This is a genomic window from Clostridium gasigenes (genome assembly GCF_017348895.1).
GTDB classification, from domain to species: Bacteria; Bacillota; Clostridia; order Clostridiales; family Clostridiaceae; genus Clostridium; species Clostridium gasigenes.
Window position 1 is genome coordinate 1,302,672 of the sequence record NZ_CP071376.1, and the last position, 57,671, is coordinate 1,360,342.

Annotated in this window: 51 protein-coding genes, 3 tRNA genes and 1 other RNA gene (2 of these 55 cut by a window edge); 49 read left to right on the forward strand and 6 right to left on the reverse strand. The window is 28.4% G+C overall.

Annotation, left to right across the window (positions count from 1 at the left end; genetic code table 11):
* The 6 genes from J1C67_RS06410 to J1C67_RS06435 all read left to right on the forward strand — a co-directional run.
* Positions 1-498, forward strand: partial view of an NAD(P)H-dependent oxidoreductase gene (locus tag J1C67_RS06410; protein WP_167867199.1) — the 3' portion only. 81 nt of this gene lie to the left of the window's left edge; the window shows 498 of its 579 coding nt (coding positions 82-579); its start codon lies beyond the left edge, outside the window; the stop codon is at positions 496-498.
* 57 nt (positions 499-555) lie between these two features.
* On the forward strand, positions 556-936 hold the full coding sequence (locus tag J1C67_RS06415; RefSeq protein WP_167867200.1) for a MerR family transcriptional regulator: 381 nt from the start codon (positions 556-558) through the stop codon (positions 934-936).
* Between the two features lie 223 nt (positions 937-1,159).
* Positions 1,160-3,397, forward strand: a complete 2,238-nt coding sequence (locus tag J1C67_RS06420; RefSeq protein WP_167867201.1) for an ATP-binding cassette domain-containing protein — start codon at positions 1,160-1,162, stop codon at positions 3,395-3,397.
* 159 nt (positions 3,398-3,556) lie between these two features.
* Positions 3,557-4,951 (forward strand): NCS2 family permease, encoded by a 1,395-nt coding sequence (locus tag J1C67_RS06425; RefSeq protein WP_089972054.1) that lies wholly within the window; start codon positions 3,557-3,559, stop codon positions 4,949-4,951.
* A gap of 190 nt (positions 4,952-5,141) precedes the next feature.
* Entirely contained in the window at positions 5,142-5,315 is a 174-nt protein-coding gene (locus J1C67_RS06430) for a hypothetical protein (protein WP_167867202.1), read from the forward strand.
* Between the two features lie 376 nt (positions 5,316-5,691).
* A complete protein-coding gene (locus J1C67_RS06435; protein WP_207253565.1) occupies positions 5,692-6,828 on the forward strand; it encodes a GGDEF domain-containing protein in 1,137 nt (378 codons plus the stop codon).
* An 80-nt stretch (positions 6,829-6,908) separates the two neighbouring features.
* Here the strand turns inward: J1C67_RS06435 and J1C67_RS06440 are convergent, their stop codons facing one another.
* The gene (locus J1C67_RS06440; RefSeq protein WP_167867204.1) at positions 6,909-7,604 is read right to left on the reverse strand and encodes a L,D-transpeptidase family protein; all 696 of its coding nucleotides are present in this window, start codon (positions 7,602-7,604) and stop codon (positions 6,909-6,911) included.
* A 155-nt stretch (positions 7,605-7,759) separates the two neighbouring features.
* Positions 7,760-7,835 (reverse strand) — tRNA-Met (locus tag J1C67_RS06445).
* 183 nt (positions 7,836-8,018) lie between these two features.
* Here J1C67_RS06445 and J1C67_RS06450 point away from each other — a divergent pair.
* Complete coding sequence (locus tag J1C67_RS06450) at positions 8,019-8,321, forward strand: hypothetical protein (protein ID WP_167867205.1); 303 nt, start codon at positions 8,019-8,021, stop codon at positions 8,319-8,321.
* A gap of 109 nt (positions 8,322-8,430) precedes the next feature.
* On the opposite strand, the gene J1C67_RS06455 is transcribed toward J1C67_RS06450, so the two are convergent.
* A complete protein-coding gene (locus J1C67_RS06455; protein WP_167867206.1) occupies positions 8,431-10,005 on the reverse strand; it encodes a DEAD/DEAH box helicase in 1,575 nt (524 codons plus the stop codon).
* 827 nt (positions 10,006-10,832) lie between these two features.
* Between J1C67_RS06455 and J1C67_RS06460 the strand changes: the two genes are divergently transcribed.
* The 3 genes from J1C67_RS06460 (at position 10,833) to J1C67_RS06470 (ending at position 13,514) form a co-directional block, all read left to right on the forward strand.
* Positions 10,833-11,321, forward strand: a complete 489-nt coding sequence (locus J1C67_RS06460; protein ID WP_167867207.1) for a methylated-DNA--[protein]-cysteine S-methyltransferase — start codon at positions 10,833-10,835, stop codon at positions 11,319-11,321.
* A 21-nt stretch (positions 11,322-11,342) separates the two neighbouring features.
* A complete protein-coding gene (locus J1C67_RS06465) occupies positions 11,343-12,113 on the forward strand; it encodes an EFR1 family ferrodoxin (RefSeq protein ID WP_167867208.1) in 771 nt (256 codons plus the stop codon).
* 294 nt (positions 12,114-12,407) lie between these two features.
* Positions 12,408-13,514 (forward strand): Fic family protein, encoded by a 1,107-nt coding sequence (locus J1C67_RS06470; protein WP_167867209.1) that lies wholly within the window; start codon positions 12,408-12,410, stop codon positions 13,512-13,514.
* A gap of 173 nt (positions 13,515-13,687) precedes the next feature.
* On the opposite strand, the gene J1C67_RS06475 is transcribed toward J1C67_RS06470, so the two are convergent.
* Complete coding sequence (locus J1C67_RS06475; RefSeq protein ID WP_167867210.1) at positions 13,688-14,413, reverse strand: lysophospholipid acyltransferase family protein; 726 nt, start codon at positions 14,411-14,413, stop codon at positions 13,688-13,690.
* A 262-nt stretch (positions 14,414-14,675) separates the two neighbouring features.
* Here J1C67_RS06475 and J1C67_RS06480 point away from each other — a divergent pair, with 262 nt between their 5' ends.
* The 24 genes from J1C67_RS06480 to ffs all read left to right on the forward strand — a co-directional run bounded on the left by J1C67_RS06480 (position 14,676) and on the right by ffs (position 39,303).
* Positions 14,676-15,146 carry a staygreen family protein gene (locus tag J1C67_RS06480; RefSeq protein ID WP_167867211.1) on the forward strand — a complete coding sequence of 157 codons (471 nt, stop codon included), beginning with the start codon at positions 14,676-14,678 and terminating at the stop codon, positions 15,144-15,146.
* Between the two features lie 117 nt (positions 15,147-15,263).
* Positions 15,264-15,338, forward strand: a tRNA-Arg gene (locus tag J1C67_RS06485).
* 248 nt (positions 15,339-15,586) lie between these two features.
* The gene (locus J1C67_RS06490; protein WP_167867212.1) at positions 15,587-15,970 is read left to right on the forward strand and encodes a helix-turn-helix domain-containing protein; all 384 of its coding nucleotides are present in this window, start codon (positions 15,587-15,589) and stop codon (positions 15,968-15,970) included.
* Positions 15,971-16,511: 541 nt separating this feature from the next.
* A complete protein-coding gene (locus J1C67_RS06495; RefSeq protein WP_207253566.1) occupies positions 16,512-16,868 on the forward strand; it encodes a DUF4258 domain-containing protein in 357 nt (118 codons plus the stop codon).
* Positions 16,868-17,305 carry a helix-turn-helix domain-containing protein gene (locus J1C67_RS06500; RefSeq protein ID WP_207253567.1) on the forward strand — a complete coding sequence of 146 codons (438 nt, stop codon included), beginning with the start codon at positions 16,868-16,870 and terminating at the stop codon, positions 17,303-17,305. The genes J1C67_RS06495 and J1C67_RS06500 overlap by 1 nt, the downstream gene beginning before the upstream one ends.
* A gap of 1 nt (position 17,306) precedes the next feature.
* Positions 17,307-18,098, forward strand: a complete 792-nt coding sequence (locus J1C67_RS06505; protein ID WP_167867213.1) for an ImmA/IrrE family metallo-endopeptidase — start codon at positions 17,307-17,309, stop codon at positions 18,096-18,098.
* A gap of 297 nt (positions 18,099-18,395) precedes the next feature.
* Positions 18,396-18,530: a hypothetical protein gene (locus J1C67_RS19635; RefSeq protein ID WP_279286200.1), complete on the forward strand. Its 135-nt coding sequence runs from the start codon at positions 18,396-18,398 to the stop codon at positions 18,528-18,530.
* A gap of 6 nt (positions 18,531-18,536) precedes the next feature.
* Complete coding sequence (locus tag J1C67_RS06510; protein ID WP_167867214.1) at positions 18,537-18,869, forward strand: ImmA/IrrE family metallo-endopeptidase; 333 nt, start codon at positions 18,537-18,539, stop codon at positions 18,867-18,869.
* Positions 18,870-19,536: 667 nt separating this feature from the next.
* A complete protein-coding gene (locus J1C67_RS06515) occupies positions 19,537-23,142 on the forward strand; it encodes a hypothetical protein (RefSeq protein ID WP_167867215.1) in 3,606 nt (1,201 codons plus the stop codon).
* 371 nt (positions 23,143-23,513) lie between these two features.
* Positions 23,514-24,545 carry an ABC transporter substrate-binding protein gene (locus J1C67_RS06520; RefSeq protein WP_167867216.1) on the forward strand — a complete coding sequence of 344 codons (1,032 nt, stop codon included), beginning with the start codon at positions 23,514-23,516 and terminating at the stop codon, positions 24,543-24,545.
* A gap of 79 nt (positions 24,546-24,624) precedes the next feature.
* The gene (locus J1C67_RS06525) at positions 24,625-26,322 is read left to right on the forward strand and encodes an ABC transporter permease (RefSeq protein ID WP_207253568.1); all 1,698 of its coding nucleotides are present in this window, start codon (positions 24,625-24,627) and stop codon (positions 26,320-26,322) included.
* A 17-nt stretch (positions 26,323-26,339) separates the two neighbouring features.
* Positions 26,340-27,410, forward strand: coding sequence for an ABC transporter ATP-binding protein (locus J1C67_RS06530; protein ID WP_207713942.1), 1,071 nt, complete (start codon positions 26,340-26,342; stop codon positions 27,408-27,410).
* A gap of 30 nt (positions 27,411-27,440) precedes the next feature.
* Complete coding sequence (locus tag J1C67_RS06535; RefSeq protein WP_089972935.1) at positions 27,441-28,136, forward strand: MgtC/SapB family protein; 696 nt, start codon at positions 27,441-27,443, stop codon at positions 28,134-28,136.
* 120 nt (positions 28,137-28,256) lie between these two features.
* Positions 28,257-29,978 carry a cache domain-containing sensor histidine kinase gene (locus J1C67_RS06540; RefSeq protein ID WP_167867217.1) on the forward strand — a complete coding sequence of 574 codons (1,722 nt, stop codon included), beginning with the start codon at positions 28,257-28,259 and terminating at the stop codon, positions 29,976-29,978.
* Positions 29,971-31,470 (forward strand): response regulator transcription factor, encoded by a 1,500-nt coding sequence (locus tag J1C67_RS06545; protein WP_167867218.1) that lies wholly within the window; start codon positions 29,971-29,973, stop codon positions 31,468-31,470. Before J1C67_RS06540 ends, J1C67_RS06545 begins: the two co-directional genes overlap by 8 nt.
* A 98-nt stretch (positions 31,471-31,568) precedes the next feature.
* Positions 31,569-32,819 (forward strand): HlyC/CorC family transporter, encoded by a 1,251-nt coding sequence (locus tag J1C67_RS06550; protein ID WP_089972944.1) that lies wholly within the window; start codon positions 31,569-31,571, stop codon positions 32,817-32,819.
* A 60-nt stretch (positions 32,820-32,879) separates the two neighbouring features.
* On the forward strand, positions 32,880-33,320 hold the full coding sequence (locus tag J1C67_RS06555; RefSeq protein ID WP_089972948.1) for a nucleoside deaminase: 441 nt from the start codon (positions 32,880-32,882) through the stop codon (positions 33,318-33,320).
* A 128-nt stretch (positions 33,321-33,448) separates the two neighbouring features.
* Positions 33,449-34,225: a prolipoprotein diacylglyceryl transferase gene (gene lgt, locus J1C67_RS06560; protein ID WP_089972952.1), complete on the forward strand. Its 777-nt coding sequence runs from the start codon at positions 33,449-33,451 to the stop codon at positions 34,223-34,225.
* Between the two features lie 195 nt (positions 34,226-34,420).
* Complete coding sequence (locus J1C67_RS19640; RefSeq protein WP_167867219.1) at positions 34,421-36,541, forward strand: sigma 54-interacting transcriptional regulator; 2,121 nt, start codon at positions 34,421-34,423, stop codon at positions 36,539-36,541.
* A 215-nt stretch (positions 36,542-36,756) separates the two neighbouring features.
* Positions 36,757-37,755: a dihydroxyacetone kinase subunit DhaK gene (gene dhaK, locus J1C67_RS06570; RefSeq protein WP_167867220.1), complete on the forward strand. Its 999-nt coding sequence runs from the start codon at positions 36,757-36,759 to the stop codon at positions 37,753-37,755.
* A 12-nt stretch (positions 37,756-37,767) separates the two neighbouring features.
* Complete coding sequence (gene dhaL, locus J1C67_RS06575) at positions 37,768-38,391, forward strand: dihydroxyacetone kinase subunit DhaL (protein WP_167867221.1); 624 nt, start codon at positions 37,768-37,770, stop codon at positions 38,389-38,391.
* Between the two features lie 24 nt (positions 38,392-38,415).
* A complete protein-coding gene (dhaM, locus tag J1C67_RS06580) occupies positions 38,416-38,805 on the forward strand; it encodes a dihydroxyacetone kinase phosphoryl donor subunit DhaM (RefSeq protein WP_089972965.1) in 390 nt (129 codons plus the stop codon).
* Between the two features lie 141 nt (positions 38,806-38,946).
* A tRNA-Ser gene (locus J1C67_RS06585) sits at positions 38,947-39,036 on the forward strand.
* 3 nt (positions 39,037-39,039) lie between these two features.
* Positions 39,040-39,303: signal recognition particle sRNA large type (gene ffs / locus J1C67_RS06590), an RNA gene on the forward strand.
* A 221-nt stretch (positions 39,304-39,524) separates the two neighbouring features.
* Here the strand turns inward: ffs and J1C67_RS06595 are convergent.
* Positions 39,525-40,016 carry a dihydrofolate reductase gene (locus J1C67_RS06595; protein ID WP_167867222.1) on the reverse strand — a complete coding sequence of 164 codons (492 nt, stop codon included), beginning with the start codon at positions 40,014-40,016 and terminating at the stop codon, positions 39,525-39,527.
* Positions 40,016-40,807, reverse strand: a complete 792-nt coding sequence (locus J1C67_RS06600) for a thymidylate synthase (protein ID WP_167867223.1) — start codon at positions 40,805-40,807, stop codon at positions 40,016-40,018. The genes J1C67_RS06595 and J1C67_RS06600 overlap by 1 nt, the downstream gene beginning before the upstream one ends.
* Before the next feature lie 318 nt (positions 40,808-41,125).
* Here J1C67_RS06600 and dnaX point away from each other — a divergent pair, with 318 nt between their 5' ends.
* The 15 genes from dnaX to J1C67_RS06675 all read left to right on the forward strand — a co-directional run.
* Positions 41,126-42,757, forward strand: a complete 1,632-nt coding sequence (dnaX, locus tag J1C67_RS06605) for a DNA polymerase III subunit gamma/tau (RefSeq protein WP_167867224.1) — start codon at positions 41,126-41,128, stop codon at positions 42,755-42,757.
* 240 nt (positions 42,758-42,997) lie between these two features.
* Positions 42,998-43,342: a YbaB/EbfC family nucleoid-associated protein gene (locus J1C67_RS06610; protein ID WP_167867225.1), complete on the forward strand. Its 345-nt coding sequence runs from the start codon at positions 42,998-43,000 to the stop codon at positions 43,340-43,342.
* A gap of 206 nt (positions 43,343-43,548) precedes the next feature.
* Positions 43,549-44,145 (forward strand): recombination mediator RecR, encoded by a 597-nt coding sequence (gene recR / locus J1C67_RS06615; protein ID WP_089972984.1) that lies wholly within the window; start codon positions 43,549-43,551, stop codon positions 44,143-44,145.
* A 121-nt stretch (positions 44,146-44,266) separates the two neighbouring features.
* Positions 44,267-44,521, forward strand: a complete 255-nt coding sequence (locus J1C67_RS06620; RefSeq protein WP_167867226.1) for a DUF2508 family protein — start codon at positions 44,267-44,269, stop codon at positions 44,519-44,521.
* A 128-nt stretch (positions 44,522-44,649) separates the two neighbouring features.
* Positions 44,650-44,898 carry a pro-sigmaK processing inhibitor BofA family protein gene (locus J1C67_RS06625; RefSeq protein WP_089972992.1) on the forward strand — a complete coding sequence of 83 codons (249 nt, stop codon included), beginning with the start codon at positions 44,650-44,652 and terminating at the stop codon, positions 44,896-44,898.
* Positions 44,899-45,307: 409 nt separating this feature from the next.
* Positions 45,308-45,496 carry a hypothetical protein gene (locus J1C67_RS06630; protein WP_089973009.1) on the forward strand — a complete coding sequence of 63 codons (189 nt, stop codon included), beginning with the start codon at positions 45,308-45,310 and terminating at the stop codon, positions 45,494-45,496.
* A gap of 142 nt (positions 45,497-45,638) precedes the next feature.
* Positions 45,639-47,153: a carboxypeptidase M32 gene (locus tag J1C67_RS06635; RefSeq protein ID WP_167867262.1), complete on the forward strand. Its 1,515-nt coding sequence runs from the start codon at positions 45,639-45,641 to the stop codon at positions 47,151-47,153.
* 176 nt (positions 47,154-47,329) lie between these two features.
* The gene (locus tag J1C67_RS06640; protein WP_167867227.1) at positions 47,330-48,409 is read left to right on the forward strand and encodes a pyridoxal-phosphate-dependent aminotransferase family protein; all 1,080 of its coding nucleotides are present in this window, start codon (positions 47,330-47,332) and stop codon (positions 48,407-48,409) included.
* Between the two features lie 110 nt (positions 48,410-48,519).
* Positions 48,520-49,431 carry a D-2-hydroxyacid dehydrogenase gene (locus J1C67_RS06645; RefSeq protein WP_167867228.1) on the forward strand — a complete coding sequence of 304 codons (912 nt, stop codon included), beginning with the start codon at positions 48,520-48,522 and terminating at the stop codon, positions 49,429-49,431.
* A gap of 96 nt (positions 49,432-49,527) precedes the next feature.
* The gene (locus J1C67_RS06650) at positions 49,528-50,772 is read left to right on the forward strand and encodes a DUF1015 domain-containing protein (protein ID WP_167867229.1); all 1,245 of its coding nucleotides are present in this window, start codon (positions 49,528-49,530) and stop codon (positions 50,770-50,772) included.
* A gap of 909 nt (positions 50,773-51,681) precedes the next feature.
* Entirely contained in the window at positions 51,682-51,819 is a 138-nt protein-coding gene (locus J1C67_RS06655; protein ID WP_167867230.1) for a hypothetical protein, read from the forward strand.
* Positions 51,820-51,903: 84 nt separating this feature from the next.
* Positions 51,904-52,119 (forward strand): hypothetical protein, encoded by a 216-nt coding sequence (locus J1C67_RS06660; protein ID WP_167867231.1) that lies wholly within the window; start codon positions 51,904-51,906, stop codon positions 52,117-52,119.
* Between the two features lie 254 nt (positions 52,120-52,373).
* The gene (locus J1C67_RS06665) at positions 52,374-54,749 is read left to right on the forward strand and encodes a Spaf_1101 family AAA-like ATPase (RefSeq protein WP_167867232.1); all 2,376 of its coding nucleotides are present in this window, start codon (positions 52,374-52,376) and stop codon (positions 54,747-54,749) included.
* 170 nt (positions 54,750-54,919) lie between these two features.
* Positions 54,920-56,113: an RES domain-containing protein gene (locus tag J1C67_RS06670; RefSeq protein WP_167867233.1), complete on the forward strand. Its 1,194-nt coding sequence runs from the start codon at positions 54,920-54,922 to the stop codon at positions 56,111-56,113.
* 569 nt (positions 56,114-56,682) lie between these two features.
* Positions 56,683-57,671, forward strand: the 5' portion of a protein-coding gene (locus tag J1C67_RS06675; protein ID WP_167867234.1) for a hypothetical protein. It continues 325 nt past the right edge of the window; the window shows 989 of its 1,314 coding nt (coding positions 1-989); it begins with the start codon at positions 56,683-56,685; its stop codon lies beyond the right edge, outside the window.

Below are 57,671 nucleotides of genomic sequence, written 5' to 3' on the forward strand. Positions count from 1 at the left end.
AAAAAAATGAAAAAGGAATATCAGATTATTGATTTAAATAAGGAAAATTTTGACCCAGTGCTTAGAGAGGAGGAGCTTTCCTTGTATTCAAAAGGGGAGTTTAAAGATGATTTGGTAAAAAAGTATCAGATGATGTTAAAAGATTCTGACGAATTAGTTTTTATTTTCCCTATATGGTGGTTTGATTTACCAGCTATTCTAAAGGGGTTCATTGATAAAGTAATGTTGAAGAATTATGCTTATATTGAGGGTAAATATGGATTAAAGGGTCTATTAACTAATATTAAAGTCACTACAGTTATAACAACGTCAGAGGTACCGACTTGGTATCTAAAATACTTAGTAGGAAATCCAATAAAACGTTCTTTTATTCAAGGTACATTGAAGGGGATTGGAATTAAAAATGTTAAGTGGTTAAATAGTAGTTATACAACCAGTGGTACAGATAAAATGAAAAAAAGTTTTTTAAATAAAGTATTGGTCCGTTTTTCTGCATAATATGGAAGTACTAAAATAGCTGGAAATAAAACTCAAACAAATAATAGGGAGATAAATATGAAATCTTATAAGATTGGTGAACTTGCAAATATTTTAAAAATAAAAATTGATACTATAAGGTACTATGAAAAAATTGGATTGATACCAGAGCCTAAAAGACTGGAAAATGAATACAGAGTGTATTCAGAAAAATATGTTGAGATAATTCAGTTCATAATATTATGTAAAAATAATGGATTTACCCTAAAAGAGATTAGTAAAATTATAAATCTTCTATCTCTAGGTGATGCTAATAATAAAGAACTCAAAACTATAGTTAGTGATAAAATAGATACAATTGATATTAAAATAAAGGAGTTAAATTTTTTAAAAAAGCAACTAAATGAAGTTGTTAAAAATTGTGACTCAATGGATTGTACAACAATGAATTTCTTATAAAATGTTGTAATAGTGTAAAAATGTTAGAATGTGAAAAGCAACCATATTAGTAACGCTATATGATGATTTAAGTGAGGGAGAAGGAATATCTGTAATGGGTACTCCTTCTTATTTTACGTTAAAGAATATTGGGTTAAATATTTTGAATTTAGAGGTAATGAGACAAATATAAATTGTAGTAAATGTGTTAAAATTAAATATAATAATAAATGGAGGAATGTAAATGAACGAAGAATATATAACGTTAAAAGGATGTAGGGAAAATAATTTAAAAAATGTTTCATTAAAGATACCAAAGAGAAAGATTACAATATTTACAGGGGTATCTGGTTCAGGTAAGTCATCTATTGTTTTTGAGACTGTAGCAAAGGAAGCTCAACGGCAGTTAAATGAAACTTTTAGTGCGTTCATAAGAAATTTTCTGCCTAAGTATGGTAGTGTTAAGGCCGATTGTATTGAAAATTTATCAACACCAATAATTATTAACCAAAAAAGAATTGGTGGAAACTCTAGATCAACTTTAGGAACAATAACTGATATTAATTCATTTCTTAGAGCTTTATACTCAAGGTGTGGAAGTCCATATATAGGAAAAGCTAATATGTTTTCTTTTAATGATGTAAATGGTATGTGTCCAGAGTGTGAAGGCCTTGGGAAAAAACTAACAGTAGATATGGATATGATTCTTGATAAAAGTAAGTCTTTAAATGAAGGAGCTATATTACTCTCAGGGTTTGGAGTTGGTTCTTGGCATTGGAAACTATTTACGGAATCAGGTTTCTTTGATAATGATAAAAAAGTTTGTAACTATTCAAAAGAAGAGTTACATAAATTTTTATATGGAGAGGCAGAAAAAATAAAGATAGATGAAATTGGTACTATGAACTTAACTTATGAAGGATTAATAGTTAAATTTAATAGACTATACTTAAAGAAAGAGGGAGAAACATCAGAAGCTTCTAAGAAAAAATTAAGTAAGTTGCTTACTGGAGGTGAATGTCCATTATGTGAAGGAAAACGACTTAATCAAGCAGTATATAAGTGTTTAATTAATGGCTATAATATTGCAGATCTGACTAGTATGCAACTTGATGAACTTGTAAATGTTATATCAGAAATTAATGAGCAGGAAGCTGTACCTTTGGTTAAAGGTATAATAGAAAAGTTAAATAATATTATAGATATAGGTCTTGGATATTTAACTTTAGAAAGAGAAACATCTTCTCTTTCAGGTGGAGAATCTCAACGTATTAAGATGGTAAAGCATTTAAATAGTAACCTTGTAGATTTGATGTATATATTTGATGAGCCAAGTATAGGACTTCATCCAAGAGATGTTCATAAGCTAAATAACCTTTTAATGAAGCTACGGGATAAAGGTAATACGGTAATAGTAGTAGAGCATGATCCTGATGTAATTAAAATTGCAGATTATATTGTAGATGTAGGACCACGTGCAGGAGTTAACGGTGGGAACATTGTATATCATGGAAGTTATATAGACCTATTAACATCAGGGACACTTACAGGTAATGCTTTAAATAATAGTCTTTCAATAAATGAAAATCCAAGGAGTCATAAAGGGTATTTAGAAGTTACTAATTGTACTAAAAATAACTTGAAAAATATTTCGGTTTCAATTCCAAAAGATGTATTAACAGTAGTAACTGGTGTTGCAGGTTCTGGTAAGAGTACACTTATGAAGTATGAATTCTTAAAACAAAACAAAGATGCAGTATTAATAGACCAAAGTCAAATTGGTGCAAACTCAAGGTCCAACCTAGCAACTTATAGTGCAATTATGGATAATATAAGAAAAGCTTTTGCTAAAGCTAATGAAGTTAATCCATCATTATTTAGCTATAATTCAGAAGGGGCATGTGAGAACTGTAATGGAACTGGAGTTATAGAAACAAATCTTGCTTTTATGGAGAATGTAAAGAGTACTTGTGAGATATGCGAAGGTAAAAGATTTAAAAAACAAGTTTTAGAATACAAATTCCAAGAAAAAAATATAATAGATATTCTTGATATGACAGTTTCAGAATCAATAGAATTTTTTAAATTAAAGTCAATAAAGACTAAGCTAGAGAGCCTAAATGAAATGGGAATTGGATATTTAACATTAGGTCAGACCCTTGATACTTTATCAGGTGGAGAATGTCAAAGATTAAAGCTTGCAAGTGAGTTACATAAGGAAAGTTCAGTATATATAATGGATGAGCCTACTACAGGTCTTCATATGGCCGATATTGAAAAGTTTATTAATATAGTTCATAACATTGTAAATAACGGAAATACAGTAATAATAATTGAACATAATATAGAAGTGATTAAAAATGCTGATTGGATTATTGATATTGGGCCAGGTGGTGGAACACATGGTGGAGAAATAGTATTTGAGGGAACGCCTGTAGAATTACGTAAATGTGGAAAGTCATTGACGGCTAAATATATTTAGGTAATTGAAATATTTAGAGATGCCTTAGTTTAAATTAATAATATAAAAAAGCAAACATAATGATTAGGAAAATACAAAAAATATAAAAGAATTGATAAAATACGAATGATATGATAAAATGGGGTTATAATATTCGGAAAAAAGAAGGGGCCTTTTAATATGGAAAAGTTTTTTAAATTAAAAGAAAACGGAACGGATGTAAAAACCGAAATGGTTGCGGGGTTAACAACCTTTTTAACAATGGCATATATATTGTTCGTAAATCCAATGATTTTATCTGCAACGGGAATGGATAAAGGAGCTGTATTTGTTGCAACTATAATAGCAGCAGTTATAGGTACTTTAGTTATGGGGTTAGTTGCTAATGTTCCTTTTGCACAAGCACCAGGGATGGGATTAAATGCATTTTTCACATTTACAGTAGTTTTTGGGTTAGGATTTACTTGGCAACAAGGGTTAGCAATGGTTTTTATTTGCGGGATTATAAATATAATAATAACAACTACAAAAATTAGAAAAATGATAATAAAAGCTATACCAGAATCTCTTCAATATGCTATTTCAGGGGGCATAGGTTTATTTATAGCTTATATTGGAATTAAGCAAGCTCGGTTTTTATCATTTACAGGAGAAGGGGTTAATAAGGTTTTTTCAGCAGGAGAATCTACTGGATATAGTGATATAATACCTTCTTTAACTAATTTTAAAGATCCAGTATCTCAATTAGCATTAATAGGTTTATTAATAACAATAGTCCTTATGCTTTTAAAGCTTAAAAGTGCTATTCTTGTAGGTATTATTTCAACTACAGCAATAGGTATATTTACAGGAGTTACACAAGTACCAGATTTTAGCGCAATAAGTTTTGCGGTACCTAGTATTGCTCCAACATTTTTTAAATTAGATTTTGCAGGATTGTTTAGTGATCCATCTAAATTCTTCTTAGTATTTACAACAATTTTTGCTTTTTCCTTATCAGATACATTTGATAGTATTGGAACTTTTTTAGGAACTGGAAGAAAAGCAGGAATTTTTGATTCTAATGATGAAAAGTTATTTTCAGAAGGAAATACTTTTTCATCAAAATTAGAAAGAGCTTTATTTGCAGATGCTACAGCAACTTCAATAGGAGCATTGCTTGGAACAAGTAATACTACTACTTATGTTGAAAGTGCATCAGGAATAAGCGAGGGTGGAAGAACAGGGTTAACATCAGTTACTGTTGCAGGTTTATTCTTAGTATCTTTATTTTTATCTCCTATAATGGGAATGGTGCCAGCGGCAGCAACTGCACCAGCTTTAATAGTTGTTGGAGTGCTAATGATGGAGTCATTTAGCAAGATCGATTGGAGCACGTTTGAAGTGGCAATGCCAGCTTTCTTTATAGTAACATTTATGCCATTTACTTATAGCATTTCAAATGGTGTAGCAGCAGGATTTATATGTTACTGTATTGCTAAAATAACAAAGAGAGAGACTAAAGATGTTCATCCTATTATGTATATAGTAAGTGTATTGTTTTTAATTAACTTCTTTATTAATGGGATAAAATAATTTGCAAATTGAAAGCAAAATAGGTTAAATTAAATATATTTTTTAGAGAAAGGCAAAGCCTTTCTCTTTTTCTGTTTATAGGTTTATAATATTAATATAATTTATTTAATATATTAGGCATTTGAAAAAATAAAAAATTAAGATGATATGTATATTTTTGAAGATGCATTAAAAAAAAGGAGGAAAAAATATGTTTACGAGTGAGGAACTTTTAGTTATTAAAGATGCATTAAGAATTGCTGACGAAGAATATATAAAATTAATTGAAGAAAATAAGAATAGTAAAACTAGACTAGTTGCCTTCAATAGAAAACAAAAGAAGTTATGGTTAGTTCAGAATAAATTAAAAAAGATTTTAGAATAGAAATAGAAAAATTAATTATATTTAAGTAGTTAAAAAAAGAGGGTGAATTGCATCCTCTTTTTTGTTTAAATTTAGATGGAAATTAATAATTTTTAAATAGGAGGGAGGAGATGACTACAATGTAGGTGGGTAAGAGAATGATGACGAAAAAAATAGAAATATGACAAAATAAGACATAAAAATAAAAGAATATATGATACACTATTTTATAATAGTAATGTTAAAAAATTGACCATTATAAAGAACATATGTTGATAGAAAAATGACATTTGCTATTTTGAATATTATACTAGATAGAAAAATTGTAACGTTCAATGAAAAGATAATTAAATTTTTCAAGGGATTATAAAAGGATAAGGGGGGATACTGTATCAGTATGTTATTAGAACTTCAGATAAATATTTTTATGAGTTTATTACTTGTTGTAACAATAGTGCATGCTTATTTTAAGTTAAATAGGAGTAGTAATATATTTAACTTATTTATTAGTACAAAGATTATTATATTAGTTATGTTAATACTTGAAATTTTAAGAGTCATGTACAATAAAATTGATTATCTAGATAGCATAGTAATTCAGAAGGTTATAAATATTATAGAATTTTCACTAGCTCCTTTTCCGATATTCCTTATTTGCATTTTATTTAATAAGTGGATATATAAGAAAATTGATAGGAAAATAATATGTTTATTATCAATACCATTATTAGTTAATTTAATAATTTGTTTATTAAATTATAGACTTGAATATATATTTAAATATATATTTAAGATTACAATAGGAAATACATATTTAATAGGACCTATGTTTTTAATATCCCCTTTAGTGAATTGCTTTTATTTTCTATTAACCCTAATATTTCTATGGGTTAATAGAATGGAGGTGAATAAGGAGGAATTAACTACATTTAAATTAGTAGTATTAATACCATTTATATTAGGGGTTATACAGTTTAAATATGATATATATCTTACTATATGGAGCAGTTGGGGTATTTCGATTATTATAATGTATACTTTCATTTTAAATGATAATTCAAAAAAAGATTCATTAACTGGATTAGAAAATAGATTAGAATATTATATTTATATTGATAAGTTAAAGAAAAAAAATAATCTTAAATTAACAGCGATAAACATAGATTTAGACGGTATTAAATATATTAATGATAATTATGGTCACTATGAAGGTGACCAATCTATAAAAATTTTTGCTTCATTATTAAAGGATGTCTTTGGTACACATATTAAGACTATTAGACTAAGGAGCGATGAATTTATTATTCTAATAAAAGATGATAATGAATTTTTAATAAAAAAGTTTATAAAAGATTTAATTAATAAGTTAGAGGAATACAATAAAAATAGTGGTAAAGAATATAAAATCAAATTTAGCTATGGAATAGCAATTTATAATCCTAATAGAGAAAATATTGAAGAATTATTAAACCGTTCTGATGAAGCGATGTATCGTAACAAAAATAGTAAATCTTATTATAATGATAATATATAGAAAAAAGGAGTATCTGCATAGGATATTCCTATTTCTTTTGCCTTAAAAATATTTTGAATAAAATATTATATATAACTACTTTATTCAAATTTAAAAATACCAATACTATTTAAGAACTTTTTATCTATAAGTGATGTTCCTGGTAAGTTCGTATCTTTCCTATAATTTTCCACTGCTATTTCAAGAGAGTAGTTATAAATACCATCAGGTTTTTCTTTAAAATATCCTAAGGATTGAAGCCGTCTTTGAACTTCATACACATCTGCTCCTTTATCATTACGGTTGATATCCCTGACATAGCTAGAAAAAAGCCAACTTGGGCCACTAGATATAATAACGGGAGTACCATAATCAACTAAGGAGTAAAGTTCCTGGGCATTATTATTAAACATTCTTATACACCCGCTAGAAGCCATAGAACCTATTGAATCAGGATTGCTGGTACCATGAATACCATAAGTGTCCCAAGGTGCGTTTAAACCAAGCCAGTAACCACCAAATGGACCATTCATAAGAGCTTTACTAGAAATTTTCCAGTTACCAATTGGAGAAGGCGTAGCTTTCTTTCCAATTGCAACAGGATAGGATTTTTTTACTTCTTTAGTTTCTGAATCTAATAGAGATAGAGTTAATTGATTAACGTCTATAAAAATAATATATTTATTATTTAAACTTTCCTTATTAGCATTATATAACTCATAAGATTTAACGCTAGAAATAGGAAGCGATAAACTTAATAATAGTAAAATTAGTAATAAGTGAATGGATCTTTTCATTTAATCACCCTTTAAATTTTAATTATAAGGTATTAAAAAAATAACAAGTCAAATATGCCTTATATATATAAGCATTAGGAAATATAACGAAAAATATACAAAAACAATTTAAATACGAAAAAACCAATTACAATAATGTAATTGGTTTAACTATTTGGTTGCGGGGATAGGACTTGAACCTATGACCTTTGGGTTATGAGCCCAACGAGCTGCCAACTGCTCCACCCCGCGATATTATTAGCTTGATATTTAATATCTCTGCTACAATTAATATTATATGTCATTAATAGAAAATCGTCAATGGTAATTAAATGGGAAAAATATATTAAAAATTTTAATTTTGATATATAATATAGACTATAAAAATAAATAGAATATAATGTAGATAAATAAATATAGGTTAGAGGTGAAACCATGGCAAAGATTAATAGTAAAAATAATGATTTATTACATAATTCCAAGCTTACAACTACACCAAAGGTGTATGCTATTTTATTACATTTAGTAAATGACAATAGAGAAGATTTGGCTCAAATTGCTAAGCGAGTAGATTACTTAATACTTTATACAACTAGATGTATATCTCTTAAAGATTTTAAAGAAGCAAAAGAAGCTATTGAAAAAGCTGGAGAGAGAATACAATTTCTTAAAAAAGAAGGCGTAGAAATAGATTATTTAGAGTACTTATATGAAGGCACTAAAAAAAAGTTGAAATAAGATAAGGAATCTAAATAAATATTTTAATAATAACTAGTTATTTTTAAAATATTACTAAATAAAAGACGAGAAGTAATAAATTACTTCTCGTCTTTACTATTTAAAGATATTATCTTTTTCTTTTGTTAGCAACTTCTATATTAACTTTTCTATTGTGTAATCTTTGTCCTATACATGTATCCATAACTTTAGATTGGATATCAGGAGTAACATTTACAAAAGCAAAGTTTTCTAATATATCTATATCTCCAACAGCTGTTGGTTTAACGTTAGCTGTTTCTTGAATGAAGCTTACAAGTCCCTTTGGAGTTAAGCCATCTCTTCTACCAACTGATATGAACAGACGAACATCTTCACCCTTAGGAGAGTCTAAAGCGTTATCTGAATAGCCACTAGCCATATCAGATTTGAATTGGCTCTTTATAAGAGCGGCAATTATATCAACTGAGTCAAATTTTTCGTTTAATTCAGTTGCAACAGCTACGAATTTTTCGAAATCTTTCTTTTCTATTATTTGTTGAACTTCATCAATCATTGAGCTTGATTTAGTTGCAAATATTTCTTCAACAGTTGGAATAGCTTTTCTAGTTATTTCAGCCTTAGTAACATTTCTAATTTGCTTCAACATTGATTGCTCTCTTGGAGTAATTAGTGTATAAGCGATACCTTCCTTGTTAGCTCTACCAGTTCTTCCTATTCTGTGAACATATGATTCAACATCTTGAGGAAGATCGTAGTTTATAACATGAGTGATACCGTCAACATCAATACCTCTAGCAGCAACATCTGTAGCAACTAAGAAGTTTAAGCCACCTTCTTTAAATTTGTTTAAAGTTCTGATTCTATGAGCTTGAGACATGTCTCCGTGCATACCTTCAACTACATAGCCTCTACCTTGCATTCCAGAAACAACTTCATCAACGCCTCTTTTAGTCTTACAGAAGATTATAGAAGTAGTTGGGTTATCAAAATCTAAGATTCTGCAAAGTGCTTCGAATCTTGTTTTTCCATTAACTTCAAAGAAATGTTGAGAAATCTTTGAAACAGTTAATGAATTAGCTTTTATAGCTATATGCTTAGCATCTGGCTTCATGTAACGTGAAGCTAATCTTTTGATTTGTGCAGGCATAGTAGCTGAGAATAATAATGTTTGTCTTTCTTTAGGAATACGACCGATTATATCTTCTAAATCGTCGATGAATCCCATGTTTAACATTTCATCAGCTTCGTCTAAAACTAAGAACTTAACTGTATCTAAAACAAGAGTTCCTCTTTTAATATGGTCTAAAACTCTACCTGGAGTTCCAACAACTATATTAACGTTTCTTTTTAGTTCTCTTATTTGGTGTTGCATTGGCTCTCCACCATATACAGGTAAGATGTTTAATCTATCATGCTTTGAAATTCTTTTAAGTTCTTCGCATACTTGTATAGCTAATTCTCTTGTTGGAGCTAATATAACAGCGTTAAGAACACTTTTATCTGTAATATTATTGATTATTCCACAACCAAAAGCTGCAGTTTTCCCTGTACCAGTTTGAGCTTGGCCTATAAGGTCAAATCCCGCTATGGCAACTGGAATAGCCTCTGCTTGTATGTCTGATGGTTTTTCAAAACCTAAGTCTGTTATAGATCTTAAAAGGGTTTCGCTTAAACCTAAGTCGCTAAATTTGATTTCATTCATTCAATAATTCCTCTTTCTTTTTCGCTTTTAAATAATTTACACTTATATAAGTTATAAGTGGAGAATTTAATTAGCTAATATTTTGTTTATTTATTTTTACCGTTCTTTGTACTAACCTTTTTAGTATACACTACATCCCACAAATATGCCCTAACTATTTATTAACAATACAGAGTTATTTTGTATTTATTTCGTCTGTATAAGCTTTCATGCTAAATTACATTAAATAATATAGATATAATAACTCTATACTTCTATTATTGACTAAATTAATAAATTATATTAATTTAGATTTGTGATTTCGTTTTTAATTTTTGGAAAATATGCTAAATGCAATATAGAATGGCATTGTTTATATATATTAAAAAGTATTTAAAGTCAAAATAAGATTTGTCGACGATTAAGAATTTAACCTATGTAGTAGACTCTCTATATATCTAAAGGATCTTTAGAAATAATGGTTAATTAGAATTGTGCCAGTTTAGGCTAATATATCTGCAATTTTAGAGCTATATTTACAACATCTAATAAAAAGATTAGATCTTAAAAGAAGCCCTCGTATAGAGACAGCTACGATACCTAAAACATTGATCCGATAGCAAAGTTTAGAGAAAAAGGCTCAAACATCTATGAAAAATTTCATTAAGATATTTATATATTCTTTTTCAATTACCTTATCTTTTCTTTAGTATTAGTCAATACATTATGGCACATAAAATCATTTAATTCAAACTATAATGAAAAAATATTTAAAAAAAGGTGTTGATAACGATTTTATTGTATTAAAATATAAGATTATGTAAAAAAATATTCTAGGGAGGTCAATTATGAAAGAGGTTTATGATTATATAGAAACACAAATTGGAAAAGTATATATTGTAATGAATGAAGTTGGAGTAATAAAAATAGAAGTAATAGAAAGTAAATGGCAGGAGTTTATAAAAAACAATTCTGATATTAATATAGATAAAGAATTTTGCACGGATGCAGTAAAGCAAATGGATGAATATTTTAAAGGAGAAAGAAAAGAATTTAATTTACCTATAGTAATAGAAGGTACTATATTTAGAAAAGAAGTTTGGAAAGCTCTAATGGAAATACCCTATGGAGAAACAAGGAGTTACAGTTATATAGCTAAAGAAATAAATAATGAAAAAGCTATAAGAGCTATTGGGCAAGCTAATAAATCAAATTCACTGCCTATTATAATACCTTGCCACAGAGTAATTGGAAAAAATAACAAATTAAGAGGTTACGCTGGAGATAATATTGATGTACAATTAAAGTTAATAGAGTTAGAAAAAACATATAAATAATTTTAAAAGGGGAAAAGAAATATGGGAACAAAAATTTTTTATTTTTCATCTACAGGTAACTCTTTATATGTAGCAAAACGATTAAAGGAAAAAATAGAAAACTGTGAATTAGTATCAATACCAAAAGCTTATAATGAAAATATGTTTGATTATAATTGCGAAAAAGCAATTATAATTTTCCCATTACATTGTTTTGGGCTTCCTATTATAGTAGGAAATTTTATTTCAAAATTAAAATTGAATATGGATGCTTATGTTTTTGCCGTTCAAATAACTGGAGGTGGAAGCTCGCGCAATTCGTTTATACAAATAGATGAGGCATTAGGTAATAACAACCCAAAATTAAGTAACAAAATAGAAATAAAATATATTTCAAACTACATTAAGGCTGGTAAAAACCCTACAGCAGAGAGAGCTCAAGTAGCACTAGATAATAATGAATGGAAGGTTGATAAATTAATTCAACTTATTAAAGATAAACAAGTAGATGAAATAAGTAAAAATAAAAATCCAATCTATAGCACTTTCTATAAGATTTGGAGAGATAAATATAAAAATAAGGATAAAAAGTTTAATGTTAATGATGATTGTATTGGATGCAAGGTATGTGAAAAAATATGCCCTGTGAATAATATTGAACTCAAAGAGGATAAGCCTGTTTGGAAAGGAAACTGTACAGATTGTATGGCTTGTATAAATAACTGCCCTAGAAATGCTATTAATATAGGGAAATCTACTATTAAAAAGAATAGATATAAAAATCCTTATATAAAATTAGAAGAATTACTTTAAAGATACTTAATATAAATACAATTAGGAATTGGATAATATTATAAGAATAAGTTGAAGATGTGAAGAAAAATATGGGATTAAATAACAAATAAAACAAAAATCAATAAATTACAATAATTGGGATAGGATAAACCTCTCCCTTTTTATTTTATGTAATTTTAACAGTAAAATTATAAAATAGTATTTGTAGTCATTGTTTTAAGTAATAAAATTTTTTTAAAATAGTATTTTATTAGTAATAAAATAGTAGTATAATTAGTTTTAATTTAGTAATTACTATACGGGAGAAGCATTATGGACAAACAATTAATGGAAGTATTTAACAAAATGTATTTTGGAAAGAATCAATTAAAAAGAAGAATATATGATGATAATGAATTGGAAATAATATGGGAAAACATCAACAATACTAGAAGAGATACATCTATAGATATTGAGATGAAATTAAATGAAAAAAACAATATTTGGTATAATATTACAGATGATGTGAATTTAATAATTACATATATAAATTATATTGAAAAAAGTGAAATAATAAATTATTTATCAGATAGTAGGATTATAGATAAGAATTGGCTAAGTGATAATAAAGAGTGTCCAATGAATTGTTCTATAGTGCTAAACACTAATAATATAGAACAATTCTATATAAACACATATAGAGATAAAGATACTGAAAAAGAAGAAGTCTATAGAAGTGGCAATAAAGTAGAATGCGTAGATATGTATAATTATGAGCCTTATAAATTAGAAAATGATAAGACTGTAAAAGAGTTATTAGCAGATTTATTAGACTTTATTGAAACTAATAAGTCCTTCAATACTGTTATAAAAGCATCTATATTACATTTTTATATTTCATATTTAAATCCTTTTGTTAAGTATAACTTAGATATGGCAGAACATATAACAAACAGATATTTAATAAATAACGGATATAAAATAATGGGGCACTGTAAGACGTTAACATTGATTAAAGCTGATGAAAGAAGATACTATAATGCCATAGAAAATAGCATAGTTAATGATGGGGATGTAACTTATTTTATTAAATACTATGTAGGAATTCTTCAAGGCTCTATTAAAGAATTGACTAAAGAGGTTAGCGTTAAGTATGGAAAGAAAATAATAAAAGAGTTGATTGAAAAAAAGAAGGTCTCATTAGAAGATAGACAAATTAAGTTTATAAATAGCATGATAGTTTTAAGTAATAATAAAATAAGTATAGAGGATTATAAAAGAAAATCTAAGGTGTCCTATGAGACCGCAAGGTCAGATTTAAATGTATTAGTAGCACTTGGGTTTTTTAAAATAAGTAAAATGGGAAAGAAATATGAATATTATTTTAATGATATTTTCACTATAATTGATAATTTTAACGACATAAGTATTGAGTTATAGTGCATATAAACATTTTAATATATTACAAAATAGCATATTAAAAAAGAAGAGTTAATAAGATTTATAAAAATAAATGCCTTTGGATTATTAGAAATCCAAAGGCATTTAGGCGTCTTAAAAAATAATTAGTCAATATACATAGCACATTGGATTGTTATTTTTTATATACCATATTATTGTGGTGGTAATTTTGAACCTATTATAGATTTAACCTTTTCTGGAAGTTCAGCTTGTTCTTCTTTTGAAAGGTTGGCAGTTTCTATCATAGGATGTATATAAATATCTACAGTAGCACTTGTTAAATGCTTATTAGAATTACCTTCCATTATTTTATAAGATCCGTTCATAGTTACAGGAACTATAGGAACTTTAGATTTAGTGGCAAGTTTAAAGCTACCTGCTTTAAATTCACCCATTTTATCACCTTTACTTCTTGTGCCTTCAGGGAATACTACTAGAGAGTTACCACTTTTTAAAGAGTTAATTCCCGTAATAATAGCTTCACCAGCCTTTCTTATGCTGCTTCTATCCATAAAAATACAGTTCATGTATTCCATCCAATTTTTCACACCTACCATTTTAGTTAATTCAATTTTAGCTACAAAACCTTTAGGAATATCAATACAACTAATATAAATAGGGATATCAAAATTTCCTTGATGATTTCCAATAAATAATACATTTTTATCTTTAGGTAAATTTTCTTTGCCGTGTACATTTACCTTAACATTAAGAATCTTAAGCAATTTTCTAGTCCAATTGCTAGTAAATTTATGAACGAAAGCAACCTTCTCATCTGTTCGTCCCTGCTTTTCCAGCTTTTTAACCTTAATCAAAGCGGGAATAGTTAATGGAATACTTAAAAAGAAGTAAGCGTACCATATAATAGTTTTAAACATAATTTTAAAATCTCCTCTCAATAGTAAAAATATATTATAAGGGAGCAAAAAAATATACCAGAATCTGACTAGTTATTTTTTTGGAGCGCCCTAATGTGAGTCATATTAAAAAATATTCTCAGCATGGTTTTTATAATGTTCTTATTTAAAGTATATTACAAAAAAGGCAGATATAAAAGTAAATAAAAAATTATTATAGAGTGAAACATTGGAGAATATCTACATATATTATAAATGTAGATAATTATTTAGGAGAAAAAATTTGTTTGAATTTGAACCAAAAAAATTATTTGTAGATTTTAAAAATGGGGTAATAGAAACAGAAGGATTAGTACCAAGAACTTATACCATGACCCATTCAGACGAAACCGGAGATTTATTTGTAACTGTTGGAACAATTTATGATTGGGATAAAATAACACCAGTTAGAGATGAAGTTTTGGCAGAGTGGGTGAAAGAGGATGGTAAATATAAACTGAAAGTATATGTACATGTGGATGGATCAAAAGGTATAAAAGAAACAGCTATTAGAAATGAGATTTTTAGGAGAGAGCTGCCGTTAGCATTAACAGCAATAAGATATGGGGATCGTAAATTTTTTTGTGAAAATAATAATTTAGATAATGTTCCTATAATTGTACATTTCAATTCTATGTTGAATGAATATAATAAGAAAGAAGATTGGGGAATATTTAAACAGTATAGGATGTTTGACGAAGAGAATAATAGATAAATAATTTTTAAAACCAAGAGGCGTATTTATAATTAATAGTGAATTTTATTAATATATAGCATGGATTAGATTGACATATAAGACTATATATAATAAAATCTAATTGTTGGTTTATATGTCTTCATAGTTAAACGGATAGAACAGTCCCCTCCTAAGGGACAGATACAGGTTCGATTCCTGTTGAGGACACCACAATACAATAAAGAATGGCTATATCATTGAGATATAGCCATTTTTATTTACATAAAAGTGCCTAAAAAGTGGCTAAAAATTATTTTGTTTAAATATTTTATAAAAATTTAATTAATTTACATTTATAATATGAATAGATAGTTTTATATAAAATGTTGCGAAACGTTACAAAATAAAAGCAACTATTGAATAAAATATAAAAAGGTGTAACAGTATATTACAGATATTAATTGTAGGAGGTATATACTATGTTAACAAGTGAAATTATAGGTGGAAGAATTAAGGAGATAAGAGGAAATAAAAAGATAAGCCAACAATTAATATCAGATAACTTAAAAGATTTAGGTATATCAATGAGTAGGGAGACTTTAAGTAAAATAGAAACGGGTAATAGATCAATATCAGCTCTTGAGATAAAGGCTATTTGCTCTATTTTGAATTTAGATGTAGAAGTATTGATAGATGATAATGAAGATGAGACTTTAGTTGATTTATTTAGAAAGAGAAATATGAATGAAGAAACACTTAAAAGAGTGGAAACGGTACAGGATATGATTATGAGCTTTACGAACCAAAAGAAAATATTAAAGACTGAGACTATCAACAATGTTGAGCCTTTGTGGAGGAATTAATTATTATGAATTTAACTAAAAAAGACTTAAAGTTACAAGATGAATACCTAATATTAAGCAATTAGATTATACCAAAGTTTAACGAAGAAAGAAGAAATAACAAAAATTGAGGGATATGATATATCTCTAATAGTACCAACTGAGATAGCTTATGTATCAAAAGAATATCTAGAAATAGCAAAACAAAATTATGAAAAAGGAAAGATATCTTATGGTAAGATAACTCAACTTTTAGAGTTTATAAATGAAACACCAGAGAAGTATGGTTACAATAAACCAGATGAGATTATATAGATGAAAAAATATACAGCTGCTATTTCAGATACGGATATTCTTATAAATTTAGCTAAGATTGATAGGTTAGATATTAAATATATAAGTTAATCATATTATGAGTATAATTATGTAATTAGAAAGAGCGTTTAATTAGATGGTAGAGATACTGGCTAATAATTTATATTAATTTATAGTAATTTATAATAGTTTATTGTAAATTATAGTTAACAAGTGTATATTATAAGTAAGAAGAGGTAATAAATATATGATAGATGAATTAGAAAAGGTTAGAGGCACAATGGCTGAAAATAATATAAGACAGAAGATAAACAAGGGAGATTATATTGTTAGCAAGCATGCGATGGATAGAATGTCAGAAAGAAAGATTCCTTTAGAAAAAGTTATTAATTGTATAGCAGAAGGAAAAACTATTGAGGTTCAAATAGGAAAAGAACTAAATGATATAAAGATACTGTTCCAAGAGGCTACAAAAGATAAAGCAGAGGTATATGCTGTAGTAGCAGATAGAGATAAACCTGTAATAGTAACAGTTTGTAGAACTAAAGGTGAGGTATGGGAACATGTAGGGAATGTCTTGAAAAGAAGGGAGATGCATAAATAATGAGTATGAAATGCTATATTTGTGATCATGAAATGGAAGAAAAAATCACTGCGATAAATACTGGGTGGGGTGAATATAAGGTAACTATAAATGGAGTGAGTGCACATGTGTGCCCTGAATGTGGAGAGATGGTAATTGATAGTAAAGATGCGTTGATGCTTCAAAAGATTAGTAAGAGTTTAGAGGCTACAAATATAGATCAGAGACCAGATGTGTTAAATTTAACTGAGGTTGCGGATTTATTAAGAGTAAGCAATCAAACCATATACAATATGATAAAAGATGGTAGAGTAAAGGCTGTAAAGTTTGGGAGAGAGTGGAGATTTAATAGAAAAGATATAGAGGCATATATCAATGGTTCTTATGATATAGCAGCAAGAAATAAAAAAGGTGAAATAGACTCAAGAATTACTGAGATTATTGATAAATACAAATAATATGAGTAATTCTATATATAGCTATCCTGAGCAATATGCTCAGGATATTGTTTCATCATTTGACTTAACTCCGCCGATAGACTTAAATAAGGTATGTGAGAAGTTAGATATAAAAGTTAATTACGAACCATTATGTTCAATAGAAGCATTGTTAATAGTATCACGTGGAAAGCGAAATATAATTTTGAATAATTCTAAAGCCGCATACCCTCAAAGAGAAAGATTTACTATAGCTCATGAAATTGGTCATTATATAATGCCATGGCATGAAAATTTACAACAATGTGATAATGTAGTGGATTTTAAGTCGGATGATGATTTTGAGTGTCAAGCAAATGATTTTGCCTCAGAATTACTAGTGCCAAAGAGTAATTTGCTAGAGGATATAAAGCATAAGAAAATAAGCATTTCTTTGATAAAGAATTTAGCTGAAAAATATAATGTATCACTTGTAGTAATGGCAAGAAAAGTTTTGAAACATACAGACGCTGAGGCTGTTGTGTTAATTTACTGGCCTAATGGTAAAAAGTATATCCAAATGATGTCTGGAACGTTTAAAGAAGAACTAAAGGATGGAAGCATAACTAAATCTTCAGCACACAAGTTATTAACATCATATAATACTAGTGCAGAGATTAAATCAGTATTAGATAGTAGTATATGGTTTAAGGAAAGTAAGAATACTTATATTATTGTGGAAGAATCTATGCTTCAAAATAAATTGGGTAGAGTATTTACTTTGTTAAGAAAAGCAGATGATGGTGATGTTTTAGATTTACTATGGGATATATAATTATAGACAGTGTTTGTAGGTATTAAAGAATATATAACAATATACATAGATATTTCTGCTTAGGACACCAAGCAATAATAAATAATGGCTATATCATTGAGATATAGTCATTATTTATTTGCTTAAAAGCACCTAAAAAGTGACTAGAATTTAAATTAATTAAATATTTAAAAGTTTAAGGTACTAATCATATTATCATGATAGAAACAATTAGCTTATAAAAAAAATTTAGAAATTGAAAAACAAATTCAAGCTAAAATAGATACAGTATATGCTAACTACAATTATTCTAAAGTTATGAGTTCGGATAAGTTAGCATTTAATATTTTAAAAAAGAATTTACTAATTAAAATATCAATAAATGATAAATATTTTGCAGGATTAATTGTAGTTAAGGGAGATTTAAAGATTGCGGTTATAAATACTTCATAACCGAGAATGTATCAGTACTTTATTGCTTGGCATGAAATTTATCATATGCTATTTGACCAAGATTTAAAAGATAGCCCACATAAAGTGAATTTCGATATGGAATTAAACGAAAGACATGCAGATTATTTTGCAGCTAAACTGTTACTTGGGAATGTGTATGATTTCTTCTTTAGTCTGGATGATGAAAACTTCATAGATAAAGTTATTAGATGTATGGATGTCTATAAAGCACCATATAAAGCTATATTAATTCAGTTATATCAAGATAGCATAAAATTTAATAGTAAAGACTTAAGTAAATTAATATTAAGCGATTTTGATAATCCGCCTAATGATTAGGCACAAAAATTTGAAAGTTTAGGGCTAGATACTGAGTTAGTAAAACCAAGTTATATTTATGATACAGGCACTTTAGAAAACAGGATGAAAAAGGGCATTAAAGAGAATCCATACATAGATATTCACAAATCAAATTTAGAATATTTTAAGAATATAAGTAATAGTATCTTAAAAAATAAGGAGAATTTGATTTATGAAGATAGATGGTGTTAATGGATTATTAGTTCTAATTTCTTTGACATATATTTATTACTCAATTGTTAATTCTACGATTGAAACTTTGAAAAATATGGTATAATGAAAATAGCTAAAGGTATTATTTGGCTTATCGGATAATATTTTGTTAACAAGGATAGTGATAGTGTTAACATCATTATTCTATTTAAAAAAGGATTTATTGGTCGCTAATCCCAAATAGCGAGGTATTAAGAGGGAGTTGGTACTACTCATTGCCAACTGAACATGAGTTTAGCAACTGAGTAACTGCTACTGAAAAGATATATGCTGAGGCTATGATTGTCGTAAGGCTCGGGTGATTAATGTATATAGTGTCTATACTAAGTAGCATAATTAATTGTATTGTGAATGAAAATGGTGATGTTTTATAACGTCACTATTTTTGTTTATTAATATTAAAGTTGGAATTGAAAAAATAGGAGGGGAAATTATGGGGAAAGATTTTGTTGTTTTGTGGATGAAAAAGTATAGCTTTAGTGGACTTTTAAAATGGATTCAGTGTACGTGCATTCATCCTAATAATCAAGTTTATCAAATTAGATTTGAAAAGTTAATTTGCTTGTTAATGAATATTGACATTGGAGGATTTGAAGGAGCAAGTTTATCAAGAACAATTTTCAGTGATTTTATTTGTAAATATTATGAAAGTAGTAATGATGAATTTTTATTTATGGAGGATTTCATACCATATAATCAAAGAAAAAAGATTCCATACTATATTAATGAGAAAAAAAAACACTTTTATTACGGTGCATTAGAAAGACCATATGAAAATTTGAATAAATTTGATTATTTATATTCTAATGTCCAAATAGATAATAATTTAAAGCTGGGAGATATATTAAATCATTCATTAAATTTTCAAAGTAGTTTGTTAATGAAAGATGAAAAAATAAATGAAATTGTAAGTGAAAGCAAATGTATATATGTGCCTACAGAAAAATATGTTAATACAATGTGGGAGTTATTTAAGGTACAATCTGCTATTTGTAATGATTTATCAATAAAAAGTAATTTTAGTTGGAGTACAGTAAAAGATGATGCAAGCAAGTTGATAGTAAGTATGGATATCTTATATGTTAATGATGAGAATAACAATAAAATATTCATTATTCCACAACTTCACTTAGAGATATTATTTAATATTGCAAAAAATATTGTTAATAGATATAAAATGAAAAATAAAGTAAATGAAAATATTATAGAAAAATTTCAAGATGTTTTTAATAAAAGCGTTCCTTTTTATAAGAGGATATCAAGTGTAAAATATAATGAACAGGAAATATTACAAAAAAAAGGTGTTTTTTATAGGGTTGATGAAGAAATTTTACTAGTTTTTAATATACATAAAGCAGAAAGTGAATTAATAAATTTAGATGAAAATATTAGTAAAGAGTTTGATAAATTATTAAGCTATGATGAAATAGTTTTAAATTATAATGGCATTAAAAGTGAAAAAATAGTAGTTTCAGAAATGAAAATTATGCCAGTAGTTATATATGAGAATTTATTAATAAATGGAATGGTAAAAATAGAAAATCAAAAAGTAAAATTCAATCATTATGAGTTACAAGATTTAATAGCATTTTTAGACATATTAGAATTAAACGAATTATATAAGTATTTTAATGAAGAAAGACAGATTGAAGATAGATTTCAAGTTGTAGTAGCAGATAAGATTGATAGGTTTGGTTATTATATTGAAAATAATAAATCCTTTTTTGAACAGGGACAATTACCACAATTTATATATATAGAGCCACATACTTGGAGCAGTTATTATATGAATTACATTTATGAAAAATATAGTGATAAAATTTTTGACTTTATAAATAATGAAAAACCTAATTATTTTAATTTAATAAAAAAAATAGGTAATGATAAATACGAGTGTATGAATAAGAGCAATTTGCAATCATGGACGGTTTTATTTAAAGGTGAAAATAAAGTTATCATAAGGTATCGTAAGTCGATGCTATTAGTAAAAAGCAACAATGCAATAAAGTTGGGAGAAAAAATTATCAAACCACTATTTTTAGAATATATAGATAAATTATATGAAGAAATAAGTTTAAATTTTCAGTTTGCTAATTTTTCATTTGGAGAAAAATACTATGTTGAAATGGTACCAATCGAATTAGTAGATGATAAAATGAAAATTTTAAAAGAGTACACTTCATTTATAAATGAAGAAAATCCAATTGTTATTAGAACGTTATATAATAATGGTGATAAATCACATCATACATTTATAATTTATGATGCAAATAATATGGTTAAAATATTTAGTAGTGAAAAGAATGATGGAGAAAGGTATTGTATTAACAAATTAATTTATAGTTTAGCGCTATATAATTTTCCGAATGAAACAGAAAGTAATTTAGTTGAGTTTTCAAGTGAAATGACTAATAAATATTGTCCTATAGCTAAAAGACGATATGGAATATTTCATGAATCAATATTAAATCCCAAAATACAGAGATATACTCAATATATAAAAACAAATAGTACAGAAATATCAATTGTTAATAGAGAAATCGCTGAAAATTTAAGTGCGACATCATTAAAAAAAGGTAAATACAATGGTGATGAAGCTAAGAAGATATGTGAAATGATTCTAGATTATTTGAATGAACAAATTAAGTTAGAATTAAATAAGTATAATGAAAGTATATTAAAATATTCTTATAGGGAATTGGAGTATGTTGAAGCAAAAAGAAGCAAGGATAATGTAGAAAGAGCATTAGATTTAGAAACTGATACAGATTTTGATGTGATTGAAAAGGCAAAAGAGCAGTTTGAAGAAAATTCTCAATATGGTATGGGAATAAAGTATATTATTCAGGCTATAATGAAGTATGGTTGTAATGGAAGAAAAAATATATCGGAAGAAAGATGGAAAAGATTATTAGCACTTTCATTTATTATAAACGAGATGGCATTAATATATGATATGGCAACATATAATTTGCAAGCCTATGAGGTTGAAGTAACTGAATTATTTGAAGTCAAAGATAATTTAAAAGAGTTAATTTTTTTAGGACATGAATATAGTAATAAATTAATAGAGCATAAACTTAAAAAAGATAGTAGTAATGAAAATGCAAAAGAGTTACTTAATAATATAAATGAAATTTACGATAAAGAATTTGGAGTTAGACTATATGATATCGTAAGTATTCTTCAACTTTTGGGAGAGCTTGATATGGGATTAAAGAGTTGGGATCCAATTGCTTATATTAATAAGGATAGATTAATTAATGAAGTACAGAGGTATTTTACTGAATTAGATTTTGAATATATAGAGAAGGTTATTAAGTATGTAGCGTTAGATTTTACTAGTTATAATGAAATGAATTATATAACACATACAAATTTAATGAGAATGAAAGAAAGATTAAATTTAAGCCCGTTATTATTAAAAGATGATAAAGTCATATATGGAAATGAAATGTGCTTAAAATCAGCAAATATGTGGATATATTATTATTATAATGGAGATGTACCATACACTATTAATTTACCAGAAAAAATAAAGAAAGAAGTAAAATCTATACACAGAAAATTAGACTTAGAGTTAGAGTCAGAATTAGAAATATTATCACAAAATATTTTAGGGAAAGGTTTTGTAGAAGCAAATATTGATAATTTTAGACGAATATCAAAAAAATTACAAGCTAAACCTAGCTGTGGAGAAATTGATTTATTAGCTGTAAATGAAAAAATAAAAACCATTTTTGTTATTGATGCTAAAAATATTAATAAGAGATTAAGACCTTATGATATAAATCAAGAATTAAATGAATTCTATAATGAGAAAAAAGGATATTTACAAAAATTAAATAGAAAAGCCGACTATATAAAAGAGAATATAGAAGAAGTGTTGCAATATTTTAAGGTAGAAGATATAGATGGATGGAATGTGAGAAGGTCATTTTATGTAAATAAAATTTTCCCATCAGCATTCACACGAGAAGATATAGTATTTATAATAAAAGATGAGTTAGAAAAATATTTAACAGAAATTAAATTTTAAGTTTTATTAGACAAAGGAAAAAAAAGAGGTACTGGTAGGGGACTATTCTCCAACGTTTGAGAAAATAATACTTGTCCCTTAACAATATAAAAAGTTGCCTAAAGGCATAAAATATAAGAGTTTAGGTATGATTATAATATATAAAAACATATAAGAAAATTCCTGTTGAGGACACCATGCAACATTTAGAAAAGGCTTAATCGTAATGGTTAAGCCTTTTTTGTAGTTAAATATGTAGACAAGTAAAATTAAAGTGTTTATTTTTTACTTTAATGTGTGAAAATCTTACTTTTAAAAAATATCTGTAAATGGTTACTGTAAAATAAGTTTATAGTTAAGAACTACAAATTTAATTAGGGAGATGTTTAATTATGAAAAGAAAAAGTTTAATTGCTTTAACACTAGCGACTGTAATGACAACAGGAATTTTAGCAGGTTGCGGAAGTTCGGAAAAAACAGAAGTTAAAAATAAAGATTTAAAATTAACAATATACTGCGGATTAATGGAAGACCACATGGTTAAGGTTGTGGAAGAATTTAAAGCAGAAACAGGAATACAAGCAGAAGCTGTTAGAATGTCATCTGGGGAAATACTTGGAAGACTAAGAGCTGAAAAGGAAAATCCAAAAGCATCAGTTTGGTTCGGTGGACCTGCAGATGCATTTATCCAAGCAAAAGAAGAAGAATTGTTAAAAAATTATGTATCTCCTAATGCAGATAAAATAGAGGATAAATTTAAAGATAAGGAAGGGGCATGGACTGGTATCTATAGTGGATATTTAGGTTTTGTTTCAAATGCTAAGCTTTTAAAAGAAAAAGGAATTGAGGCTCCAACATCATGGCAAGATTTATTAAAGCCAGAGTTTAAGGGTCAAATATCAATAGCAAATCCAGGATCATCAGGTACAGCTTACTCAGCATTAGCTACAATAGTTCAGTTAATGGGAGAGGAAGAGGGCTTAAAGTATATGAAGGCACTTAATGAAAATGTTAAGTCTTATGAAAAATCAGGTACAGCTCCAGCAAGACTTGCAGGGCAAGGTGAAGTAATTGTTGGTATTTCATTCTTACATGACGGAATTAAGTATAGAGAAGAAGGAATGAAAGATTTAGTATTAACATCTCCAAAGGAAGGTACAGGTTATGAAGTTGGGTCTGTTGCAATGTTAAATGGCGGACCAGATGAAGAAGCTGCTAAACAATTTATTGATTTTGTACTTAGCAAAAAAGGTCAAGAACTTGGTGAAACAGTTGGTTCATATCAATTCTTAACAAATACAGACGCTAAAGATCCAGCATTAGCTGAAGAGTTAAAGGATACAAAGTTAATAAATTATGATTTAGATTGGGCAGGAAAGAATAGAAGTGAGTTAGTAGAAAAATGGAACAAAGCTATTAATTAGTAAATAAGGCGAGGAGGTATAAATACCTCCTCATTATTTCTTAATTAATTAACACTTTGTTTAGAGTAGGGGTGATAACATGGGCAAATCAACAAGAGCAATTAGAAGACAACAGAATAGTGCTGATATGAAAAAGGTATGGAGAGATCCTATATTATTAACAACAATAATATTTTTAATTATAATGTTATCAATATTTATTTTATATCCTTTATATTCAGTGCTAAAGGTGAGTTTCATTGAAAATGGAGGCTTTTCATTAAGTGCATACTCACAAATGTTAAAAGATATTGATTTTAAGGAAAGTTTAATAAATACATTAGTACTTGGAATAACCGTAAGTACATTATCAACAATAATAGGGTTTATATTTGCTTATGCAGATGCTTATATAAAAACTAGATTTAGAAAATTATTTAAGGTAGTTTCAATATTGCCAATAGTTTCACCACCTTTCGTGTTGGCGCTATCAGCAATAATGTTATTTGGTCAATTTGGATTGATTACAAGACATTTATTTGGAATAGCAGATGCAAATATATATGGATTTAAGGGGATAGTGATTGTACAAACAATGACATTCTTCCCTATAGTATATTTACTTTTAGTTGGACTTTTAAAGAAGGTAGACCCAGCCCTTGAGGAAGCTTCAAGAAGTATGGGTGCTACAAGATGGAAAACATTTAAAACAGTAACATTACCATTAATGTTACCAGGGATTGCAAATGCATTTTTAATAACATTTATTGAGGTTTTAGCAGATTTCTCTAACCCAATGGTTATAGGAGGAAATTTTGGAACCTTAGCTACAAAGGTTTATATGCAAGCAATAGGTAACTATGATATGAGAGGTGGAGCTGCAATTGCAGTTACTTTATTAACCCTAAGTATTTTATTATTTGTTGTTGAAAAGTTCTGGATAGAAAGGAAGTCATATGTTACGGTAACAGGAAAGGCTTCAAGAGAAAGAGATTTAATAACAGAAAAGCATATAGTGATGCCTGTAGAAATAATTTGCTTAATGATTACAGTGTTTGTATTAGCTTTCTACATATTAGTTCCATTAGGTGGACTATTTAAGGTTATGGGAATAGATTATACATTAACATTAGATCATTTTAAGTATGTATTTAATTTAGGAATTGAGCCAATAAAAGATACAACATTATTAGCAATATATGCCACACCAATTACCGGAATATTAGGTATGATAATCGCATTCTTAGTAGTTAGAAAGAAATTTTATGGAAGAAATTTTATAGAGTTTACTTCAATTCTAGCTATGGCAGTGCCAGGGACTGTGCTGGGGCTTGGATATATAAGTGCTTTTAATACAAAACCACTTATATTAACAGGAACAGCATTCCTTATAGTTGTAGCATTTATTGTTAGAAGCTTACCAGTTGGAATTAGGGGTGGTATTGCAGCTCTTCAACAAATTGACCCAGCTATAGAAGAAGCAGCTCAAGATTTGGGCGCAAGTGCAAATAAGGTATTTACATCAGTTACACTACCACTAATAAAATCAGCTTTCTTTGGTGGGTTAGTTTACTCGTTTGTAAGAAGTATGACTGCAGTTAGTACAGTAGTATTTTTAGTTACACCAAAATACCAATTATTAACAGCATCAATATTGTCACAGGTTGACAATGGTAGATTTGGGGTTGCATCAGCCTTCTCTACAGTGTTAATAGTAATTGTTTTAGCATCAATAGGATTAATGAGTTTACTATTAAGTAAATTTGGAGTAAGCAAAAGCGACGATAGTGTTATTTAGAAAAGGAGTGAATTATTATGCTAAGAAGTAAAGGCGTTAATATAAAGGATATAACAAAGATATATGTAACACCAAATGGTAAAGAATTTAAGGCTGTAGATAATGTTTCAATAGAAATAAAAGCCGGTGAATTTGTTACACTGCTTGGACCATCAGGATGTGGAAAGACTACTACATTAAGAATGATAGCAGGTTTTGAGGTTTCAAATGAAGGAGAAATATATATAGGTGGAGATATGGTAAATAACGATACTCCAGATAAAAGAGATACAGCAATGGTATTCCAAAGTTATGCGTTATTTCCACATTTAAATATATTTGATAATATTTCATATGGATTAAAGCTTAAGAAGATGAGCAAAGATGACATTAAGTTAAAGGCTAAAGAGATAATAGATTTAGTTGGGCTAGCTGGTATGGAAAGTAGATATCCAAATCAATTATCAGGTGGGCAGCAACAAAGAGTAGCATTAGCAAGAGCCCTTGTTATGGAACCTGGAGTATTACTTTTTGATGAGCCATTATCAAACTTAGATGCAAAGCTAAGAGTTCAGATGAGAAGTGAAATTAGAAATATTCAACAAAAAGTTGGTATTACAGCTATATATGTTACTCATGATCAATCTGAGGCTATGAGCCTTTCAGATAGAATAATAATAATGAATAAAGGAATAATTGAACAAGTTGGAACTCCAAAGGAAATTTATTATTCACCAGCTACTGAGTTTGTTGCTGATTTTATTGGAGAGGCAAACTTTATTGGTGGAGAAATAGTTGAAGTTAATGGGGGAAAAGCTAAAGTTAGTGTTTTAGATAAGTTTATAAATACAAAATATAGTGGTAAAAAAGTTGCTGGGGATGTTTGCAAAATTGTATTAAGACCTGAATCAATAATTATTGGTGATGATGGTAATTTTGAAGGTAAGGTAATTTCTTCTACTTTTATGGGTGCATATCAGGATTATAGAATAAAGATAAAGGAAAATATTATTAGCTGTCAAGATTTTAATCCAATAGTTAAAAAGGTCTATAACATTGGTGACAGAATAACTATTGATTTTAATGAGGAAAATGTTCATATTATATAATAGTTGCTTCACGCTTAAGGTGGTGAAGTTATGGTAGATATTTTTATAAGAATATCGTTAGCCATTGTTATTGGTGGGATTATTGGATATGAAAGACAATATACGAATAGTCCAGCTGGGTTTAGAACACATATTTTAGTAGCTTTAGGGGCTTGTATTATATCTTTGATACAAGTGAAAATGGTTAATGATACATTAGTTATGATTTCGTCAAATGAAGCTTTAGCAAATGTATATAAAATAGATATGGGAAGGCTTGGAGCTCAAGTAGTAAGTGGAATTGGATTTTTGGGTGCAGGTACAATAATTCATACAAAGGGTTCTATTAAAGGACTTACAACAGCTGCATCTATTTGGGTAGTTGGTTGCTTAGGATTAGCTATTGGGCTTGGATATTATGAGATTAGTTTTGTTGGAACGGTGGCAAGCTTTATAGTGCTTTCGCTTTTTAAGTTTATTGAAGAAAAGTTAAAGTGGAGTAAAAATGAGCACAAAATATATATTGGATATTTAAATAAGGAACAGGTTATGGAAGCTATACAAAAGTATTGTATAACCAAGGATATTACTGTGCTTAATTTAGAATTTTATATGGATAGTGATAAAGAAAATAGAGAGGCCTGTTTAATTACTATGAGAAAGTCAAAGGCCACGGATATAAATGATATTATATTAAAGTGTGGATTAATTTCGGGAATAACCAGTATTTATGAAGTAAAAGAATAAATTATTTCTAATAAAAGCTTAGTGTGTATGCATTAAGCTTTTATTATTAGGCATTTAAAAAAATAGAAAATTAAGAAAGTTTAGTGTATCATATAGATATAAAATTATTTGAGGTAAAATATGAAAATTAAGAAATCTTTCAGTAAAAAATTATTATTTATATTTATAGTATGTGGTATTGTACCAATGCTAATTTTGGGAATATTTGAAACCTATAAAATAATAAAGAGAACAGAGGAAAATTCGGGTAGATTTATTAGTAGTAATCTTAATATTTCCTCTAAATTAATAGACAATAATATAAGTTCATACAAGAGAATGGTAGATTACATAGCAAACAACAAGGATGTTAAATCTATAGTAAATAAAATAGATACAAATAATGATCAAAAGTTTGATGATACTCAAGTACTCTATAAAATGGTAAATGCAATTATGGCAACATCACAACATAAAAATCCAGTACATATTGTACAAAAAAATGGGGTAAGTAGATATTCAAGCACTGATTATTATTATCCAATATACACAGATAAGGAGGGAGACTTTTACGATATATTAGATAAGTCTCCAGAAAAGGTCTTTACTAAGGTTCACAGGAGAGTTGATGGAGAATATTCTAAGGATACAGTGATGGTGATAGGACAAGCTATAATCGATGATACAACTAAGGAGGTTATTGGGTATGTATTAGTTGATATATATGAAGACTATTTCCAAGAAATTTTTAATAGCATATCCAATATAGAAAGCTCAAACAACTATATATTAGATCAGTTTGGAGTAATAATAACAGATAAAAATTATAAAAACCAAACAGGGTTTAAGTTTGGTAGTGAAGAAGACTCCTATCTGTTAGAGGAAGATGGAAAATTTATTATAAGAATAGATGGAATCGATTATATGGCATATTTTACAACAGCTAAGGAGACTAGGATAAAGGTACTTGAAGTCATTCCGCAGAACCTATATTTCAGTAGTGCTATAGACAGTGTAGAATATTTGATTGTTTTTATAGTAATTATAATAATAATAGCAATATGTTTAGAACTTAATATTATAAATAAAATATCAAAGCCTATTTTGCAACTTAAAGATTTAATGGAGAAAGTTGAAGAGGGCAATTTTGATGTGCAAATAGAGGTTAATACAGAGGATGAAATAGGTGTGCTTTCTAAGGGCTTTAATAATATGGTTTATAAAATAAAAAAATTAATAGAGGATGGATATAAGAGTGAACTTCTAGTTAAGCAGGCTGAGTTTAATGCTTTAAAATCTCAGATAAATCCACACTTTCTATATAATTCGTTAGGATCAATTAATTGGATGGTTAGGTTGGGTGAAGTGGAGGAAGTAGCGGAAATGACAGAATCATTAGCAAATTTTTATAGGTATTCTGTGAAAAATAATGAGGATAATGTTTATATTAGGGAAGAAATAAATCAAATAAAGAACTATTTGACTATACAAAAGCATAGGTATAAAGATAGGTTTTGTATAGAAATATTAATTGATAATAATATATTAAATAAGAAAATGCTTAAGTTACTACTTCAACCATTGGTAGAAAATGCAATTGTTCATGGGTTAGAAAAGAAAATTGGGAAAGGGAGATTATTTATTAATGGATATCAAGATGGTGAGTGCATAATATTTGAGATAATTGATGATGGTGATGGCTTAAATAATAGTGAAACTTATGGTGAAGGGGTTGCCATTGATAATATAAGAAAAAGAATAGACATATTTTATGGTATGGAATACGGATTTGAACTAAAGAGGAAGGATGATTTTACCATAGCAAGATTAAAATTAAAAGTTATGGAGGAAAATGATGTATAAGGTACTAATTGTAGATGATGAATATTATTCAAGAAAAGGTTTAATTAAAATAATACCTTGGAAAGAATTAAACTGCGAAATTGTAGGAGAAGCAGAAAATGGCTATGAAGCCTTAGATAAAATAAATCAAGAGAAGCCTGATATAGTGGTAAGTGATATAAATATGCCTGGATTAGATGGACTTGAATTAGCAGAAAAGGTACAGACCTCCCTAAAGCCTAAATTTATAATAGTAACAGGATATGATGATTTTAATTACGCTAAAAGAGCGGTTAAGGTAAATGCTGTGGATTTTATTAAAAAACCAATTAATATTGAGGAGTTTATTGAGGCTATAAAAAAGACTGTTGAATTAATAAAAAAGGATAATTTATATGATGTGGTTATTCGTGAAAAGGAGTACCTGCAAATAATGAGGGAGCAAATTAGCTTTAGTGAAGTTTACATCGGTGAAGTTGAAGCTAGAGATGTAAGGGTAGTAATTATAAAGAATGATTCTTACGATAAATATTTGAGAGCTAAGGAAGAGGGAAAAAACAGACAGGTTATAAATATGATTAAGGATTGGAGTAATAAAAATTTTTCTAAGGATACAATTGTGCTAAGCCCTCATAGTAATAGAATTGCCTTAGTTTTAGATAAGAGTAGCGATTATGATTTCAAAGAATTGATATATGAAATTAACAACCAAAATATAGGTAGGATAACTGTAGGAATATCAAATGTGGATAATGAAAAAAATATACATAATTTATACAAACAAGCAAAGGAAAGACTTGAAGATAGTTTTTTATGGGGGATAAATAGTGTTATAACTAAAAAATACCCTAAAAAACATATAATAAATAAAAAACATATTAAAATATTAATAAATGAAATCGTAGAGAATAGTATTTTTATGCAAAGAAGCTTAGCACAAGAGAACTTAAATATTTTATTGCAATATTTAATTGATGGAGGGGTAAAAAGACCTGAATTTTATGAGTGTTCTATTGAAATTTGCTTTAGGATAAGGTCAGAATTAATTAAGAATGCTGTAGAAATTACTGGAGAGGAAAGTTTAGAGTGCGCGCGGGATGTAAAAGAACTTAAGAGTTTTTTACAGGAGTTTATTAATAACTCAATTGATTACTTTAGAGAGATAAATGGGAACAAAGAGGATCAAGTAATAAAAGTGCTTATTCAATACATAAATGAAAATTATAATAAAGAAATATCATTAAAAACATTATCTAAAATGGTTTACTTAAATGAGAATTATTTAAGTAGATATTTTAAACAGAAAATGGGTGTTGGCTTTTCTATATATATAAGAGATATTAGAATAAATAAGGCTAAGGAACTGTTAATTAAGGGCGAAAAGATAACTGTTGTTGCTAAAGAGGTAGGATATTCAGATCACAGGCAGTTTAACATTAACTTTAGGAAGGTAACAGGATTATTACCTACGGAATATAAAGATCAGAATAATTATTTTATTAAAAATGAATAAGCTAATTTCAATAATAAATTTATATTATAAAGAATAAACATATGATATAATAAACAATAAATTATATTTTATAAAAAAAATGGGAGAGTGATTGTTTTTTGGACAGTAGTTATACGTGGCAGATAGTATTACTTATAATATTATTAGTTATGTCAGCATTTTTCTCTATGTCTGAAACAGCCTTAATGTCTTTAAGTAAAATTAGAATAAGACACATGGTTGATGAAGGTATGAAAGGTGCAAAGTTAGTAGCAAAGTTAACGGAAGAACCAAATAAGCTTTTAGGGGCCATATTAATTGGGAATAACATAGTAAACATTGGAGCATCGGCGCTTGCCACATCATTAGCGTTAAGAGCTTTTGGTGAAAGTGGAGTAGGAATTGTTACTGTAGTGATGACAATATTAGTTCTTATATTTGGAGAAATAACTCCCAAATCATTTGCAAAGCAAAAGTCAGAACAGGTATCTTTAAGAGTAAGTAAACCTATTAATATAGTAGTTAAAGTATTTAGACCTTTAATATTTGTGTTTACAGCAATTTCAAGTGTGTTTATAAGAATTTTAGGATGTGACCCAAAAGCTAGCGAATCATTTATAACACAAGAAGAACTTAGGACAATGGTTGGAGTTAGTGAAGAAGAGGGCGTTCTAGAAGGTGTAGAAAAAGAAATGATTTTCAATATATTTGATTTCGTAGATTCTCAAGTTAAGGATGTTATGGTTCAAAGAGTTGATGTTGTAGCTGTAGATGTAAATGCAAATTATGAAGAAATATTAGATGTTATAAAGAAAGAACAATTTTCAAGAATACCTGTGTATGATCAAACTATAGATGATATAGTTGGAGCTTTATATGTTAAAGATTTAATCATAGCAGGGCAAAATAAAGAAAATTTTAAAGTTATAGATTATATAAGAGCACCATATTATACTTTTGAGTTTAAAAAGATAAAAGAGTTATTTAGTGAAATGAAAAAGACAAGAAACCATTTAGCTGTTGTATTAGATGAATATGGTGGAACTGTTGGTATAGTAACTATAGAGGATTTAATAGAAGAAGTATTTGGTGATATAGAAGATGAATACGATGATGAAAATAATGAAATAGAAGTAGTAAAAGAAGATGAATATATTGTAGATGGTAGTGCAAGGCTGGATGATTTAAGTGAGTTAATTGGAGTTAATATGGAGTCAGAAGAGTTTGATTCTGTTGGAGGGCTTATGATTGGTGAACTTGGAAGATTCCCAGAACAAGGGGAAGAGGTTCTTCTCCACAATATAAGGTTCGTTGCAGAAGATATAGATATAAATAGAAATAGGATTAAAAGAGTTAGAATATATACTTAAAATTTAAGCTAATTACAATAATTTATTGTAATTAGCTTTTGTTTATTGGGAGTTGATTAAATGGAGTTTATGAAGATTGCAATAGAGGAAGCTATTAAAGGGAAAAATAAAGGTGAAATACCAGTTGGTGTTGTAATAGTAAAAAATGGAGAAGTGATTTCGAAGGCTCATAATTTAAAAGAAACTTTAAAATTGCCAACAGCTCATGCGGAAATATTAGCAATTGAAGAGGCCTGCAAGAAAATAGGAAACTGGAGGTTAACGGGAGCTGAGATGTATGTGACATTAGAACCTTGTGCTATGTGTGCATCAGCTATTGCTCAAAGCAGAATATCTAAAATTCATATAGGAACTTTTAATAAAGATATGGGGGCTTGCGGATCTATTTTAAACTTATTAGATTATAATATGTTAAATAGTTTTGTAGATGTTAAGTGGTGTTATGATAAAAAATGTAGTGAAATATTAACAGAATTTTTTACAGAAAGAAGAAGAAGTTAATAAGTAGATAATAGACTAGAATATTTGTTTGTTAATTCTTTGAATATATTTTAATAAAATAAGCCTTGATATATAAAAGTTTAGAGGGGTATAATCAATAATAACAATAAAAAAAGGGAGGAATAAATATGGATTCAGTAGCATTTGAAGTGTTTGGTATTACAATAGCATGGTATGGAATAATCATATCTTCAGGAGTGGTATCAGCATTAGGATTATCTTATATAATTGCAGAAAAGAAAAAATTAGATTTCGAAATAATAATAGATAGTTTTTTATGGGCATTTCCAATAGCCATAATATGTGCAAGATTATATTATGTAGCCTTTGAGTGGCAAAATTATAGTTCGTTTATGGAAGTTATTAATATAAGACTAGGTGGACTCGCTATTCATGGTGGGTTAATAGGTGGACTTTTAGCAGCTTTAGTTGTAACTAAAATTAAAAAAGTTAACTTCTTACAATATATTGATATAGTAATGCCAGGAATTATATTAGCACAAGCTATAGGCAGATGGGGAAACTTTATGAATCAAGAAGCTCACGGTGGCCCAGTATCAGCTGAATTTATGAGTAAATTTCCTGAATTCATACAAAAAGGAATGTATATAGGTGGAACATATTATCATCCAACATTCTTATATGAATCAATTTGGAATGTAATTGTATGTGGACTGTTAATATATATAGTTTATAAGAAGAAAGAAAATCAGAATGGTATAGTGCTTGGAAGTTACATGGCATTATATTCAGTTGGTAGATTCTTTATAGAAGGCTTAAGAACAGATAGTTTAATGTTCTTTGGACTTAGGATAGCACAGATTGTAAGTTTAATAGGTATAGTAGCAGGAATAGGATTTATATTATACGCTGTTAGGGCAACTTCAAAAAAACAGCTTAAATAAAATTGTATAATTTATATAAGCACATGATATAAGGTGAAAAACCTAATATCATGTGCTTTTTTATATAAAGAATCTTGAAAGTAATATATAGTACTACTCTGGTATATTTTCTTTAATATCCCTAAAGTGGTATAATCACAATTGAAGTAACGTTTACAAAAACAGGGATTAGGTACATATTTGGAGGTACTATAGATGGAATTAAAAAGAGAATTAACAATAAAATTAAAGGATGGATTACATACAAGGGTAATAGCTGCAATTGCAAGAGAGGCTATTAAAATAGAACAGAAATATGATGTTAAACTTTATATAGAATATGAACATAGGGGAATAACGCCTATAGGTGCAGTAATGTCATTTATATTTTTTAAGGTTAGGCAAGGGGAAGCAATAACTATCTATGCAAAAGGTAATGGGGATTTAAATTCAGCACTAAATGAAATTGAACCTTTTTTTGGAGATAAAATTAATGATTTTTTATCTAAAGAAATTAAAGATATAGATATAATGATAACTGATAAAGCAATTACATTTGGGGAAATAATTAATTATATAGATAACGGAGTTATAGTAGAGGATTTGAATGGTGAGATAACATTTATAAATTCGGCTACTCCTAAGCTATTAGGGATAGAAGGTAATGAAATTATAGGAAGCACTGTAGCTTCTATATTAGGAAAACCCAAAAAAATAAGTCCTCAAAGCTCAAGTCAAATATATAGAAGAGAAAAGGATGGTAAAAGATTCATTATATATAAAAACAAATTGATTATAGAAAATGAAGATAAAGGGAATATTTACGTTCTAGAGAATGTTTCAATGTTAGAAGAGGTAATAGAAGAACTTTCAATAGTTAAAGAGCTAAAGGAAAAGTTGCAATTAATTATAGACACAGTTGGAGATGGAATATGTGTAATAAATAATAAAGGGATAATAACTTATGTAAATAATAATTATAAAAAAATGGTAGATGATGAAGAATTACTAGGTAAAAATATAGTAGATATATCACCAGAAGGTTTGAGAAATAGTGTTTTAGAAACTGGTGTTGCTAAAATAGGAGAAATAGTTAAGAAAAGAAATTGCAATGAAATGATCTGTTCTGTTTATCCACTAAAAGTAGAAGATGAGCAAGTGGGTGTGGTTTCTATTGCCAAGGAAATATCTAATGTAAAAAAACTTACTGAGAAGTTGGATAAGGCCTCTGAAAGAGTTAAATATTTAGAACAAGAACTTATTAGAACAAGAAAACCTCATCAGGCTTTTGATAAATATATAGGGAAAAGTGGTAAAATATTAGATTCATTAGCATTAGCAACAAAGGCAGCTAAAAGTAATGCTACTGTAATAATTAGAGGTGAAAGTGGGACGGGTAAAGAACTTATTGCAGAAGGAATACATTATGCAAGTAATAAAAGTGAAGGGCCATTTATAAGAGTAAATTGTGCAGCTATTCCAGAAACACTAATAGAAAGTGAGTTATTTGGATATGAGAAAGGTGCTTTCACAGGTGCAGTAAAAAGAAAACTAGGTAAGTTTGAATTAGCTCAAAATGGAACTATATTCTTAGATGAAATTGGTGAAATGGATAAAAATACTCAATCTAAAATATTAAGAGTATTACAATATAAGGAGTTTCAAAGGGTTGGAGGAGAAAGTACTGTAAAGGTGAATGTAAGAATTATTGCAGCTACTCATAGAAACCTTGAAGATATGGTTAGAGATGGGGAGTTTAGAGAAGATTTATATTATAGATTAAATGTAATACCAGTAATACTAGCGCCTCTTAGAGATAGAAAAGAAGATATACCCTTATTAGCAGAACATTTTATAGACAAGCTTAAAGGTGATAAAAAAATAATAGGAATTACAAATGATGCTATGAATAAATTTATGGAATATACATGGAGAGGAAATGTTAGAGAACTTGAAAATGTAATAGAAAGAATTATAGCTCTTTGTGAAGAGGGTGTTATAGGATTAGATGATTTGCCTATGCATATTTTAGATGATAAAGAATATGTTACCTATTCAAGAAAGAGTGAATTAAATATTGAGGGAAATCAAAACGAAGAAAAAGCAATACTTGAGGAATCCCAAAAAGTTAAAAAAATATGTGGAGATGAAATTGAAAATATAATAAAGAATGATAAATTACTTACTATGAAAGAATATGAAAAAATTATAATAGAAAAAGCATTAATAGAAAATGGAAGTTATAATAAGGCAGCAAAAGCTTTAGGGTTAACTCATAGAACAGTATCTATAAAGGCCAAGCAATATGGAATTGAAAAGATTATTACTTGGAAATAAGAAAATACTAATGTTGGAATAGAAAATACTTTGAATATTTTTAGAAAGGTTATATACAAAATGTATCAAGGTTGATAAAAAATATCAACCTTGATACATTTTTATAGGGGAAAGTATTTATTTTATCATGCCTAAGGTATATGAAACTGTGAATTTAAGTTGGCACAGTAATTGCTTTATATATTATCAAAAGAACTTATTAGGAGGAATTAATAATGAAAAAGATAATTAATGATAAAGGTAATGTTTTAGAGGATATGTTAAAAGGAATTGAATATGCTCATCCTGAATATTTAAAAAAGATAGAAGAAGGTAATGTACTTGTTAGAAAAAACAAATCAGTAAATAAAGTTGCTTTAGTTTCAGGTGGAGGAAGTGGACATGAACCAGCTCATGCAGGTTATGTTGGATATGGAATGTTAGATGGAGCTGCATGTGGAGAAGTTTTCACATCACCAACGCCAGATCAAGTGTATGAAGGTATAAAAGCAGTGGATAATGGCAAAGGTGTTTTATTAGTAGTTAAAAATTATACTGGAGATATAATGAATTTTGATATGGCTAAAGAAATGGCTGAAATGGAAGGGATAGAAGTTGAAACTGTTGTTGTAAATGATGATGTAGCAGTAGAAGATAGTTTATACACAGCAGGTAGAAGAGGAATAGCGGGAACTGTATTTGTTCATAAAATTGCAGGTGCAATGGCTGAGAATGGAGCAGATTTACTAGAAGTTAAAAGAGTAGCAGAAAAAGTAATTACAAACGTGAAAAGCATGGGGATGGCATTATCATCATGTATAGTTCCGGCAGCGGGAAAAGCAAATTTTGAACTTGGAGAAGATGAAGTTGAAATTGGTATGGGGATACATGGAGAACCAGGAACTCATAGAGAAAAAATATCAACAGCAGATTCTATAGTTGAACATTTAATGGAAAGAATATTAACAAATATGGAAATTGAACAAGGTAAAGAAGTAGCGGTTATGGTTAATGGATTAGCTTCAACACCATTTATGGAATTATATATAGTGAATAAGAAGGTACATGAAATACTTGGAGAAAGAGAAATTAAAGTTCATAGAACATTTGTAGGAGAATACATGACAGCTTTAGAAATGGCAGGGTTCTCAATATCAATTCTTAAATTAGACGAAGAATTAAAAGGCTTATTAGATGAAAAAGCAGATACACCAGCTATGAAAGTTTTTAAATAGGAGGAATAAGATATGATAAACGGGATTAGAGTAAAAGAAATATTAAATAAAATAGATTTTGTTTTAGCAGAAAATAAATTATTTTTATCAGAACTTGATGCGGCTATAGGTGATGGCGATCATGGTCTAAATATGAATAAAGGATTTAACGCAGTAGTTGAAAAAATAAAAACACTACCAGATGAAGATATAAGCAATATTATAAAAGCTTCTGGAATGGCATTAGTATCAAATGTTGGAGGAGCGGCGGGCCCTTTATATGGTACAGCATTTATGAAAGCGTCTATGGTAATAGCTAAAAAAACAGAACTTGATATAAATGATTTTATTAATATGTTAGAAGCAGCTTTAGAAGGAATTAAAATGAGGGGAAAAGGAGTCTTTGGAGAAAAAACAATGATAGATTCTTTGGAACTGGCATTTATTGAAGGTAGAAAAGCATTAGAAAAAAATAGTGAAGCTAAAGAAATTTTGAATATAATAAAAAATTCGGCTGAAAATGGCATGAATGAAACTAAAAAAATTATAGCAACAAAGGGTAGAGCTAGTTATTTAGGAGAAAGAAGCATAGGGCATCAGGATGCAGGATCTACATCTATGTACTTAATATTAAAGACAATAGCAGAAGAAATATAATATGACATTATAGGAGGAATAGACATGGTTGGAATAGTACTTGTTTCACATAGTGAAAAGATAGCAGAAGGAATAAAAGAATTATCAATGCAAATGGCACCAGAGGCTAAAGTAAGCACTGCAGGTGGAACTAAGGATAATAGAATAGGAACTGATATGGATAAAATTACTGAAGCTATAGAAGAAGTATATAGCGAAGATGGAGTTCTAATTTTATTTGATTTAGGAAGTGCTTTTATGAACACAGAAATGGCACTAGAATTCTTAGATGAAGAAAAAAGAGAAAAAATTTGTATTGTTGATACTGCTATAGTTGAAGGTGGAATTACTGCAATAGTAGAAGCATCAATGGGCAAATCTTTAATGGATATAAAAGAATCAGTAGAAGTGATGAAATTAAATAAAATGCCATAAGAAAATTAAGGCATCTTTAAAAAAAATAGATGCCTAAATTTTTCTATTGTACTGCAATAATATTTATGTTAGAATTAGAAAGAATTAAAAACAAACATGGAAGTTGAAAATGTTTATTTTAATTAGGTAATAAAAAAATATGGAGAGATGTCCGAGTGGCCGAAGGAGCTCGCCTGGAAAGCGGGTATGGGGGCAACTCTATCAGGGGTTCGAATCCCCTTCTCTCCGCCATAACTGTGCTAGATGGGGAGTCAGCGGTGCCCTGTAACCTGCAATCCGCTATAGCAGGGTCGAATTCCTAGCCTAGGCTTTAATCTGTGTGGTCTGCCCTATGAAAGTGGCGTTGATGGTTGGGTCCCACGCGACGTAAGTCCATGAACCTCGTCAGATCCGGAAGGAAGCAGCGATAAGTGGTTACTGCGTGCGCCGTGGATCAATCTGACCTGAGTTAACTACATAGGTAACGCATATAGATTACTGTCAAAGCTAGGTGCACGGTTTTTATAAAACCTTTCATTTATGAAAGGCTCTTTTAAAGAAAAGGAAAAGACAAGTTAACTGATATAAAGAGATAATTAAGATTGGATTATCTATATATTGCTAAAATGTCAATTAGTATGGTTACTCTTCAATAGGATTAACAATAGGAAAAATAAAGCGAGTATTATTCTGCAGAATAATACTCGTTTTATTATGCAGAAAAAAGCGTAGTTTTAAAACTACGCTTTAATTAAATCTATAAATTCAAATTTTAATCCGCTTTTAGGATCTAGCTTTTCTTCAGAATTAAATTCTATTTTCCACTCATGTTCATTAATAACAGGAAATTTAGTATCTCCTTCAAATTCTTTTTTAACCTTAGTTAAATAAAGTTTTTTAGCAAAAGGGAGAGTAGAATTATAAATTTCGCCACCACCAATTATAAAAGCTTCCTCAGTGGAATGTTCATATGTGGATAGAATTTCATCTAAGCTGTGGATAACTTCCACCATTTCTGAATCAACTTTAAAGTTTTTATCTCTAGTTAATACTACATGTTTTCTATTTGGCAGAACACCAGGAAGTGATTCAAAAGTTTTTCTTCCCATAATTATTGTATTACCTGAAGTTATTTCTTTAAATCTTTTAAGATCTTCGGAAATGTGCCATAAAAGTTTATTATCACCACCAATAATATTATTATTAGCAGTAGCTACTATAATAGATAACATTATACAGATACCTCCATTTTAATTGATGGATGATATTTATAATCTTCTAATTTTATATCCTCAGGAGTAAAATCATAGAAGTTTGTTATTTCAGGATTTATCCATAACTTAGGAGCAATGTATTCATCATTTGCTCTAGTAAGTTGAAGTTTCATTCCTTCTATTTGGTTTTCGTAAATATGTGCATTGTTTATTACATGTGTAAATGAACCAGGCTTAAGACCTGTCACTTGTGCAATTAGATGAACTAATACAGCATATTGACTGGTGTTAAATGGAATTCCAAGCGGCACGTCCCCTGATCTTTGTATTAACATGCAATTTAGATTTCCGTCTGTAACATCCCACATAGTCATGAAGCAACATGGTTGCAATGTCATATGAGGAAGATCTTCTATATTCCACATAGTCATTAACATTCTTCTATCTTGAGGGTTTGTTTTTAATGATTCTATAAGTTTATCTATTTGATTAAACTTAGCTATTTGATATCCATAACCTCTACCAATAGTGTTATTATCATCAACCCACTCATCCCAAATATGGACATTTTGCTCTTGAAGTTTAGTTACATCATTAGATTGATCTTTGTATATCCATAGCATTTCCTTAACAGCTGTTTTAAATGCAACAAACTTTGTAGTTAGAATAGGAAATTCTTTTTGCAAATTAAACTGCATTATTTGATGTGGTAACTTATATGTAGGCATTCCAGTTCTGTTATTATCGTAGTATCCATTTTCTAAAATGTCATCCACTAATGCTAAGTATTTTTTATCATAAAGACTCAAAATAATACCTCCTTTATTGTAGTGATAATTTAATTTTACTATAATAATGTTAAAATAGAAAGAATCCTAAAAAAAATGCAATGGCAAAGAAGGATAGTGATGGCAAAGCCACCTATATAAAAATAGTTTTTATTATTAATATAAAAATTGTTCACATGCTAAATAGTATTGTATAATTAACTATAACAAAGATAATCCAATAAAGTTACAATAGTTATATATATACTAAATCTCGTTATGTAATTAACTGGTTAGTAATACAAACAATCAAATGATTAAAATTTTTCGTTTGAAAGAAAGTAAAGAGAGGTGAAGGGCATGGCATATACTGCTTTATATAGAGAGTGGAGACCTAAAACTTTTTATGATGTTGTAGGTCAAGAACATATAACTACAACTATTAAGAATCAAATATTAAATGATAGAATAGCCCATGCATATCTTTTTTGTGGAACAAGGGGTACAGGTAAAACCTCAACAGCAAAGGTTTTTGCAAAGGCAGTAAATTGTCTAAATCTTAAAGATGGTGAACCTTGTAATGCGTGTGAAATGTGCACGAAAATAAATGATGGATTAGCAATAGATGTAACAGAGTTAGATGCAGCTTCAAACAATGGAGTAGATAAAATTAGAGATATTATAGATGATGTTAAATATCCACCACAAGAAGCTAAATATAAAGTTTACGTAATGGATGAGGTTCATATGTTATCAACTGGGGCTGTTAACGCATTCCTTAAAACTTTAGAAGAACCACCACGTAACGTAATATTTATATTGGCAACTACAGATCCACAAAAACTACCTATTACAATATTATCAAGATGTCAAAGATTTGATTTTAAAAGAATTAGTAATAAAGATATTATTGAAAGACTTAGGAAGATAGTAACAGATAAAAATATAGCTGCAGATGATAAAAGTTTAGCTCTTATTGCAAGAGTATCTGATGGAGCTATGAGAGATTCACTAAGTATATTAGATCAATCTATAGCTATGGGTGATGGAGCTATTGAATATGATAGCTTAATTAATATGCTGGGGCTTGTTACAAATGAGCATTTATTCACTTTGACTGGTGCTATAACTAATAAAAATATAGAAAAAGCTATGAATATAATAGATGAAGTTGTTTATGCAGGTAAGGATATTTATTTGTTTATAAAAGACTTAGTGGGTCATTATAGAAATATTTTAATGGTAAAGGTAACAAATAACCCAGAAGAAGTTTTAGATATGGCAGAAGAAAATATAGCTTTAATTAAAGAACAAGGAGCACGAATTAGAGTTGAAGAAGTAATGCGAGCTATACGAATACTTCAAGAAGCAGAAGGAAATGCTAAGTTAAGTAAGCAAGCAAGATTATATTTAGAACTAGCTGCAATACAAATGTGTAAAGTAGAATATGATACTTCTAATGAAATAATTTTAGCAAGACTAAATAAATTAGAAGAAGGACTTAAAAATGGTAGCCTTAAGGTTGTTCAATCAGGAACAAATCAACAAGTAAACACTGGGGAAAACCCAAGCAAAAAACAATTGGGGCAGCAAACAAGAGTTAGTCAGCCACAATCAAGTGCGGCTTTTCTTCAAGGTAATGTAAATTCAAAGGTTACAATAAATGATGTTCAAAGGTCTTGGAAAGATATTTTAGAAAAATTTAAGGCAAGAAGAGCAATGATAATATATGCATCAATTCTTACTGGAAAGCCTGTATCTTGTATTAATGGTATTGTAACTATACAATATGAAGAAGAGTACAGATTTAATAAGGATAGATTAGATAAAACAGATAATAAAAAGGTAATAAATGAAGTATTTGCTGAAATATTTAGAGAAGATATAAAAGTAGCATTCTCCGTTGATGAATCAGCAAATGAAGAAAAATCAACAGAAGAGCAACTTTTAGAAACTCTAGGATCTGGGTTAGTAGATTTTTTAGATGAATAAGAACAAGGTACCTGAAAAAAATAGTATGGGAATGAGTTGGTTTATTATTTTTTGAAATTATCTAGAGAAAATAAGGTAGGATAATTATAGTAAAATTAATAAAAATAATATATAATTATAGATAGATTTTAGGGACATAAAGATAGATTAGTATAATTACTTGTTATTTATTTGAAGGTCCCTTAGGCATATTAAAAACAATATTAGTTAATATGCATTATGAAAGAGGAGGATTTTTTTATGGCTAAAGGTGGATTTCCAGGCGGTTTCGGTGGGGGAAATATGGGTAACTTAATGAAACAAGCACAAAAAATGCAACAAGATATGGAAAAGATGCAAAAAGAACTTGAAACTAAAGAGTTTGAAGCATCAGTTGGAGGCGGAGCCGTAGTTGTTAAAACTAACGGAAAGAAAGAAGTTATATCAATAAATATAAAACCAGAAGTAGTAGATGCTGATGATGTTGAAATGTTAGAAGATCTAGTGCTAAGTGCAGTAAACGAAGCTTTAAGAAAAGCTGAGGATGAAAGTTCAAGTAAAATGGGTAAATTGACTGGTGGAATGAATATACCAGGAATGTTCTAAGTAAGAAATCTGATTATTTATATTTTAGATATCTAGAGTAAAACATAGGAAGTGGAGGAATTAAGGTGAACTCAGTTTAACTGAAAGTTATCTATAATTTCTCCTTTTCTTAATTTCAAAATATATAGGGATATAAAAATAAATATATAGCATGATGACTATTATTTTATTTTGGTTCCTTAATGTATAGAGGAGAGGTGTATTATATGGATTTTTATCCAATTGCAATAGAGAAATTAATAGAAGAATTTGCTAAATTACCAAGTGTTGGTAAAAAAACAGCTCAAAGATTAACATTACATATTTTAAATCTTCCAGAGGAAGAAGTTAAAGAGTTTGCAGCAGCTTTAGTTAAAGCTAGAGGCACAATAAAATACTGTAGAGTATGTGGAAATTTTACAGATAAAGATCCGTGTGCAATATGTTCAAATCCAAATAGAAATCAAAATCTTATATGTGTAGTTGAGCAACCAAGGGATATAATGACACTTGAGAGGGTTAAAGAATTTAATGGAGTGTATCATGTTCTTCATGGAAGTCTTTCGCCAATGCAAGGAAGGGGTCCACAAGATATTAAAATAAGAGAGCTTGTGTCAAGAATGAGAGAAAATATAGAAGAAGTAATAGTTGCTACAAATCCAAACATAGAAGGAGAGGCAACGGCTATGTATATATCAAGAGTTCTTAAACCTTTAGAAGTCAAAGTTACAAGAATAGCATCAGGTCTTCCAGTTGGTGGAGAACTAGAATATGCAGATGAGGTAACTTTATCAAAGGCATTAGAGGGAAGAAAAGAAATTTAAATCTATTTTGTATAAGGAATCTTCAAAATATAAATATATATTTTAAAAAAGGATATATTTTGAATATATTTTCTAATTTATGGCAATAAACTAAATAGAAAGTATTTTGGAGGGGTTTTATATGAATAAAAATTTGATTGTGGAATTTTTGATGGGTAAAATAAACTATAGCAAAGAAGATCAACAAATTATAGACGGTATAGAAGACGCAAAATTAGAAATGGAAATAGCTAGTTGTATGTTTGAAAGTGTTAATGATCCTAAACTTATAGAAGTAGCAATATATTCACAGGAAGCGGCAAAGAAAAGATATGAATATTTATTAAGTTTAGCAAAAGAAAGACAAATAACTAGAGCAATAACTACATTCTATTAATTGGAGATTAAAAAAAGCGAATATGATAGTCTATTTTGTATGTTGACTTGTTATTTCTTTCAAATGAATAACATAGTTATAATGTAATAATTATGTTAGTATAATGTACAAAGGAGTGGGATATTTATATGGATTTAGAAATGATATTTTATGGACTAGTAGGGTTAGTATTATTATATTTAACTATTAAATTATTAAAATGGCCTTTAAAAATACTACTAAATGGAGTTATAGGAATAGTGCTGTTATATGTAGCAAATTATTTAGGCACATATGTTGGTTTCTATATTGGAATTAATGCAGTAACAGCATTAATAGCAGGGTTCTTAGGTGTGCCAGGTGTTATATTTTTAGTAGTATTCAAAATGTTTTTATAGTGTAGAGTATAATTAATAAACATAAAAGGAAGATTCAATTTGAGGATTGAACCTTCCTTTTTTTTGAGAAGAGAGAGGGATCTTAAGGGATCCCTTAAAGTCTATATAGATGGGAGTTAGAAGTCTTTTTGATTTACCAATGAACGAAAAGCTTCTTGTAATAACAATGTATGGATATTTATAAAAAGTGTTACTTTGAATTAGTCTATATTTTTATATAATTTAGTAGTAAAATAATTAGGCACATAAAAATAAATAACAAGTCAAAGATATTAAGGGTATTTTGTGTAAAAGAAAGTAGACAGATGACCTTGCTAGTTGTACTATTTGATGCTTCTGCCTATGAAGTATTATGAAAAATACACTAGCATACTGATTTGATATTTACAGAATATAGGAGGAAAACCATATGCCAGCAGGAAATGGAGTTAATTGCAAATATTGTCCAGAACTTGAGAAAGGTATTTGTAGGGGCGATGACACAGGTTGTTTATGTTATAGATGTCCAAGACATTTAGGACAATGTAGATGTGTAAAATATTGTAGAGAAACAGAGTCAATAATAACATTTGATTATGAGTGGGAAGATAATAATTAGGAAACTTCAAAAAATATGTATAATTCGCCTATACTTGAAAAAGTGTAGGCGAATTTTTAATATATTTTAAATTATAGTTGATATTACAAGTTAAAATATGGATAATAGTATACAAAATGAAAATAAGAATGGAGATGTTAAAATGAATTTAGAAATAAAAGAAAAATTAAATGAAGTTAAGAGTTATATTGGGGACATTGAAAAATTAACAAAAGCAATAGGGTTACTTTATTGGGATATGAAAACATATATGCCTAAAAAATCTTTAGATTCAAGAGTTGGAGTATTAGAATATTTATCAGAGCAGGAATTTAAATTAACTACTGGGGAAAAGGTAGCAGAGTTTATAGAGTTCTTTAAAGGTGAAATGAAGCAATTGGATTTGGTAGATAAAGTTATGATAGAAAACCTAAAAAGAAATTATGATGAAACAAAAAAAATCCCTAAAGATAAGTATTTAGAGTATGTAGTTATAGCTTCTAAATCTGAAGCCGCTTGGGAAGAGGCTAAGGAAAAATCAGATTTTAGTATTTTTAAACCTCATTTAGAAAAGGTAGTTGAATATCAAAAAGAATTTGTAGACTACTGGGGATATAAAGAGAATAAATATGATACTCTTTTAGATAAGTATGAAAAGGGAATAACAGTTGAGAAGTTAGATGTTATTTTTGGGGAACTTAGAGATGGAATAGTAGAATTATTAAATAAAATAAAAAACAGTAATAAAAAGATAAGTAAAGATATTTTCAGTGGAAAATTTCCTGTTGAAGCACAAGAAAAATTTTCAATTGAAGTGTTAAAGAAAATGGGATTTGATTTTGAGTCAGGTAGACTAGATGTAAGTGTACATCCATTTACTTTAGATATGGGAAGCCATGATGTAAGATTAACAACTCATTATTATGAAAATGAGTTTTCATCAGCCTTATTAAGCTCTATTCATGAAGGTGGACATGGTATATATGAACAAGATATTCCAGATTCACTTGAAAATACAAAACTTGGGACAGGGGTATCTATGGGGATACATGAATCTCAATCAAGATTTTATGAAAATATAGTAGGTAGAAGCAAGGAATTTTGGACTTATTTCTTACCTTTAGCAAAGAAATATTTCCCAGAATTTAAAGATACAACTTTAGATGAATTTTATGAGGCGATAAATTATGTTAAGCCTTCATTAATAAGAACAGAGGCAGATGAGTTAACATATAGCCTGCATATAATTATAAGATATGAAATAGAAAAATCTTTAATAAATGGGGAAATTGAAGTTGGCGATTTACCAAGGGTTTGGAATGAAAAATATAAAGAGTATTTAGGCGTAGAACCATCAAATGATGCAGAAGGTCTTCTTCAAGACATGCATTGGTCTGATGGATCATTTGGATATTTTCCAAGTTATGCACTTGGAAATGTTTATGGAGCTCAAATGCTAAATAAATTGTTACAAGATAAACCAAATATTTTTAAAGAAATTTCAGTAGGAAACTTAAGTGGAGTTCATGAATGGCTAAAAGAAAATGTTCATAAACATGGAAGCATATATACTCCAGAAGAATTAATAAAAAATATAACGGGTGAAGAAATTAATACAAAATATTTCTTGGATTATTTAAATAATAAGTATCTAAATATATATACAAACATACTTTAATAATATGGGTTAATCATTCAGTATATAAATGAATGATTAACCCATTATTAGAATTAAATTGAGAAAAAATTATAAATATGCAAGAAAAATAGTTGTATAAAAAAGGTAAAGGTAGTAAAATATACAACGAACAATAAGCTATAAATAAAATTTATAAAAATCGGGGGGACTAAAAATTGCATAAAAAATTATTTATTCCAGGTCCAGTTGAGGTTAAACCAGAAGTTTTAGAACAAATGGCAAAACCTATGATAGGACACAGAGGCAAGGATGCATCTGCAATTCAAAGAAGAATTAGTGATAATATGAGAAAAGTATTTTTCACAGAAAGTGAGATTTTACTTTCAACAACCTCAGGTAGTGGGTTAATGGAAGGCGCTATCAGATCTTGTACAGCAAAAAAAGCAGCTGTATTTTCCGTAGGGGCATTCGGAAAGAGATGGTACGAAATGGCTATAACTAACAATGTAGCGGCAGATTTATTTGAAGTAGAAATGGGGAAGGCTATAACACCAGAAATGGTTGATGAAGCCTTAAAAACAGGAAAGTATGACTTAGTTGCGGTAACTCATAATGAGACGTCAACAGGCGTTATGAATCCAATTGAAGCAATTGGTGAAGTTGTTAAAAAGTATCCAGATGTAATATATATAGTTGATGCAGTAAGTTCCGCAGTTGGTTCAAAAATTGAAGTAGACAAGTATGGGATAGATATTTGTATAACTTCAACTCAAAAGGCAATTGGATTGCCACCTGGAATGGCTATATGTACATTTTCGCAGAAAGCAAAAGAAAGAGCGGAAAAGGTTCCAAATAGAGGTTTCTATTTAGACCTTTTAGCATTATATAAATATATTCAAAAGAAGGATTATCAATATCCTTCAACACCATCTATATCACATATGTACGCATTAGATTATCAATTAGATTTTATAGTGAATAAAGAAGGTATAGAAAATAGATTTGATAGGCATATTGAAATGGCTAAAATAGTTAGAGCATGGGGAGCTAAACATTTTGAATTGTTTTCAGATGAAGCATACTTATCTAACACGGTAACTAATATTAAAAATAGTATGGGTATAGATGTAGGAGCCTTAAATAAGGCTTTAGGGGAAAGAGGTTTCCAAATAGCTAATGGATATGGAAGCTTAAAAGATAAGACTTTTAGAATAGCTCATATGGCAGATTGTACAGTAGAAGATATAAATGAGTTATTAAAAAATATTAATGAAATTTTAGAATTAGAAGGTTAAAGTATTTAAAGAACATTACTAATCAAAGCAAGATTTAACACAATGGGTAAAAATGAGTTTAGAGATGTGGGTGCACTCTAAACTCTTCTTTAAAAGGGGGCAAATAAAAAATGTATAGAGTGTTAACAAGTGACGGACTACAACAAGGGGCAATTGATAAATTAGTTTCAGCTGGAATTGAGGTAGTAAATGAATTTTATCAAAAAGAAGTTCTTGGGGAAGAATTAAAAAATTTTGATGCAGTGGTAGTAAGATCAGCTACTAAAATAACAGCAGATGTTTTAGACCTGGCATCAGAAGGTAAACTAAAATTAGTTATTAGAGCAGGTGTTGGTGTAGATAATATTGATATTATCCATGCTCATAAAAAAGGAATAAAGGTTAAAAATACACCAAATGCAAGCTCGGATTCAGTGGCAGAACTAGCCTTAGCTCATATGTTTGCAGTAGCAAGATTCTTAGGGACATCAAATTATACTATGAGAAATGGTGAGTGGAATAAGAAGAAATATCAGGGAACAGAGCTTGGCTCTAAAACTCTAGGAATAGTGGGGATGGGTAGAATAGGTAGATCTTTAGGCAAAAAGGCAGAATCTTTAGGAATGAAAGTTGTATATAATGATTTATTAGGAAAGCAAGAAGGGTTAAAAAATGATTTCTTATCATTAGAAGAAGTTCTTAAGACTTCAGATTTTATATCATTACATGTTCCATATGATAAAAATGATGGACCATTAATAGGAAAAAAAGAATTAGATATGATGAAAGATGGGGTTTATATAGTTAACTGTGCAAGAGGCAAGGTTGTTGATGAAGATGCTTTACTTGAAGCTTTAAATAGCGGAAAAGTTGCAGGAGCTGGAATTGATGTTTTCGCACAAGAACCAACTGTAAATGAAACATTAGTAAATCATCCAAGAGTTAGTGTTACTCCACATATAGGAGCATCAACAAGAGAAGCTCAAGATAGAATTGGAGAAGAAGTTGTAACAATAATTAAGGATTTCTTTAAAATTAGATAAGAAATTTAGGAAAATAGCAGGTCAAAGTGCAAAGGAGACTAGCACATTGGCCTAATATTTTTAAATATGACTAGTTATAGAAATAGGAGGGGAATTATGGCGATAGTTAAGCCTTTTAGGGGAATAAGACCAATAAAGGAATTAGCTTCGAAAATAGCAGCGCTTCCATATGACGTTATGGATACTGCAGAAGCAAGAGAAATGGTTAAGGACAATCCATATTCATTTTTACATGTGGATAAAGCTCAAATAGATTTAGATGCAGATGTTAACATGTATGATAATGTTGTATATGAAAAAGCAAGAGATAATCTAAACAAAATGATAAAGGACAAACAATATATTCAAGATGAAAAGCCTTGTTTTTATATCTATAGGCAAGTTATGAATGGAAGAGGGCAAACGGGGCTTGTAGCTTGTACTTCTATTGATGATTATGTAAATAACATTATTAAAAAGCATGAGTTAACAGTGGAAGCTAAAGAATTAGATAGAGTTAATCATGTTGATTATTGTGATGCTAACACAGGACCAATTTTCTTAACATATAGAGCGAATAATGAAATATCAGAAATAGTTAATAAGTGGGTAAAAAAAGAGCCGATATATGATTTTGTATCAGAAGATGGGAATGGACATATAGTTTGGTTAATTGATGATAGTAAAGTGGTTAATAAATTAGAGGAATTATTTAAAACTGTAGAGTACTTATATATTGCAGATGGTCATCATAGATCGGCTTCAGCAGTGAAAGTAGGACATTTAAGGCGGGTTCAAAATGAAAGTTATTCAGGAGACGAGGAGTTTAATTTCTTTTTATCAATATCATATCCAGATAATGAACTTAAGGTTTTAGATTATAACAGAACAGTTAAAGATTTAAATGGACTTAATTCAAGAGAGTTCTTACAAAAAGTAGAAGAAAATTTTGTTGTTAAACATTCTGAAAACAATGAAGCAGTGAAGCCTGCTAAAAAGCATATATTTGGTATGTATTTAGATAGAAGTTGGTATGAATTAGAAGCGAAGATGGGAACATATAATGATAAAAATCCAGTAGATAGATTGGATGTTTCAATACTACAAAACAATATTTTAAGACCAATTTTAGGGATAGAAGACCCAAGAAAATCTAGTAGAATAGCTTTCATTGGCGGCATAAGAGGATTAAAAGAATTAGAAAAAAGAGCAAATACAGATATGAAGGTAAGTTTCTCAATGTTTGCAACAACTATAGATGATATTATGAATATTGCAGATAATGGACAAAAAATGCCACCTAAATCAACTTGGTTTGAACCAAAGCCAAGAAGTGGGCTGTTTGTTCATAAGCTTAAATAAATGTTCCAATAAAATAAAGATTAACTACGAAAAATAAAGAATGATTAAGAGAAAAACGAGAAAGAAAATTACAAAAAAAGAAGAGTGAAAAAGAGAGAGTAAAGTAAGGGAAATCAAGGCTTTGAGAGAGGTTTTAGATTTTAATACTTGCTCTTTTTTTATGTATAAAATTGCTAAAAATACTGGATTTTCACTAAGAAAGTTAGTCAATCTTTATTTAACGGCTTATTTTATAAGGGCAGGTTTGAATGGGGTAAAGCCAGTGATAGTAGCGAATCAAAGGCAAATTTACAAATTATTACTTTGTACAAACTTTATTATATGTGAACACTTAAAATTTGTTTGCATATAGTAGATACATTGAATTATCATTTGGTTCTAAAATAAAGATGAAAATAAAAATTTAGTTAAGAAGGTTAAGCGGTTGTAGTTATAATCTAGTTTTTAAATATGTTTTAGTATAACTCAGTTTTTTATTTTTTAGTCTGGAGTCGTAAAAAGATTGTGAACAATATTTAAGTTTGAAACAAAATGTAATAATAGTGGAGTGTATTTTTTATATATGTAAATAGTATGGTAAAATATAGATATACATATGGTGTAATTTACTTTCTAAATTTTATTATTTAGTAGGTTTTAAGATTAAATACTATGAAGATAGTATTTGATTATTTATTTGAAATTAAGGGGGGAGAAACAATGTATAGACCAAAAATTTTTATTAGTTGTAGTTGGGATAATGATTTACATAAAGATTGGATTGTAATGTTAATTAACAGATTAAGGGAAAGGGGATAGAGGCTAATTTTGATAGAGGTGTTACTCAAAGAGGAACAATAAACTTAAATAGAATGATGGTAAAAAAATTGAAAAATAATGATTATATTGTAGTTGTAGAAACAAAAAACTATGCAGAGAGAGAATGAATATAAAGGTGGAGTAGGGTTAGAGACACTGTTCGTATGGAATGAAGCACTAAATAATCCTAAAAAAATAATACCTATAAAAAGAGCGTCAGGATTAGATAGTGAAGTTGTTCCTTTTTAATTAAATGGATTTAATTATACAGATTTTACATTAGATAAAAATTTTGAAGATAGTTTTGAGGAATTGCTTTATAGAATTTTGAATATGGATCAAATTGAATTATCACCATTAGAGGATTTGCCTGACTTAAAGCCAAGAAAAGTAAACTATAATATAAATAAAAGTAATGAAATTCTCCAATTTGACGGGGATAATAATGAATTGAAAATAAGGATGACAATGGGGTTTGGAAATGGTAATAGCGGGGTTGAAGGTATAACAAAATATCTGTGGAAGAATATATGTATATATTTAAGATAAAGTAAATAGTGATAAGAAGATATTAGCAAATTATTTAAAAAATGATGAGTTGATGCTAGTTGTAGATGCAGTATGGTAGTAACTAATATATTAGAATATATAGTTAGGTACAATATGCAATATAAAAGTAATTCTGAAAAACTGTTATTCAGTATCCTTTGATTATAAAGAAACTCGTGAATGGATTAGAGATAGTGGAAGAAAACTGAATCTATAAATGGTCAAGATGATGATGATGATTAAAGGAGTACAATATGAATATTAAATTGGTAGAAAAGTTATATAATGATTTATCTAAATTAAATAATGGGACAACTTTACATAAAATGGATTTACATATACATACTCCCATATCTAAGTGCTATGTGAAGAGTTGTGAGAATGAAGATGAAGAGTATATTAAAATATTAGATAAAATATTAGAAAATGACATAAGAATAGTAGCAATAACTGATCATAATACATTCGACGGATATTTTAAAATCTGTGAAATTATAAATAATGATATAAAATTGAAAATAAAGTATAAAGATATATTAATACTTCCAGGAATTGAAATTTCTAATTTTGGTAAGCATTATCTAGCGATATTTGAAAATGAAAAGAATTATGATAAACAGAAAGAACTGTTAGGAGTTTTTTTACAACAGATAGGGATTGAGATGGATGAAAGAGGAAATTCCAATTCAGATGCTATAAATGTTACACCAATTCAATTGTTGAAGAAAATTTATGAGAATAAAGGGATTTCTATTTTAGCACATGTTGATGCTAAAAATGGTTTGTTAGAAAAGTTGATTCATGTTAAAAAATCAAGTGATGGAGATCAAGAGTGGTTGCAAAGTGGAAAATCTGTTGCCAAAATAGTTACATCATCTTACTTAACAGCAATTAGTTTGCATAATAAAAAGTATAAAGAAAAATTGGAAAAAGAAATATTAAATTCAAAGCCATATATTAGAAAAAATAAAATTGGAATTGTATTTTGTTCAGATTCGCATTCAATAAATAAAGATATAGGAGCGTCGGGAGGTCAAATAGGAGAAGAATATTCGTATATAAAATTATCGAAGGTATCATTTGATGGTGTAAAACTTGCACTATTAGATCCTGAAGTAAGGATATATGATGAAGAAAAGGAGAAAGAGTATCCATATATAGAAGGAGTTGCGATTAAAGGTGGTTTTATAAAAGGCAAAGATGAATTTGCTTTAATAAGATTACATAAGCAATTAAATTGCATTATAGGGGCAAGAGGAACAGGGAAATCAACAATTCTTAATATAATACAAAGTAATTTATGGAATGAAGAAGAGTATATTAATTGTGAATATGATGAGGCAATTGTATATTTGAAAAATAGTAAAGACTGTTATGCTATATATGTAAAACCGAGTGTGATTTATGATGCCTACACAAATAAAAGAAAAATTGATACAAGTAAAAAGGTAATATACCATAAGATAGGATTATCAAAGTTTAAGAGAGAAAATATATCGGAAAAAGGTATTAAAAAAGTTATAGTTAATTCATTTACTTCATATAAACAAAAAGATATATATAAATATGCATCTCAAGAGGATGGTATAAAGATAATATTAAATAATTTGCTAAAATTGGAAGGTAAAGATCTGGTGTATCAAGAAAAAAGTATTAAAAATTCGTTTAATCAATATTTCCAAGATGAAACTAACACAAGTGAAGATAGATTTATATTAAAGGAGTTTTTATCAAGTAAAGCGAAGTATAGTGATGAATATATTGATGAAATAATAAATCCATATAAAAAGTATATAGATGAACAAGTATTAATTAATTATGAATATAAGAAAATAGCAGATAAAATTAATGAGTCAATTGGAAAACATGTAAGAATAGAAATTAAATATACACTATTTTCACAAAAGGATATAAATAAAATAATAGATAAACAGAAAATCGATAAAAATGAAAAATATGAAAATAGTGTATATATTAGAAAGATGTTAAACCGGGTAATGAGTTTTTCTAATAAAAAACAGAATTGGTATTTCTGGATATATATATTTAAAAAAGATAAAAATGAATTAATGGACAAGTATTGTATGAAAGAGGAGGAGGCTATTAAAATTATTAATTTTTGTAGACCCTGTTTGAATAATAAATATTTATATGTAGTTCCAAGATCGGTAATAGATTTTAGTTATAATGTTAATTCTGGAATATCAAATAAAATGGTTTTTAGGATACGTGAGCAATTATCATTAGGGCAAAGGGCTGTAGCAATGCTATTAGTAATAATAAAGGCGGCTAATGATATTGGCGATAATAGACCTTTAATAATAGATCAACCTGAAGATGATTTAGATAATGTTTATATTTACTCTAGTCTTGTAAGACACTTTAGAGAGGTGAAAAATAACAGACAATTAATAGTAGCAACTCACAATGCAAATATTCCAATAGCAGGAGATGCGGAAAATATATTGATAATGGATTCTAATGGAGAGCAAGGGTTTATGAGATTAAATGGGTCAATAGATAAACAAGATATTTGTAAAAATGTATTAGAAATTTTAGAAGGTGGAAGTAGTGCTTTAAAATTAAGGTTAGGAAAATATAATAAATTACTTGATGATAAGGTGTTTTAAGAGGGGTAAGAAGTACCGTAATATTATTGGTATAAAGCACGTAAATTTAAACCATATGATGAAATAAAGAAGTTGTAAGAGATGCTACTATAAAATTTAATATATTTGTTGGAATGGAGTAATTAGAAACTTTGTTATAGTAGTAAATTAGTATTGAAAGGAGTAAAATCATGATTTGTTTAAAGTGTACAGATATATGGGATGTATTGGCTAAGAATGAGATAGAAATTGAGTGCTTGATAGATCCACCAATTAAAGTATTTGGATTCAATAAAAATAAAAATAATGTATGTAAGAAATGTGGAAAAGTTTTTGATACATATGATCACTATATAGAATCAAGTAGTGATGAAGAGTTATTTAATAGCGTGATATTTGAGTATTTTGCGAATATAGTTAATGAGGATGCGGATTATTGTTATAGATGCGATGGTAGTATGGTAGAAGATATAGTAAGAAGTGCTAATAAAGGTGAGAAGAAAGATATAATGAGTGAAAAAGGGACAACTCCATATGAAATTTTAGATCAATATGATATACCTGAAATATATTTTAATAATATTGAAAAATTATTAAAGTGTAAACAGTGTAGTCAGTCTATACACTACGAAGGTTTAGAGATGGATAGTAGAGTTTATAGTAATGATGAGTTGGATAGGTTTTGGGGGAGGGCGCTATCCAATGATATATTAAGTCTAGGGAATAAATATGGAATAGAAGTGACACATGAGGATATAGATAATTTAATTATGGAAATATCTAATTCTGTAATGTTATCATATAAAAATTCAACAGCAGAAAAGATATATTTACTTATTAAAAAACTATATGATGAGGAAAGAATAGAGTATTTAAATAAAGGGACGATATTATTTAGAGGGAGAAAAAGAAAATGTGGAGAAAATAGATTTGAATCAGAAGATTTGTGGCCACCGAAATCAAGTATTTCAACACAAGGAAGATTCAATTTCATAGGAAACACGATTTTATACCTAAGTGATAATTTCAACGCTATACCATATGAGTTAGATTTAGTAAAAGGTGAGAGTATAGACTTAGGTGATTTTTTAATAAAAAGAGACCTTAAGATCTTAGATACTGAAAAAATATTTGAGGGTTTAGGATTTTATTTGTTTAGGATTAATGAAAGAGATGGATTAGTAAAAGAAGAATATTTATTATGTAATTACATTGCACAATGTTGTAAGAGTATTGGATATGATGGAATAAAATATCCCTGTGCTATAGTAGATAAGTATAAAAATTATGCAATATTTAATTGGGATAAATTGAAATACAGTGATATTGACATCAGTAAGGTGCGTGAGGGTAAATATAATATAGTATATATAAATAAAGAATGATTAAGAGAAGATAGATAAAAAAATATAAGAAGAGAAGAAAGAAAAAGAGCGAGTAAAGCAAGGTAAATGAAGGCTTTGAGAGAAGTTTTTAATTTTAATGCTTGCTCTTTTTTTATTTGTAAAATTGCTGTGAATACTCGATGTTCACTAAGAAATTTAGGCAAACTTTATTATATGTGAACACTAATCATTATATTTGGCTAGGGGTTCAAGGCTTTTATAATTTCTTTAACTGGTCAATATTTCTTGCGGAGACATAGATAGGGTGTAAGTGTTAAGGGCTAAGGGTAATAAATATATTGACCATAAAATATTAAAGTAGCGTATTGAATTTCTAAATTGAATTAAATAAGGCTTAAAAGGGGTTTATAGGTATAGAACTTAAAAATAACATAGGATATATAAGGTTTTAAAAACTGTATATTAAAAAATATAAGCTAACTTAACAAAAAATGTGGAATTATATAGAAAAAAGGGTGCAAAATGAGATCCGACATATTTTGTATAGTAATATTTAATAATTGTAGTAAAATTAAATATTATTAAAAGAAAATGGAGGAGGAATTAAGATGATATATATATCAGAAATATTTGTAAAAATAACTTCAGGAGTAGAAAGTATTTATAAAAAGAATCAGGGGATAGGAAGGACACTTGATATAATTATTCAATTATTATATTCAGCAACAATATCGTTAATTACGGGTAGTTTATTGCATATGGGTACAGTTATTTTGTTAATATCAATATTAAATATTAATTATTTAGGTAAAAACATATTAGAAATACTAATAATACCAGTATTCTTATTTACAATGTGTATTTGGATAATAGGTTACAACTTTAATAATAAAAAATTTAGATTTTCTAAATATATGCTTAGATTTTATTTATTATCCAATTATATAAGTGCTAAAAAGATAGTTTGGAAATCAGCAATATATCTAATGATTATGCCATTTATTTTATCAATAGTTCCAACCGCATTATTAATACTTACAGATATTGGTGAAAGCAAATTAGGAATATTATATAAGATAATATTAATAATAACATTTATTGTAAGTCTTATATTATATAGTGAATTTCAATCTGATGAACTGGAACGAAGTAAAAGACAAGTGGGTTTATGGGGAATAATATTTATAGTTTTTTTAACTTTAAATATGTATCAGTATATGTATGCTTTAAGTAGTAGCGTATTAGATCAGCAACAGATTATTAATATGTTGCTATCAATTGGAGCATTAGCATTTACATTAGTTACTATGACTGATAAAACTAGAGAGATGTATAAAAAGATGATGAATGAGCATAGTGATGATGTTAGTAATGACATGATAAAATTAATGAATGAAAATAATTATACTAAAGTAACAAAACCTGTTAAAGAGGAAATTGCTTCATTTAGTGATATGATAAATATTTTGCAAAGTAAATGGAAATCAGGAAATAGAAAAGAATTATTAAAATTCATTTTCATAATTATAGGATCAATTGCATTTATAATTACAATGTTTGTATGCTCAAATATTATGGATGAATTGTTAACTTATAT

Coding starts and splice junctions, on each gene's coding strand:
- J1C67_RS06430 (WP_167867202.1), top strand. CDS start 5,142: ATGTTTACGAGTGAGGAACTTTTAGTTATTAAAGATGCATTAAGAATT.
- J1C67_RS06610 (WP_167867225.1), top strand. CDS start 42,998: ATGGCTAAAGGTGGATTTCCAGGCGGTTTCGGTGGGGGAAATATGGGT.
- J1C67_RS06670 (WP_167867233.1), top strand. CDS start 54,920: ATGATTTGTTTAAAGTGTACAGATATATGGGATGTATTGGCTAAGAAT.
- J1C67_RS06540 (WP_167867217.1), top strand. CDS start 28,257: ATGAAAATTAAGAAATCTTTCAGTAAAAAATTATTATTTATATTTATA.
- J1C67_RS06520 (WP_167867216.1), top strand. CDS start 23,514: ATGAAAAGAAAAAGTTTAATTGCTTTAACACTAGCGACTGTAATGACA.
- dhaK (WP_167867220.1), top strand. CDS start 36,757: ATGAAAAAGATAATTAATGATAAAGGTAATGTTTTAGAGGATATGTTA.
- lgt (WP_089972952.1), top strand. CDS start 33,449: ATGGATTCAGTAGCATTTGAAGTGTTTGGTATTACAATAGCATGGTAT.
- J1C67_RS06435 (WP_207253565.1), top strand. CDS start 5,692: ATGTTATTAGAACTTCAGATAAATATTTTTATGAGTTTATTACTTGTT.
- J1C67_RS06535 (WP_089972935.1), top strand. CDS start 27,441: ATGGTAGATATTTTTATAAGAATATCGTTAGCCATTGTTATTGGTGGG.
- J1C67_RS06595 (WP_167867222.1), bottom strand. CDS start 40,016: ATGTTATCTATTATAGTAGCTACTGCTAATAATAATATTATTGGTGGT.
- dnaX (WP_167867224.1), top strand. CDS start 41,126: ATGGCATATACTGCTTTATATAGAGAGTGGAGACCTAAAACTTTTTAT.
- J1C67_RS06500 (WP_207253567.1), top strand. CDS start 16,868: ATGAGTATGAAATGCTATATTTGTGATCATGAAATGGAAGAAAAAATC.
- J1C67_RS06505 (WP_167867213.1), top strand. CDS start 17,307: ATGAGTAATTCTATATATAGCTATCCTGAGCAATATGCTCAGGATATT.
- J1C67_RS06465 (WP_167867208.1), top strand. CDS start 11,343: ATGGGAACAAAAATTTTTTATTTTTCATCTACAGGTAACTCTTTATAT.
- J1C67_RS06420 (WP_167867201.1), top strand. CDS start 1,160: ATGAACGAAGAATATATAACGTTAAAAGGATGTAGGGAAAATAATTTA.
- J1C67_RS06645 (WP_167867228.1), top strand. CDS start 48,520: ATGTATAGAGTGTTAACAAGTGACGGACTACAACAAGGGGCAATTGAT.
- J1C67_RS06455 (WP_167867206.1), bottom strand. CDS start 10,005: ATGAATGAAATCAAATTTAGCGACTTAGGTTTAAGCGAAACCCTTTTA.
- J1C67_RS06630 (WP_089973009.1), top strand. CDS start 45,308: ATGCCAGCAGGAAATGGAGTTAATTGCAAATATTGTCCAGAACTTGAG.
- recR (WP_089972984.1), top strand. CDS start 43,549: ATGGATTTTTATCCAATTGCAATAGAGAAATTAATAGAAGAATTTGCT.
- J1C67_RS06530 (WP_207713942.1), top strand. CDS start 26,340: ATGCTAAGAAGTAAAGGCGTTAATATAAAGGATATAACAAAGATATAT.
- J1C67_RS06490 (WP_167867212.1), top strand. CDS start 15,587: ATGTTAACAAGTGAAATTATAGGTGGAAGAATTAAGGAGATAAGAGGA.
- J1C67_RS06650 (WP_167867229.1), top strand. CDS start 49,528: ATGGCGATAGTTAAGCCTTTTAGGGGAATAAGACCAATAAAGGAATTA.
- J1C67_RS06625 (WP_089972992.1), top strand. CDS start 44,650: ATGGATTTAGAAATGATATTTTATGGACTAGTAGGGTTAGTATTATTA.
- J1C67_RS19635 (WP_279286200.1), top strand. CDS start 18,396: ATGAGTTCGGATAAGTTAGCATTTAATATTTTAAAAAAGAATTTACTA.
- J1C67_RS06655 (WP_167867230.1), top strand. CDS start 51,682: ATGCAGAGAGAGAATGAATATAAAGGTGGAGTAGGGTTAGAGACACTG.
- J1C67_RS06515 (WP_167867215.1), top strand. CDS start 19,537: ATGGGGAAAGATTTTGTTGTTTTGTGGATGAAAAAGTATAGCTTTAGT.
- J1C67_RS06450 (WP_167867205.1), top strand. CDS start 8,019: ATGGCAAAGATTAATAGTAAAAATAATGATTTATTACATAATTCCAAG.
- J1C67_RS06545 (WP_167867218.1), top strand. CDS start 29,971: ATGTATAAGGTACTAATTGTAGATGATGAATATTATTCAAGAAAAGGT.
- J1C67_RS06620 (WP_167867226.1), top strand. CDS start 44,267: ATGAATAAAAATTTGATTGTGGAATTTTTGATGGGTAAAATAAACTAT.
- J1C67_RS06660 (WP_167867231.1), top strand. CDS start 51,904: ATGGATCAAATTGAATTATCACCATTAGAGGATTTGCCTGACTTAAAG.
- J1C67_RS06460 (WP_167867207.1), top strand. CDS start 10,833: ATGAAAGAGGTTTATGATTATATAGAAACACAAATTGGAAAAGTATAT.
- J1C67_RS06475 (WP_167867210.1), bottom strand. CDS start 14,413: ATGTTTAAAACTATTATATGGTACGCTTACTTCTTTTTAAGTATTCCA.
- dhaM (WP_089972965.1), top strand. CDS start 38,416: ATGGTTGGAATAGTACTTGTTTCACATAGTGAAAAGATAGCAGAAGGA.
- J1C67_RS06415 (WP_167867200.1), top strand. CDS start 556: ATGAAATCTTATAAGATTGGTGAACTTGCAAATATTTTAAAAATAAAA.
- J1C67_RS06510 (WP_167867214.1), top strand. CDS start 18,537: ATGTATCAGTACTTTATTGCTTGGCATGAAATTTATCATATGCTATTT.
- J1C67_RS06635 (WP_167867262.1), top strand. CDS start 45,639: ATGAATTTAGAAATAAAAGAAAAATTAAATGAAGTTAAGAGTTATATT.
- J1C67_RS06470 (WP_167867209.1), top strand. CDS start 12,408: ATGGACAAACAATTAATGGAAGTATTTAACAAAATGTATTTTGGAAAG.
- J1C67_RS06425 (WP_089972054.1), top strand. CDS start 3,557: ATGGAAAAGTTTTTTAAATTAAAAGAAAACGGAACGGATGTAAAAACC.
- J1C67_RS19640 (WP_167867219.1), top strand. CDS start 34,421: ATGGAATTAAAAAGAGAATTAACAATAAAATTAAAGGATGGATTACAT.
- J1C67_RS06495 (WP_207253566.1), top strand. CDS start 16,512: ATGATAGATGAATTAGAAAAGGTTAGAGGCACAATGGCTGAAAATAAT.
- J1C67_RS06555 (WP_089972948.1), top strand. CDS start 32,880: ATGGAGTTTATGAAGATTGCAATAGAGGAAGCTATTAAAGGGAAAAAT.
- J1C67_RS06665 (WP_167867232.1), top strand. CDS start 52,374: ATGAATATTAAATTGGTAGAAAAGTTATATAATGATTTATCTAAATTA.
- J1C67_RS06525 (WP_207253568.1), top strand. CDS start 24,625: ATGGGCAAATCAACAAGAGCAATTAGAAGACAACAGAATAGTGCTGAT.
- dhaL (WP_167867221.1), top strand. CDS start 37,768: ATGATAAACGGGATTAGAGTAAAAGAAATATTAAATAAAATAGATTTT.
- J1C67_RS06440 (WP_167867204.1), bottom strand. CDS start 7,604: ATGAAAAGATCCATTCACTTATTACTAATTTTACTATTATTAAGTTTA.